Origin of the sequence: Flavobacterium enshiense DK69 (assembly GCF_000498495.1) — a bacterium.
Lineage (GTDB): Bacteria > Bacteroidota > Bacteroidia > Flavobacteriales > Flavobacteriaceae > Flavobacterium > Flavobacterium enshiense.
Window position 1 is genome coordinate 1 of the sequence record NZ_AVCS01000009.1, and the last position, 57,142, is coordinate 57,142.

The 57,142-nt window shown below is 39.2% G+C and carries 56 protein-coding genes; 29 read left to right on the forward strand and 27 right to left on the reverse strand.

The window, feature by feature from the left end:
- Positions 1–39: 39 nt before the first annotated feature.
- The 6 genes from FEDK69T_RS05860 to FEDK69T_RS05885 all read right to left on the reverse strand — a co-directional run bounded on the left by FEDK69T_RS05860 (position 40) and on the right by FEDK69T_RS05885 (position 7,886).
- Positions 40–594 carry a hypothetical protein gene (locus FEDK69T_RS05860; RefSeq protein ID WP_023573231.1) on the reverse strand — a complete coding sequence of 185 codons (555 nt, stop codon included), beginning with the start codon at positions 592–594 and terminating at the stop codon, positions 40–42.
- Between the two features lie 62 nt (positions 595–656).
- On the reverse strand, positions 657–4,064 hold the full coding sequence (locus FEDK69T_RS05865) for a hypothetical protein (protein ID WP_023573232.1): 3,408 nt from the start codon (positions 4,062–4,064) through the stop codon (positions 657–659).
- A 58-nt stretch (positions 4,065–4,122) separates the two neighbouring features.
- The gene (gene chrA / locus FEDK69T_RS05870; protein WP_023573233.1) at positions 4,123–5,223 is read right to left on the reverse strand and encodes a chromate efflux transporter; all 1,101 of its coding nucleotides are present in this window, start codon (positions 5,221–5,223) and stop codon (positions 4,123–4,125) included.
- A 4-nt stretch (positions 5,224–5,227) separates the two neighbouring features.
- A complete protein-coding gene (locus tag FEDK69T_RS05875) occupies positions 5,228–6,481 on the reverse strand; it encodes an aspartate kinase (protein ID WP_035630229.1) in 1,254 nt (417 codons plus the stop codon).
- Between the two features lie 78 nt (positions 6,482–6,559).
- Positions 6,560–7,033: a GNAT family N-acetyltransferase gene (locus FEDK69T_RS05880; RefSeq protein ID WP_023573235.1), complete on the reverse strand. Its 474-nt coding sequence runs from the start codon at positions 7,031–7,033 to the stop codon at positions 6,560–6,562.
- Between the two features lie 4 nt (positions 7,034–7,037).
- Positions 7,038–7,886 (reverse strand): M48 family metalloprotease, encoded by an 849-nt coding sequence (locus tag FEDK69T_RS05885; protein ID WP_023573236.1) that lies wholly within the window; start codon positions 7,884–7,886, stop codon positions 7,038–7,040.
- Positions 7,887–8,021: 135 nt separating this feature from the next.
- Here FEDK69T_RS05885 and fbp point away from each other — a divergent pair, with 135 nt between their 5' ends.
- A complete protein-coding gene (gene fbp / locus FEDK69T_RS05890; protein WP_035630228.1) occupies positions 8,022–9,029 on the forward strand; it encodes a class 1 fructose-bisphosphatase in 1,008 nt (335 codons plus the stop codon).
- Between the two features lie 146 nt (positions 9,030–9,175).
- Here the strand turns inward: fbp and FEDK69T_RS05895 are convergent, their stop codons facing one another.
- Complete coding sequence (locus tag FEDK69T_RS05895) at positions 9,176–9,607, reverse strand: tellurite resistance TerB family protein (protein ID WP_023573238.1); 432 nt, start codon at positions 9,605–9,607, stop codon at positions 9,176–9,178.
- Between the two features lie 139 nt (positions 9,608–9,746).
- Here FEDK69T_RS05895 and FEDK69T_RS05900 point away from each other — a divergent pair, with 139 nt between their 5' ends.
- Genes FEDK69T_RS05900 through FEDK69T_RS05910 form a run of 3 tightly spaced genes read left to right on the forward strand, consistent with a single transcriptional unit; the run spans position 9,747 to position 12,363 of the window.
- Positions 9,747–10,340 carry a HupE/UreJ family protein gene (locus FEDK69T_RS05900; protein ID WP_023573239.1) on the forward strand — a complete coding sequence of 198 codons (594 nt, stop codon included), beginning with the start codon at positions 9,747–9,749 and terminating at the stop codon, positions 10,338–10,340.
- A gap of 7 nt (positions 10,341–10,347) precedes the next feature.
- Positions 10,348–10,782, forward strand: coding sequence for a deoxycytidylate deaminase (locus tag FEDK69T_RS05905; RefSeq protein ID WP_035630336.1), 435 nt, complete (start codon positions 10,348–10,350; stop codon positions 10,780–10,782).
- A 6-nt stretch (positions 10,783–10,788) separates the two neighbouring features.
- On the forward strand, positions 10,789–12,363 hold the full coding sequence (locus FEDK69T_RS05910; protein WP_035630226.1) for a S41 family peptidase: 1,575 nt from the start codon (positions 10,789–10,791) through the stop codon (positions 12,361–12,363).
- A 29-nt stretch (positions 12,364–12,392) separates the two neighbouring features.
- On the opposite strand, the gene FEDK69T_RS05915 is transcribed toward FEDK69T_RS05910, so the two are convergent.
- The 3 genes from FEDK69T_RS05915 to FEDK69T_RS05925 form a co-directional block, all read right to left on the reverse strand.
- Entirely contained in the window at positions 12,393–13,001 is a 609-nt protein-coding gene (locus FEDK69T_RS05915) for an FAD-dependent oxidoreductase (protein WP_023573242.1), read from the reverse strand.
- A gap of 4 nt (positions 13,002–13,005) precedes the next feature.
- On the reverse strand, positions 13,006–13,206 hold the full coding sequence (locus tag FEDK69T_RS05920; RefSeq protein ID WP_023573243.1) for a hypothetical protein: 201 nt from the start codon (positions 13,204–13,206) through the stop codon (positions 13,006–13,008).
- A gap of 120 nt (positions 13,207–13,326) precedes the next feature.
- The gene (locus FEDK69T_RS05925) at positions 13,327–13,902 is read right to left on the reverse strand and encodes a MarC family protein (RefSeq protein WP_023573244.1); all 576 of its coding nucleotides are present in this window, start codon (positions 13,900–13,902) and stop codon (positions 13,327–13,329) included.
- A 136-nt stretch (positions 13,903–14,038) separates the two neighbouring features.
- On the opposite strand from FEDK69T_RS05925, the gene FEDK69T_RS05930 reads away from it, so the two are divergent.
- The 9 genes from FEDK69T_RS05930 (at position 14,039) to FEDK69T_RS05970 (ending at position 25,132) form a co-directional block, all read left to right on the forward strand.
- Positions 14,039–14,605, forward strand: coding sequence for a DUF3109 family protein (locus FEDK69T_RS05930; protein WP_023573245.1), 567 nt, complete (start codon positions 14,039–14,041; stop codon positions 14,603–14,605).
- Positions 14,606–14,874: 269 nt separating this feature from the next.
- On the forward strand, positions 14,875–15,852 hold the full coding sequence (locus tag FEDK69T_RS05935) for a ribonucleotide-diphosphate reductase subunit beta (RefSeq protein ID WP_023573246.1): 978 nt from the start codon (positions 14,875–14,877) through the stop codon (positions 15,850–15,852).
- A 71-nt stretch (positions 15,853–15,923) separates the two neighbouring features.
- Positions 15,924–18,326, forward strand: coding sequence for a ribonucleoside-diphosphate reductase subunit alpha (locus FEDK69T_RS05940; protein ID WP_023573247.1), 2,403 nt, complete (start codon positions 15,924–15,926; stop codon positions 18,324–18,326).
- 120 nt (positions 18,327–18,446) lie between these two features.
- On the forward strand, positions 18,447–19,373 hold the full coding sequence (locus FEDK69T_RS05945; RefSeq protein ID WP_023573248.1) for a T9SS type A sorting domain-containing protein: 927 nt from the start codon (positions 18,447–18,449) through the stop codon (positions 19,371–19,373).
- Positions 19,374–19,570: 197 nt separating this feature from the next.
- Entirely contained in the window at positions 19,571–19,798 is a 228-nt protein-coding gene (locus tag FEDK69T_RS05950) for a hypothetical protein (protein ID WP_023573250.1), read from the forward strand.
- A gap of 24 nt (positions 19,799–19,822) precedes the next feature.
- Complete coding sequence (locus tag FEDK69T_RS05955; RefSeq protein ID WP_023573251.1) at positions 19,823–20,533, forward strand: AAA family ATPase; 711 nt, start codon at positions 19,823–19,825, stop codon at positions 20,531–20,533.
- On the forward strand, positions 20,534–20,980 hold the full coding sequence (locus FEDK69T_RS05960) for a GNAT family N-acetyltransferase (RefSeq protein ID WP_023573252.1): 447 nt from the start codon (positions 20,534–20,536) through the stop codon (positions 20,978–20,980). It abuts the gene before it with no gap.
- A 59-nt stretch (positions 20,981–21,039) separates the two neighbouring features.
- Entirely contained in the window at positions 21,040–22,380 is a 1,341-nt protein-coding gene (locus FEDK69T_RS05965; RefSeq protein WP_035630335.1) for a deoxyguanosinetriphosphate triphosphohydrolase, read from the forward strand.
- Between the two features lie 79 nt (positions 22,381–22,459).
- On the forward strand, positions 22,460–25,132 hold the full coding sequence (locus FEDK69T_RS05970; RefSeq protein ID WP_023573254.1) for a T9SS-dependent M36 family metallopeptidase: 2,673 nt from the start codon (positions 22,460–22,462) through the stop codon (positions 25,130–25,132).
- A 56-nt stretch (positions 25,133–25,188) separates the two neighbouring features.
- On the opposite strand, the gene FEDK69T_RS05975 is transcribed toward FEDK69T_RS05970, so the two are convergent.
- The 3 genes from FEDK69T_RS05975 to FEDK69T_RS05985 all read right to left on the reverse strand — a co-directional run bounded on the left by FEDK69T_RS05975 (position 25,189) and on the right by FEDK69T_RS05985 (position 28,876).
- Positions 25,189–26,013, reverse strand: a complete 825-nt coding sequence (locus FEDK69T_RS05975) for a hypothetical protein (protein WP_023573255.1) — start codon at positions 26,011–26,013, stop codon at positions 25,189–25,191.
- Between the two features lie 92 nt (positions 26,014–26,105).
- On the reverse strand, positions 26,106–27,065 hold the full coding sequence (locus FEDK69T_RS05980) for a DUF3078 domain-containing protein (RefSeq protein ID WP_023573256.1): 960 nt from the start codon (positions 27,063–27,065) through the stop codon (positions 26,106–26,108).
- Between the two features lie 41 nt (positions 27,066–27,106).
- Positions 27,107–28,876 carry a 1-deoxy-D-xylulose-5-phosphate synthase gene (locus tag FEDK69T_RS05985; protein ID WP_023573257.1) on the reverse strand — a complete coding sequence of 590 codons (1,770 nt, stop codon included), beginning with the start codon at positions 28,874–28,876 and terminating at the stop codon, positions 27,107–27,109.
- A 38-nt stretch (positions 28,877–28,914) separates the two neighbouring features.
- On the opposite strand from FEDK69T_RS05985, the gene FEDK69T_RS05990 reads away from it, so the two are divergent.
- Positions 28,915–29,358 (forward strand): nucleoside deaminase, encoded by a 444-nt coding sequence (locus FEDK69T_RS05990; protein WP_023573258.1) that lies wholly within the window; start codon positions 28,915–28,917, stop codon positions 29,356–29,358.
- A gap of 56 nt (positions 29,359–29,414) precedes the next feature.
- Here the strand turns inward: FEDK69T_RS05990 and FEDK69T_RS05995 are convergent, their stop codons facing one another.
- The 3 genes from FEDK69T_RS05995 to FEDK69T_RS06005 all read right to left on the reverse strand — a co-directional run bounded on the left by FEDK69T_RS05995 (position 29,415) and on the right by FEDK69T_RS06005 (position 32,554).
- Positions 29,415–30,131: a DsbA family oxidoreductase gene (locus FEDK69T_RS05995; RefSeq protein WP_023573259.1), complete on the reverse strand. Its 717-nt coding sequence runs from the start codon at positions 30,129–30,131 to the stop codon at positions 29,415–29,417.
- Positions 30,132–30,287: 156 nt separating this feature from the next.
- A complete protein-coding gene (locus tag FEDK69T_RS06000; RefSeq protein ID WP_023573260.1) occupies positions 30,288–31,838 on the reverse strand; it encodes an Rne/Rng family ribonuclease in 1,551 nt (516 codons plus the stop codon).
- 407 nt (positions 31,839–32,245) lie between these two features.
- On the reverse strand, positions 32,246–32,554 hold the full coding sequence (locus FEDK69T_RS06005) for an HU family DNA-binding protein (RefSeq protein ID WP_262486475.1): 309 nt from the start codon (positions 32,552–32,554) through the stop codon (positions 32,246–32,248).
- 116 nt (positions 32,555–32,670) lie between these two features.
- Between FEDK69T_RS06005 and mutY the strand changes: the two genes are divergently transcribed.
- From mutY to gldD, 3 genes are all read left to right on the forward strand, one after another.
- On the forward strand, positions 32,671–33,714 hold the full coding sequence (gene mutY / locus FEDK69T_RS06010; RefSeq protein ID WP_023573261.1) for an A/G-specific adenine glycosylase: 1,044 nt from the start codon (positions 32,671–32,673) through the stop codon (positions 33,712–33,714).
- Positions 33,715–33,752: 38 nt separating this feature from the next.
- Positions 33,753–34,178 carry a single-stranded DNA-binding protein gene (locus FEDK69T_RS06015; protein WP_023573262.1) on the forward strand — a complete coding sequence of 142 codons (426 nt, stop codon included), beginning with the start codon at positions 33,753–33,755 and terminating at the stop codon, positions 34,176–34,178.
- A gap of 79 nt (positions 34,179–34,257) precedes the next feature.
- Positions 34,258–34,830, forward strand: coding sequence for a gliding motility lipoprotein GldD (gene gldD / locus FEDK69T_RS06020; RefSeq protein ID WP_023573263.1), 573 nt, complete (start codon positions 34,258–34,260; stop codon positions 34,828–34,830).
- A gap of 43 nt (positions 34,831–34,873) precedes the next feature.
- Here the strand turns inward: gldD and FEDK69T_RS06025 are convergent, their stop codons facing one another.
- Positions 34,874–35,251 carry a heavy-metal-associated domain-containing protein gene (locus FEDK69T_RS06025; protein WP_035630224.1) on the reverse strand — a complete coding sequence of 126 codons (378 nt, stop codon included), beginning with the start codon at positions 35,249–35,251 and terminating at the stop codon, positions 34,874–34,876.
- A 111-nt stretch (positions 35,252–35,362) separates the two neighbouring features.
- Between FEDK69T_RS06025 and FEDK69T_RS06030 the strand changes: the two genes are divergently transcribed.
- A complete protein-coding gene (locus FEDK69T_RS06030) occupies positions 35,363–36,229 on the forward strand; it encodes a DMT family transporter (RefSeq protein WP_023573265.1) in 867 nt (288 codons plus the stop codon).
- A gap of 76 nt (positions 36,230–36,305) precedes the next feature.
- On the opposite strand, the gene FEDK69T_RS06035 is transcribed toward FEDK69T_RS06030, so the two are convergent.
- Both FEDK69T_RS06035 and FEDK69T_RS06040 read right to left on the reverse strand, forming a co-directional pair.
- Positions 36,306–38,360: an insulinase family protein gene (locus tag FEDK69T_RS06035; RefSeq protein WP_023573266.1), complete on the reverse strand. Its 2,055-nt coding sequence runs from the start codon at positions 38,358–38,360 to the stop codon at positions 36,306–36,308.
- Between the two features lie 13 nt (positions 38,361–38,373).
- Entirely contained in the window at positions 38,374–39,699 is a 1,326-nt protein-coding gene (locus FEDK69T_RS06040) for a M16 family metallopeptidase (protein ID WP_035630222.1), read from the reverse strand.
- Positions 39,700–39,885: 186 nt separating this feature from the next.
- Here FEDK69T_RS06040 and rplU point away from each other — a divergent pair, with 186 nt between their 5' ends.
- On the forward strand, positions 39,886–40,248 hold the full coding sequence (rplU, locus tag FEDK69T_RS06045) for a 50S ribosomal protein L21 (protein WP_023573268.1): 363 nt from the start codon (positions 39,886–39,888) through the stop codon (positions 40,246–40,248).
- Positions 40,249–40,271: 23 nt separating this feature from the next.
- Positions 40,272–40,532: a 50S ribosomal protein L27 gene (gene rpmA, locus FEDK69T_RS06050; protein ID WP_023573269.1), complete on the forward strand. Its 261-nt coding sequence runs from the start codon at positions 40,272–40,274 to the stop codon at positions 40,530–40,532.
- A gap of 89 nt (positions 40,533–40,621) precedes the next feature.
- Here rpmA and FEDK69T_RS06055 read toward each other — a convergent pair whose 3' ends face one another.
- Positions 40,622–41,569 carry a LamG-like jellyroll fold domain-containing protein gene (locus FEDK69T_RS06055; protein WP_023573270.1) on the reverse strand — a complete coding sequence of 316 codons (948 nt, stop codon included), beginning with the start codon at positions 41,567–41,569 and terminating at the stop codon, positions 40,622–40,624.
- A 351-nt stretch (positions 41,570–41,920) separates the two neighbouring features.
- Between FEDK69T_RS06055 and FEDK69T_RS06060 the strand changes: the two genes are divergently transcribed.
- Positions 41,921–42,601 carry a hypothetical protein gene (locus FEDK69T_RS06060; protein ID WP_035630219.1) on the forward strand — a complete coding sequence of 227 codons (681 nt, stop codon included), beginning with the start codon at positions 41,921–41,923 and terminating at the stop codon, positions 42,599–42,601.
- A gap of 88 nt (positions 42,602–42,689) precedes the next feature.
- Here the strand turns inward: FEDK69T_RS06060 and FEDK69T_RS15400 are convergent, their stop codons facing one another.
- From FEDK69T_RS15400 to ahcY, 3 genes are all read right to left on the reverse strand, one after another.
- Positions 42,690–43,676, reverse strand: a complete 987-nt coding sequence (locus FEDK69T_RS15400) for a DUF3943 domain-containing protein (protein ID WP_131494754.1) — start codon at positions 43,674–43,676, stop codon at positions 42,690–42,692.
- Between the two features lie 121 nt (positions 43,677–43,797).
- A complete protein-coding gene (locus tag FEDK69T_RS06070; RefSeq protein ID WP_023573273.1) occupies positions 43,798–46,116 on the reverse strand; it encodes a patatin-like phospholipase family protein in 2,319 nt (772 codons plus the stop codon).
- Between the two features lie 182 nt (positions 46,117–46,298).
- Entirely contained in the window at positions 46,299–47,615 is a 1,317-nt protein-coding gene (gene ahcY / locus FEDK69T_RS06075) for an adenosylhomocysteinase (RefSeq protein WP_023573274.1), read from the reverse strand.
- A gap of 140 nt (positions 47,616–47,755) precedes the next feature.
- Here ahcY and FEDK69T_RS06080 point away from each other — a divergent pair, with 140 nt between their 5' ends.
- Positions 47,756–48,412, forward strand: coding sequence for a 4'-phosphopantetheinyl transferase family protein (locus FEDK69T_RS06080; RefSeq protein WP_023573275.1), 657 nt, complete (start codon positions 47,756–47,758; stop codon positions 48,410–48,412).
- Here FEDK69T_RS06080 and FEDK69T_RS06085 read toward each other — a convergent pair.
- From FEDK69T_RS06085 to FEDK69T_RS06095, 3 genes are all read right to left on the reverse strand, one after another.
- On the reverse strand, positions 48,379–48,798 hold the full coding sequence (locus FEDK69T_RS06085) for a group III truncated hemoglobin (protein WP_023573276.1): 420 nt from the start codon (positions 48,796–48,798) through the stop codon (positions 48,379–48,381). The genes FEDK69T_RS06080 and FEDK69T_RS06085 overlap by 34 nt on opposite strands.
- A gap of 2 nt (positions 48,799–48,800) precedes the next feature.
- Positions 48,801–49,088, reverse strand: coding sequence for a hypothetical protein (locus tag FEDK69T_RS06090; RefSeq protein WP_023573277.1), 288 nt, complete (start codon positions 49,086–49,088; stop codon positions 48,801–48,803).
- A 75-nt stretch (positions 49,089–49,163) separates the two neighbouring features.
- Entirely contained in the window at positions 49,164–49,760 is a 597-nt protein-coding gene (locus FEDK69T_RS06095) for a Crp/Fnr family transcriptional regulator (RefSeq protein ID WP_023573278.1), read from the reverse strand.
- A 99-nt stretch (positions 49,761–49,859) separates the two neighbouring features.
- Between FEDK69T_RS06095 and FEDK69T_RS06100 the strand changes: the two genes are divergently transcribed.
- The 5 genes from FEDK69T_RS06100 (at position 49,860) to FEDK69T_RS06120 (ending at position 55,579) form a co-directional block, all read left to right on the forward strand.
- The gene (locus tag FEDK69T_RS06100; protein ID WP_023573279.1) at positions 49,860–50,582 is read left to right on the forward strand and encodes a geranylgeranylglyceryl/heptaprenylglyceryl phosphate synthase; all 723 of its coding nucleotides are present in this window, start codon (positions 49,860–49,862) and stop codon (positions 50,580–50,582) included.
- On the forward strand, positions 50,575–51,192 hold the full coding sequence (gene pnuC / locus FEDK69T_RS06105) for a nicotinamide riboside transporter PnuC (protein WP_035630333.1): 618 nt from the start codon (positions 50,575–50,577) through the stop codon (positions 51,190–51,192). Before FEDK69T_RS06100 ends, pnuC begins: the two co-directional genes overlap by 8 nt.
- On the forward strand, positions 51,159–52,718 hold the full coding sequence (locus FEDK69T_RS06110; protein WP_051385080.1) for a DUF4301 family protein: 1,560 nt from the start codon (positions 51,159–51,161) through the stop codon (positions 52,716–52,718). The genes pnuC and FEDK69T_RS06110 overlap by 34 nt, the downstream gene beginning before the upstream one ends.
- Positions 52,719–52,720: 2 nt before the next feature.
- Positions 52,721–53,122: an alternative ribosome rescue aminoacyl-tRNA hydrolase ArfB gene (arfB, locus tag FEDK69T_RS06115; protein WP_023573281.1), complete on the forward strand. Its 402-nt coding sequence runs from the start codon at positions 52,721–52,723 to the stop codon at positions 53,120–53,122.
- Between the two features lie 225 nt (positions 53,123–53,347).
- Complete coding sequence (locus tag FEDK69T_RS06120; protein ID WP_023573282.1) at positions 53,348–55,579, forward strand: TonB-dependent receptor; 2,232 nt, start codon at positions 53,348–53,350, stop codon at positions 55,577–55,579.
- 61 nt (positions 55,580–55,640) lie between these two features.
- Here the strand turns inward: FEDK69T_RS06120 and FEDK69T_RS06125 are convergent, their stop codons facing one another.
- Positions 55,641–56,063 (reverse strand): Rieske (2Fe-2S) protein, encoded by a 423-nt coding sequence (locus tag FEDK69T_RS06125; protein WP_023573283.1) that lies wholly within the window; start codon positions 56,061–56,063, stop codon positions 55,641–55,643.
- 165 nt (positions 56,064–56,228) lie between these two features.
- Here FEDK69T_RS06125 and greA point away from each other — a divergent pair, with 165 nt between their 5' ends.
- Complete coding sequence (gene greA, locus FEDK69T_RS06130) at positions 56,229–56,705, forward strand: transcription elongation factor GreA (protein WP_023573284.1); 477 nt, start codon at positions 56,229–56,231, stop codon at positions 56,703–56,705.
- A 31-nt stretch (positions 56,706–56,736) separates the two neighbouring features.
- Positions 56,737–57,126 (forward strand): HIT family protein, encoded by a 390-nt coding sequence (locus FEDK69T_RS06135; protein ID WP_023573285.1) that lies wholly within the window; start codon positions 56,737–56,739, stop codon positions 57,124–57,126.
- Positions 57,127–57,142: the final 16 nt, after the last annotated feature.

The window sequence follows — 57,142 nt, forward strand, 5'->3', positions numbered from 1 at the left end:
CTGGCTTTTCGTGTTTTTATTATTGGATAAAGTGTTTTTTTATGATTTTGGTAAAGGCGCTCCAACGGCTATATCACAGCGATGTCCGGCCTGACCATGCGGAGGGTTCATTCCCGGTGCTGTTTCAGTAGTCGGTGTGCTCAACAGTTCCGGAATTGCTGAGTTTTGCGACGAGGTAGTCGTATTTCCTGTCGGAGTAATGTTAGCCGGAGTAACTGTGAAGTTCTGATTGCTTGTTTTCTGAGCTTGAGCTACTCCTTGTGGAGTTGCCGGTTTTCCCGGAGGTGAATTCAAAGGAGCTCCCACTGGGATGTCACAGCGATGTCCGGGTTGACCGTGAGGCGGATTCATTCCTTTGGCAACAGTTGGCTGAACCGGAGGTGTAACTGTTGCTGTGGTTTGAGGCTGAGTAACAGTCATGTTTTGCTGTGGTTGCACAGGCTGCTTCGGTATGTTGGTTCCATTTACAATCTCATACACCGAAGGTACCGGCTTTTGATCTGCTGTGTTTTTTTCCACAGTCTCCTCTTTTTTGCAGGAAACCAGAGATATGGAAGCTGCTAAAAGCAAGCCTGAAATTGGTCGTATAGTCATCTTTCAAGATTTTGATAAACCCAAATATAGTGTTTATCGTGCTGTTTTTGAAATGTAACCTGTTAAAAATAAGCTCTTAATTGAATGCTTCCTGTATGGATGGTCTGACTGGTTTCGCTTTTTCGGCCCTGATAATTGACATTTACGTCCAGATATTGGGTTAAGTTTTTTTGAAGCAGTAAATTCCACGTCAGGTTTTTTCCGGGCTGTAGCCCTTCCAGCATCTGATAAGCTACAGGTGAGAACTGATTGCCATCAAAGACATTTTTATAAAATGAAAATTCTCCATTTGCCGTAAATTTCTTTTCAGAGGAAGAATAGTTGAACGAAGTACCCATCCTGTGCCGGTTTAGTGTTTCCATGGCATTAATCCGGTTTTCTTTATTCTGAAATTCATAGAAAACATCCCAACTGGCATTTTGCGAAAAAAGATAGGAAACTTTTGGAGCAAGCAGATAGCCTTTCAGAACATAGTTTTTACTGGCATAATTTTCGGAATCGACTCTGCTTGAAAGGGTTTGTCCGTCAAAATTGAACAGCCATGTTTTTTGTACCAGATGCGCGTATTGCAGTTGATGGGAATAGGATCGGTTTTCCTGTGAACCTGCAGAAAGTAGTGCTTTGGCATGGTTGTTAAGGTAAGTGTACGTTGTTGAATGAAGCTGTTTCCCGCGGTTGTAAAACAAACTGTTACGGAAGGTCGAATTCATCCCTAACAAATCTTTATCACTTGAAGAAAACGGATTAAGGTCGAAATTATCTCCTTGACGTTCTATTTTACGATCCATCAAAAAGGAAGTCTGATTGTAAAAATGGGACAGTACTTTTTTGTAATCGGTTGCATTTTGCCACTGGAGTGGATTCAAAGTAAGGGATTGCGAAAATTTATTCTGATGGGTTTTGATATAAATCTGATTGGGAAGAAAAACACGCACATAGATGGCCAGGTCCGGATACGGCGCCACTTCGAATTCCTGCAATTCCTGAATGCCGTTGCCATTATAATCGTTCCAGGTGTACACTCCCTGACCGGGTTCGACCTTCACGTAAGTGTATTCCTGTTGGGCAAGAGTTCCTGAACCGGTTTCATACGCGGTAGCCGTCTGGATTAGCTGATTGAAAAAACGATCTGTATACAATATACGGGAATTCAATGAAGGTTCATCTGCACGTGCCAAATCTTCAAATTTTAGATTACGATAGTTAACAAAAACACCCAAATCGCTTTTTTCTGTTTGTATCAGTTTTGATTTGAGATAATAGGAATCTGAGGTATTTACTTTTTGAATAAGTCCGTTCTGCAAACTGTCATTGCTTCGACGTAAATACCCGATTTCGGTGAATACTTTAGTGCTGTCGCCTCTTCCTATAAAAGCGCCAAATTCTTTGTAACGCTGACTTAAAGCCGAGAATTCATCCGTAGCCTTGTTTTTTTCTTCATTATCTTCCATACGGAAACTGCCTCCCACCCAGTTTTTTTTGTAATGGTGTTTTGCCAAGGTCTGACTTCGGATAAAACGGGAATCGGTTTCTTTGGAATCACTCTTTAAGGCGCTGCTGTTGTTGGAGAAAGTCCATTCGTTCAGTTTGAATAAGCCATCGACCACATGGCGGGTTCCTGTAAAGTTTTCCGTAAAGTCCAATTTTTCCAATTGATAACGGGCGAATCCTTTACCGGGGAGTTCAAAGTTGACTCCCGAAATCAGCAAACTCTGATCGCCTAGCGGATTGGTTAAATTCCAGTCGCGATTAAACTCAATGGTAAACAAACGCTCAATGGTTCTGAATTCTTTCTGTACGAATTGGTAATCGGCAAATGCATCCACATTCCATTTACGGGAGAAAAGGCGCTGTTTTGCATTGATTTTTCCAGCGACACCCTGATTATCATTGTCATCGATGGAAGAAAACAGGTTTTTGTCGTTATTGCTGAGGCCGAATTCAAAATCAACATGGGTTTTTTCACTCGGATTGTATTTTCCCAAAACGGTCGCAATCTGAATTTTAGTGGGCGGAACCAATCGTGTAATGGGTTCATAATTTCCCTGAGGTACGCCTGCAATTGGGGCTATATATTCATAAATTCTTCCAATGGTCTGATTGCTCGATAAAACATAATTCCCAAGATTGTTGCCCAACAGCGTAAATTTTACATTATACAGGACATCGGCCGGATTGTTGGAATATTCAAATACTTCTACGCTGCCTATCAGTACTTTTTTATACAAAATTTTATTTTCGGAATAGCTGTCTTCGTAGGCGGAAGGGGCTGTCATCAAATCGGGATTGTCACCCGCGTCGACAAGTATCTGCGCCTGTTCCGGGGATAAGCTTTGTTGTAATGGTTGGTTCTTTACATCGTTTTCAGAATATAGAAAAGTGCCAATGCTCCATTTCTCGCGTTCGTGGGTTACGCCTCCATAGGTTACGAATCGGGTGTAGCTTCGTTCGGAATACTGATATTCTACGTTGATACGCATTTCCGAAGTTATTGGGAACAAAGAAGTGAATCGGATTTCACCGGCATTGTAATCGATGATGTAATCGTTGTTTTCTCCGCGTTCCAGCAGGATTCCGTTGACATAAACCCGTTCAGAACCAGAGATTACCAAAACATACAATTCACCGTTAGGACCAGTTAGTTTGTATGGTCCCTGATTGCCTTCCTGTCCCGTAAAAGTGCTTTTGGCATATTGCCCGCGTACAATAGCACCTGATACGAATAAATCGGTTTTGTTTTCCGGTTGGCCAAAGGTAAAATGGGTGGACAGACCTTGTACTTTTTTGTTGAAATTCAAAAAGCGGGATTGCCGGTTTTCCAGGAACAGGTCACCGGCACGCATGGCCCATCTGTCTGAAAACAGTTCCACGAAAATCTGGTCGAATTCATCCAGTTTTTGCGAATAACCGCCTTCCTGCAACGGAATGTTACTATCTTGCAAGGAAGCACGCAAACTCACTTTTTCCGAAATTTTTCCTGTAATCTGTAAGTCGAGATTGGAATTTATAACAGCGTTCTGATTGTTTCCCACTGTAACCCCGCGCGAAATACTTCCCGAGGTATTCAATCCATCAAAAGGTTTGTAGGTAGTAATCGGTTCCCGTGAAACACGATACAGATTTTGACCTGCTTCGTTGCTGACAACTCGGCTTTGGTCGTAAATGCTATATTTTTTGGTGAGGAATTCAGGGAATTTTAAATAGCGTACCGTAAGTGTGTCCTGATATTGGAAATCGTTTCGGAAAACCAAAGTTCCTTTCTGAAAATCAACTTTGTAATAAAGGGTGTCGATTTCATTGCCGGATCGGTCCAAAAGTTTAAAAAATTCTTTGTTGATACTGATGCTGTCAATCGAAACCGGCTTTTCGGATACCGTAATTTTTTTGGTTTGATAAGGCGTTTTGATTTCCTGAGCCCGTACGACAGAAAAACAAAGAAAAAAAAGAAGTAAATACGCCTGTTTCAACATAACTACTATAACTCGAATTTGCCAAAAGTAGTGTAATTAATCGAGAAATTCTCCCGTTTTATATCAATGCAAGCAGATAACCCAAAAGCGAGCCTCCTAAAACCACCCATGCGCTGTTTATTTGTCGAAAACCGATTGTTGCAATGAGGCTTGCAACGGCAATAAGCATGGTTTTCCATTCGGTAACCGATTCTTTTCCCATAATGAAGCAGACAACGATAATCAATGCCACTGAAGCCACGTTTACTGCATCCAGGAAGGAAGAAAAAAGAACAGAATTCCGCATTCTCTTTACCAAAGGATTCAAGGCGGCAACAAAAACAAAAGAGGGAAGAAATATCCCTATGGTTGCCACCAAAGCGCCTGTATAACTATTGAGTTGATACCCAATGAACGTTACGGAAGAGAATACAGGGCCGGGAGTGAATTGCCCAACCGCTATGGCGTCAATCAAAGTTTGTCTTGAAAGTATGCCTGTTTGCACCAGTTCAGAATCCAGAAAGGCGAACAGTACATAGCCGCTTCCGTATAAAATCGAACCAATTTTCAGAAAGATGAAAAAGAGTTGGCTGTTGGAAGCTGCAATCATGCCAATCGGCACAAAACCGTTGATGTGTTTTTTGGAATTTTTTAAATAATGTACGGCCAAAGCCAATAATCCGGATCCGAAAAGCACGACGATTTCGTTCATTCCGAAATACGAAGCGGTCAATGCAAGGATGCCAATACTGATTAGGAAATTGGATTTAAAGGAAGTTTTGGCCAGAGGATAAATTGCCGAAAGTATAATGGCAATAATTGCTGGTTTGATGCCATAAATGAACGGTTGTATTTCAGGTAACGTTCCGTAGCTTTTGTACAACCAAGCAAAACCTAATGTGATGAAAACGGCAGGAAGGATAAAACTTAGGCCTGCTAGTACAAGGCCTTTCCAGTTTCCTCTTTCTTTGCCTAAATGTATTGCCAATTCTGTACTGTTCGGTCCGGGGATCAGGTTGGTGGCTCCCACTAAATCCATAAAGTGGTCGTCGTTCATCCATTGGCGTTTGCGAACGACTTCATCCCGCATCATGGCAATATGAGCAGCGGGTCCGCCGAAAGCAATCAGCCCCAGTTTTAAAAACAGTTTTCCGATTTCTTTCAGCGAACCCTGCTGCATAGAATTATTCTTGTGTTACGATCTGCATCGTTTCGCGGCTCATTTGTTTCACCAGAACCGTTTTGTCTTTCTCTACCATGCTGATGGCTTTGTCGGTAAAATGACGGATGGTGTACAGCGATACATTTTCGTTGTAGAAAATTTTGAATTTCTTAGCCAAGATGTTTTTCAGTTCGCCAAAATTACCAAACTTGTCTTCAATACAAACTGAGAAACTGATCGCCGTGTTTTGAATCAAACTTACTTTGATTTTGTATTTGTGGAATAGAGCAAAAATTTCACTGATGTTTTCCTCCATGATAAATGAAAAGTCGATGGAAGAAAGGGAAAGCAATAATTGGTTTTTCTTTACGATGAAACATGATGTTTCCGGTTCCAAATGACTTCCTTTGGCAATGCTGGTCCCTGGTAAAAGCGGATTCAAAAACGATTTTACATACAAAGGAATTTCTTTGCTTTGAAGCGGCTGCAATGTTTTCGGGTGGATAACCGAAGCACCGTAAAACGCAAGCTCGATAGCTTCACGGTAAGAAATCTGATTTAATAAAGTTGTGTTCTCGAAATATCTCGGATCGGCGTTTAACACCCCCGGAACGTCTTTCCAGATGGTAACGCTTTCTGCATTTAAACAGTAAGCAAAAATAGCCGCTGTATAATCGGAACCTTCACGGCCTAAGGTAGTGGTGAAGTTGTTTTCATCCGAACCTAAGAATCCCTGAGTGATGTTTAATACTTTTCTCTTTATGTTTTTTGAGATTGTTTTTTGAGTAGTATCCCAGTCTACGATGGCATCACGATAGGTGTTGTCTGTTTTGATGAAGTTACGAACGTCTACCCAGTGATTTTTTATCCCTACATGGTTGAAGTAATGACTTAAAATAGTAGTCGAAATAATTTCACCCATACTTACAACTTGATCATACACGAAGTTGTAATTTGGAGATTTGTTCGAGCTTAAGAAGTACTCTAAGTCAAGGAAATGCTTGTTTACGGCAGTAAAAACGGCGTTTTTATCATCTTCAAACAAATCCAACAAAATTTGGTTGTGGTATTTCTTTATTTCCTGAATCGAAGCGTTCAATTCCTTGGACTTCTCGAAATAGTTCTTGATTACCAACTCCAACGCATTGGTTGTTTTTCCCATAGCCGAAACTACAAGAAGTACATCTTCATAACCTACCTGTTGTAAAACACTGTGTACGTTTTTAATACCGGCGGCATCTTTTACGGAGGCTCCTCCAAATTTAAAAATTCTCATGTTGTTTAAAAATTCCAATCCCGAAAATCACTTCGCAATCCGAAATCACCCTTTGGGATTGATCGTTGTTAAATATAGTTAGTTGCCATTTAAAAAGGCTTCAATTCCTTCTTCATTCATTTGAACTACTCTCCAGTCGTCCAATACTTTTGCTCCCGATTTTTCGTAGAAATCAATGGCGTGCTGATTCCAGTCCAATACGTTCCATTCGATTCTTCGGACGCCGTCGGCTTTTCCTTGTTTCATGATTTCGGTATAAAGGGCGAATCCCAAGCCGGTACCACGCATCTTTTCTTTTACGATAAGGTCTTCAAGGTGGATGGTCTTTCCCTTCCAGGTCGAGTATCGGTAATAGTACAACGCCATGCCCACAATATCGCCATCTACTTCCGCAATGAAAGTGTGGAATAATGGATTGGTGCCAAAACCGTCGCTTACTAAATCATCTGTAGTAACCACTACGGCATCGGGTTCTTTCTCGAAAATTGCCAATTCGCGAATCAAATCGAGAACGGCTGGCATGTCCTTTTCGGTTCCTTTTCTGATGAGCATCGTTTTATTTTTTCTTCTTTTTCTTAGTTGTTGTGGTCTTTTTGGCTGCCGGTTTTGCCGTTTGTTTTACGTAAGGCTTGTATAAACCGTCTTTTTCTGCTCTGGCTTTTGCATTGGCAGCTCTCTTTTTTGGGTCAGGGTGAGAACTCATCATTCTTTCAATGAAAGAGGATTGTTGTCCTTCGCTTAATTTGGCAAGAATGGTAAAAGCCGATTCGACAGCATTCACGTCATATCCGTTTCGTTTCATGAAATCATACGAATACATATCGGCATCCGATTCCTGTTTCTGGCTGTATTGGCTGTCGACAAGCGCACTGCCGATCTTGCCTAACTGACTATCGGTAACTTTTGCTGCGCTGGCAGATTGTGAAGCTGCAGCATCGGTTAAAGCTTCTTTTTGATATGCTGTTTTTATAGCGTCTCTAGAATCGTGATTGGCTACGTGTCCGATTTCATGTCCGATTACGGCTAAAAGTTCGTTGTCGTCCATGATGTCCATCAGCCCGGCAAAGACTCTTACACTTCCGTCGGCTGTTGCAAACGCATTTACTTCTTTTAATTTGTACACTTTAAAGTTAAGTGTCAAGCCTTTTTCACTGGCGTGTTTTCCGAAAACTCTTTTTAAGCGGATGGTGTACGGATCTTTATCGTCGGCTACCGGATTTTCTTTATCCATTTTGGCAACAGCTTCTCTGGAAAGGTTTGCGGCATCAGCATCGCTAAAAGTAAGGCCGGTGACTCCTTTTTGAACCGCCCCTAAGGCTTTTTCTCCTAAATTAATTTGAGCACTAACAGTTTGTAATCCTAAAACTGCAAATAATGTAGCAAGATATAAAGGTGTTTTTTTCATATCGAAATTATATTAAGACGAAACACATTACTATTTATTTTTATATTCGTTCAGAAGTGAATATTATTTGAAAATGTTGCATTAAAAATCAAAAATATGATTAATATTTGCAACTGCAAAAACGACATGCTAACAATGAAACAGCGTAATAACACTTTAGGTGAGTTTATCATCGAAAAACAAGAAGAATTCAAGTATTCCTCAGGAGAATTATCACGTATTATCAATGCTATCCGTCTGGCAGCAAAGGTAGTAAATTATAAAGTAAATAAAGCCGGATTGGTTGATATTGTTGGAGCGGCCGGAGAACAGAACGTTCAGGGAGAAGATCAGCAAAAATTAGACGTTTATGCCAATGAAGTTTTTATTCAGACATTGATCAACCGTGAAATCGTTTGCGGTATCGCTTCAGAAGAAAATGATGATTTTATTGCTATTCACGGAAAAGCCGGAGACGACAATAATAAATATGTGGTTTTGATGGATCCGTTGGACGGGTCTTCTAATATTGATGTGAATGTTTCCGTGGGGACAATTTTTTCTGTATACAGAAGAGTAACACCTATCGGAACCCCGGTAACCCTGGAAGATTTTTTACAACCGGGCGATCATCAGGTAGCAGCGGGTTACGTAATTTATGGTACATCAACCATGTTGGTATACACTACAGGGCACGGCGTAAACGGATTTACACTGAACCCGGCAATCGGAACGTTCTACCTTTCGCACCCGAACATGCAATATCCTAAAGACGGCAAGATTTATTCGGTAAATGAAGGAAACTATATCCACTTCCCGCAGGGTGTGAAAGATTATATCAAATACTGTCAGATGGAAGAAGGCGATCGTCCTTATACTTCACGCTATATCGGAAGTTTGGTTTCCGATTTCCACAGAAATATGATTAAAGGTGGTGTTTATATTTATCCGACGAGTTCCAAAGCGCCAAAAGGGAAACTGCGTTTGTTGTACGAATGCAATCCTATGGCGTTCATCGCAGAACAGGCAGGAGGTAAGGCTTCGGACGGTTACCAAAGAATCATGGAAATAAAACCGACCGAACTGCATCAAAGAGTTCCTTTTTTCTGTGGAAGCCAGAACATGGTGGAAAAAGCGGAGGAATTTATGGCAAAGTATAAATAGGTGCCAAGGTGCTCAGTGGCTAAAGTACTGAGTTCTGAAAAAGAAAAAAGGAGCGAAAAACAGATAATTTTTCGCTCCTTTTTTCTTTGCGGATGTTTTTAATTGCTTAGCAACTGAGAATCTTAGTGCCTCAGGACCTCAAAAAATTATTTATTCATGTGCTGCATTTCGTAGATAAATGTGTCCAGATCTACATTGAGAACCAGAAGTGACAGCGCTTTTTCTACAATCAATTTCACGTTGCCCGGCGTGAAGCCCAAAGCCAAGGCAAATTTTGCTAAAAGGTCTTTTTGTTTAGGTCCCAGAACGTGGTCGACAAATACCATTCGGGATAAATCATACAAGCGCTCCAGTCGGTGAATATAAATGGACGGTGCGTTAATGGGGTATTTCATGGGGTTTTCCAAGATTTCCTCATATTCGTCTTTGGAAATCTCCAGTTTGACTGCAAGCTTGTCCAGGAACGCCCTTGCTTCGGTACTCATGTCGCCATCGGCCACGGCAACTCTTACAATAGCAGAGAAATGACCTTTGTTACGACTTTTGAATTCGCTATCAAATAAATCTGAAATTGACATAGATGTGTGTTTTTGTTTAACTCAAATTTACGAATTTTCTGTTTCCTTCGGATTAAATTGGTAAGCTTTTCTTAACGGACGAAAGCAATTATCAAAATAAGTTGTAAGTTTGATAACCCAATCTTAAAAACTGTTTTGAATGTCCGAATTTCTAACGTATTTTAATATCGGCCTGCATCATGTGCTGGATATTAATGCTTACGATCATATATTGTTTCTGATTGCCCTGGTTACTCCATATGCATTTAAAGACTGGAAAAGAGTACTTATACTGGTGTCGTTGTTTACCCTCGGCCATACATTGTCCCTGATTCTTTCGGTTTTTGGTGTGTTATACATCAAACCCGGACTGGTTGAGTTTTTGATTCCGATTACGATTTTAGTCACTGCTTTGTTTAATTTGTTTACTGCAGGAAAATCGGGGAAGAATGAAAGTATTACGTTCATCGCGTTGGTAACTGTTTTTTTTGGGATCATACACGGATTAGGTTTTTCCAGTTATTTTAAATCGATACTGCCGGGGAGTGCTTCCGAAAAATTGGTTCCAACATTGGAATTTGCGGTAGGAATTGAAGCGGCACAGATTATAGTAGTGTTAGCGGTTTTAATAATATCCTATATTGTACAGACGTTTTTCAGGTTTTCAAAACGGGACTGGTCTTTGGTTATGTCGGCTTTTGTAACAGGAGTTGTGCTGCCGATGATAATTGAAAGTGAGATTTGGAACAGATAATTTGATGATGAAAGTAGAGAAGAAAGAAAAATACGATAAAGCTTATTTGCGCATTGCTAAAGAATGGGGGCAATTGTCCTACTGTCAGCGCAAAAAAGTTGGCGCAATTATAGTAAAAGACCGAATGATAATTTCTGATGGCTATAACGGAACACCATCGGGATTTGAAAATTGCTGCGAAGACGATGAAGGGCTGACCAAATGGTATGTTCTACACGCCGAAGCTAATGCTATTTCAAAAGTGGCCCGTTCCACGCAGTCGTGCGAAGGGGCGACTCTTTATATTACGCTTTCGCCTTGCAAGGAATGCAGTAAACTGATCCATCAGTCGGGTGTGAAACGTGTGGTTTATCACGAAGGGTATAAGGACGATTCCGGATTGGATTTTTTGAGAAAAGCCGGAGTTGAGGTAGATATCATTACTGAGTTGGATTTTGACTAAGCGATAATGAGAATTAAGAAACTATACTTGCCGATTATTCTGGCTACTGCTTTGGCGGTGGGTGTACTCATTGGGGGTTACCTTAATTTTAAGGGACCGGGCAGAGGATTTACGTCGAATTCGAACCGAAGCAAGTTGAATAAACTCATCGAATTGATCGAAAGCGAGTATGTTGATGATGTGAATACCGATTCGATTGTAGATTTAACGGTAAACGGAATCCTGGAAAAATTGGATCCGCATTCGGTATACATTGCCAAAGGCGAAATGGAGCAGGTATCCCAAAGCATGAAGGGGGATTTTGTAGGTATTGGTGTGAATTTCTACATGTATAACGATACAGTTGCTATCATCAAGCCGATTGAAAAAGGTCCATCGGAAGCTGCCGGGCTGAAAGCCGGCGATCGAATCCTGTACGCAGGCAAAACAAAACTCTTCGGAAGAAAATTGCCAAGCGACAGTCTGTTTTCAAAACTGAAAGGGGAAGAAGGTTCGAAAGTGCAACTGACCATCTATCGAAAATCAGAAAATAAAAAATTCAACGTTACGATTACTCGAGGAGTCATACCTATAAAAAGCGTGGATATTGCCACTATGTTGGATAAGAAAACCGGTTACATTAAAGTTAACCGTTTTGCCGAAACCACCTATAAAGAATTTCATAACGGTTTGCTTGGGTTAAAAAAACAAGGCGCAACGGAGCTTATTGTTGATGTTCGCGACAATGGAGGTGGTTATATGGAAATGGCAGACGAGATAGCTGATGAATTCCTCAAGAATGACGAGCTCATTGTAAAAACAAAAAATAAAAAAGGCAATATCGATAAGACCTATGCTACAGAAGCCGGGAATTTCGAGAACGGAAAAGTCTATGTGCTGATCAACGAAAATACGGCCTCGGCGAGTGAAATTTTGGCCGGTGCCATTCAGGATAATGACAGAGGTATTATTGTAGGGCGACGTTCTTTCGGAAAAGGGCTGGTGCAAAAAGAGATACCGTTGGGCGACGGCTCGGCTGTACGATTGACAGTGGCGCGATATTATACGCCGTCTGGGCGTTCAATCCAAAAGCCTTATAATCATGGAGCGGAAGAATATTTTAATGATTTTCAAAAACGTTTTGTGAGTGGAGAACTTTTTGCTGCCGACAGTATTAAAGTGGCCGACAGTTTAAAATTCAAAACCAAAAAAGGGCGCATCGTTTATGGTGGCGGTGGGATAATTCCTGATGTTTTTGTGCCGATTGAAGGAAGTCACGGAGATGAGGCTTTAGGGATGTTGATGCAATCGGGATTGATGAGTTACTTCGTTTTTGAACAACTGGATAAAGATCGAAAAGCATTCCAGAACCTTACGTTTCCTCAATTAATGCAAAAATTAGATGAGACAGATGTATACTTCAAGAACTTCAAAAGCTATATTTCGAAAAGCGGATTGGTTATTAATATGGACAGTCAGAAATCAACAGTAAAACGATATATAGCAGCTGAATTTGCAAGGCAGCTGTTCGATGAAGGCAAATATTTCGAGATGGTGCTTAAAGAAGATGCGATGATAAAAACCGTGTTGAAAAAAGAATAAAAAAGGGTTTCCATATTGGAAACCCTTTTTTATTTGCGAATACTATCGTGCGAATGTGTTTCTATGCCGTCGTTCCACAAAACCAACAGGTCTGTTGCTACAGCAGCACCGCTCCCGGCAGCTATGGAAAGTTGGCTGCGATGTCCGGCTAAGGTTCCGCAAACATAAATTCCGTCTGCTACCTTATGGTCAATATTCTTGAGTTGGATTCGGTTCTTTTCCGCCAGCGATTTTTTGTGTGGTTCGATGTAGTGCATTAAGCCTTCAATCGCAAACAGATTGGAAGAGCCAATGGCGACCACAATGTTTCTTGAAGTGTACGAATTTTTATTGGTGTGGACGGCAAAATTTCCGGCTTCTCCTTCTACTTTAAGTACTTTCTCTTCTTCTATCTGTTGTATATGTGGATAGATTTCTGCTAAATGATGGGTGCTTTCAGTTAGTAACTCAGCGCCTAATTTCCCGTTAGGAATCCCATAAGCATTATGAAAAATAGCATCCTGTAATGAGGATGCTTTCTGGTGGGTTATGATTCCAATGTTTTTGTCGGCAGCAAAAGCTTTTTTATGGGCAGACCCCAATATTAGGGCGCAGGACACGCCTGAAACGCCGCCACCAATGATAAGGACGTCAAACATAAAATTAATTCCCTCGGGTTTTCTCGTCAATCAATTTTGACATGCGGAAAATTAATAAGATGCAAACTGCGCAAAGTGAAGCGGCAATTCCGATCAATGCAACCAAACTGTTGCCTTCGAAAAGGTTATTGAAATCAAGTAATGTAACGTTGAAAATAACCAGGCCTAAGGCTAGGGCAATCATGATATAGGTAAAAATTTTCATTTTTGCTATTTAATTTGTTAAACGTATTTGATGTAATTTGTGTAAGCGTCGTCTTTGGTAAGGAAAATCGCGTACTTTTGGAAAGTTGTCAAATAATGGGTGAAATTAGTAAAAATCAAGCTAAACGAACAAACCTTTAACATTGCCGGCAAATAATTTAACAGCAATGGCTAAAAGTATTACGCCAAAAACTTTTCGGATAACACCAAGTCCTGTTTTTCCTAACAATCTTTCGATTTTTCCGGATAATTTTAATACGACATAAACAATGATGATGTTGATGAGAATCGCGATTACAATGTTTATCGATGCGTATTGTGCCCGAAGGGAAAGCAAAGTGGTCATAGTTCCTGCCCCGGCTATGAGGGGAAAGGCTAAAGGGACAATGCTTGCTGTTTTGGGTTCTTCATCTTTGTATATACTTATGCCTAGGATCATTTCGAGTGCCAGGAAAAACAAAATAAAGGAACCGGCTACTGCAAAGGATTTTACATCAACTCCCATGAATTTCAAGATTTCTTCCCCTACAAATAAAAAGGTAATCATGATGATTCCCGAGACAATCGATGCTTTTTCCGATTGGATGTGCCCCACTTTCGTGCGCAGATCCACTATGATGGGAATCGTCCCAACTATATCGATTACCGCAAAAAGTACCATTCCGATCGTTAAAATTTCTTTCCAGTCAAATCCCATAAGGCAGTGGTTTTTTTGATGGCGCAAAAGTATTTCTTTCCGAAACTAAATATAACTAATAAATCGTTAATTTTTGATATTTAGGAAAATATGGTTTTAAACTTTGTAACTTTGCGGCAAATACAAGTTTTTAATTATGTTTCAGTTAGGGAAAACCATCGTTTCGGAGGAGATTTTAGAGAAGGAGTTTGTGTGCAATTTGTCTGCTTGTAAGGGAGGTTGTTGTGTGGATGGCGATGCCGGCGCGCCCTTAACAGAAGAAGAAACAAAAATTTTAGCCGAAATTTTCCCGAAAGTAAAACCTTTTTTGCGTCCGGAAGGCATAGTGGCCATCGAGGAGCAAGGCACTTTCGTTGTGGGAGAAGATGGTGAGTTTGAAACGACACTTATAGATGGTGCCGATTGCGCTTATGTGATTTTCGACGGAAAGACCGCGCTTTGCGGTATCGAGCAGGCTTATAATCAAGGTTTGATCGACTGGAAAAAACCAGTTTCCTGTCATTTATATCCTATCCGTGTTAAGGAATTTTCAGAGTTTTCTGCGGTGAATTACCATAAGTGGCACATTTGTGATGATGCCTGTTCACTTGGAAAAGAATTGGGGGTTCCTGTTTATAAGTTTGTCAAGGAAGCTCTTGTTCGGAAATTTGGTCAGGAGTGGTATTCGGAATTGGAAAAAGTAGCCGAAGAACTTGAAAAATAAACCCTCGTTTTTTAGATTGTTAATAAGCTTTTAAGCCTTTGTTTTTACTGTGTTTTTGGTGAAATCCCGAAAAAAACGTATATTTGTAAATCACTGAAAAACAGTGCTTTATAATGTAAAATTTAAGTCAGAAAGAAAATTCTTCATTGTTAAAAACTCGGTCAAATTGTGAATAAGTTTGACTTTCTTTTTACAATTCAAATAGCAATCTTTGTAAACCCCAATCGAGTTAATTAATCAATTTTTAATCCTATAAAAGTCAGCATACTATGTCAGTAGTCGAACCTATATTGCAAGAAAACAAAGATCGTTTCGTGATTTTCCCTATCAAACATCATGATATCTGGGAATGGTACAAGAAATCGCAAGCCAGTTTCTGGACTGCGGAAGAAATCGATTTGCATCAGGATTTAACCGACTGGAACAGTAAACTGAATGATGATGAAAAATATTTCATCAAGCATATACTTGCGTTCTTTGCTGCTTCAGACGGAATCGTAAATGAGAATTTAGCGGAAAATTTCGTAAATGAAGTGCAGTACCCAGAGGCTAAGTTTTTCTATGGTTTCCAAATTATGATGGAAAACATTCACAGTGAAACCTATTCATTGTTGATTGACACCTATGTGAAAAATGAAGAGGAAAAAGATCAGTTGTTCCATGCTATCGATGTGTTTCCGGCAATCAAGAAAAAAGCCGAATGGGCATTAAAATGGATTGAGTCAGATTCGTTTGCTGAAAGATTGATCGCTTTTGCAGCGGTGGAAGGTATCTTCTTTTCCGGAGCATTCTGTTCCATTTTCTGGTTGAAAAAACGCGGATTGATGCCGGGCTTAACGTTCTCTAACGAGCTGATTTCCCGTGATGAAGGAGTTCACTGTGATTTTGCGGTGCACTTACACAACCATCACTTGGTGAACAAGGTTTCTAAATCCAGAATTACCGAGATTATCACCGATGCGTTGAATATCGAAAGAGAATTTATTACCGAATCGCTTCCGGTAAGTTTGATTGGAATGAACTCAGTGCTGATGACGCAGTACTTAGAGTTTGTGGCTGATCGATTATTGGTGGAGCTAGGTTGTTCAAAAGTGTACAACTCTACGAATCCGTTCGACTTTATGGACATGATTTCGTTGCAGGGAAAAACCAATTTCTTCGAAAAACGAGTGTCAGAATACCAAAAAGCAGGAGTGTTGAACAAAGACACTGATTCGCAAAAAATTAGCTTTGACGCTGATTTTTAATGAAATAAAAAAAACAGACAATTCACGGCCCAGTGCCATTATAAATAGTTAACCTTCAAAACAGTAACCCTATGTATGTAGTAAAAAGAGACGGAAGAAGAGAACCGGTAATGTTCGATAAGATTACGGACCGAGTTAGAATCCTATGTTATGGATTAAACGATTTGGTTGATCCGGTAAAAGTGGCTATGCGCGTTATTGAAGGTTTGTACGACGGAGTAACCACTTCCGAATTGGATAATTTAGCGGCTGAGACAGCGGCTTCCATGACGGTAACTCATCCGGATTATGCGCAATTGGCAGCGCGTATCGCTGTTTCCAACTTGCATAAAAACACGAAAAAATCGTTCTCAGAAACGATGTCCGATATGTATCATTACGTGAATCCGAGAACAGGGCAGGAGTCGCCTTTGTTGTCTGATGAAGTACATGAAGCTATCATGGCTAATGCGGAAATCCTTGATTCCACAATTATCTATAACCGCGATTTTAATTACGATTATTTCGGATTTAAAACCTTAGAGCGCTCGTATTTATTACGTATCAACGGAAAGATTGTTGAGCGTCCGCAGCACATGTTAATGCGTGTGGCTGTTGGGATTCATTTAAATGATATTCCTGCGGCGATTGAAACGTATGAGTTGATGTCGAAGAAATTCTTTACGCATGCAACGCCAACGCTTTTCAATGCAGGTACGCCAAAACCGCAAATGTCTTCTTGTTTCCTTTTAACGATGCAGGATGACAGTATTGACGGAATTTATGATACACTAAAACAAACGGCTAAAATCTCGCAATCAGCGGGAGGAATAGGTTTGTCTATCCATAATGTAAGAGCAACAGGTTCTTACATCCGCGGAACTAACGGAACTTCAAACGGTATCGTACCGATGTTGCGCGTATTCAATGATACGGCTCGTTATGTAGATCAGGGTGGAGGAAAACGTAAAGGAAGTTTTGCGATTTACATCGAACCTTGGCATGCCGATATTTTCGATTTCCTGGATTTAAAGAAAAACCACGGAAAAGAGGAAATGCGTGCGCGTGATTTGTTCTTCGCTATGTGGATGAACGATTTGTTCATGAAACGTGTGCAGGATGATGCACATTGGACGTTAATGTGTCCGAACGAATGTCCGGGATTGTATGATGTATACGGTGATGAGTTCGATGCGATGTACATTAAATATGAACAAGCCGGAAAAGGAAGAAAAACCATCAAAGCCCGTGAGCTTTGGGAGAAAATCCTTGAATCGCAAATTGAGACTGGAACGCCTTACATGCTTTATAAAGACGCGGCGAACCGTAAATCAAACCAGAAAAATTTAGGAACTATCCGTTCATCAAATTTATGTACGGAGATTTTAGAATATACTTCTGCTGATGAAATCGCAGTATGTAACCTGGCGTCGATTTCATTGCCGATGTTCGTGGAAAATGGTCAGTTTAATCATCAATTGTTGTATGATGTAACCAAACGTGTTACCAGAAACTTGAACAAAGTAATTGACCGCAACTATTATCCGGTGCAGGAAGCAGAGAATTCGAATATGCGTCACCGTCCTGTTGGATTAGGTGTGCAAGGTTTGGCTGATGCATTCATTTTGATGAGAATGCCGTTTACCTCGGATGAAGCTAAAAAACTAAACCAGGAAATTTTTGAAACCATTTATTTCGCTGCGGTAACCACTTCAATGGAAATGGCTAAAGAAGAAGGCCCGTACTCAACATTTGTCGGGTCGCCTATTTCTCAGGGTGAATTCCAATATAATCTTTGGGGATTAAATGACGGTGATTTAAGCGGTCGTTGGGACTGGACTTCACTTCGTAAAGAAGTAATGGAGCATGGTGTTCGCAACTCGTTGTTGATGGCTCCGATGCCGACAGCTTCTACATCGCAAATCCTTGGAAACAACGAAGCGTTTGAACCGTATACTTCCAATATTTACACTCGTCGTGTATTGTCTGGTGAGTTTATCGTTGTAAACAAGCATTTGTTGCATGATTTAGTGAGCTTAGGATTGTGGAATGAGACGCTGAAACAGGAAATCATGCGTGCCAACGGTTCGATTCAGGATATCAACGGAATTCCGCAGGATATCAAGGAATTGTACAAAACGGTTTGGGAAATGAGTATGAAAGATATTATCGACATGTCTCGTCAGCGCGGTTATTTCATTGACCAGTCACAATCATTGAACCTGTTCATGGAAGGGGCTACGTTTTCTAAACTGACATCAATGCACTTCTACGCTTGGCAGTCTGGTTTGAAAACGGGAATGTACTATTTGAGAACTAAATCTGCAGTAGATGCGATCAAGTTCACATTAAGCAACGATAAAAAATCAGAAACAGTACCGGTGCCGGCTGAAGTAGCCAATGAAAATGCACCGATGTCTGAAGACGAATTCAGAGCGATGCTGGAGCGTTCTAAGACTGCAGGGCCAGAGGATTGCGAAATGTGTGGTTCATAATAACAGGATTTGATTTGTAATTATAGATAGAAAGCAGCCGTCAATTTTGATGGCTGTTTTTTTTGTTTTTTATCGTAACTTTATGATAATCAAAGGGGTGTTAATTTAAAGAATAAAGTTATGAAAGCAATATTTACTCTTGCCCTGATTTTTTTGTCAACCTACTATGGTCTTAGTCAAGTGCTTTATAATGAAGCGTTTGAGTCATTACCTACGGGTACAATTTCTGTATCGACAGTCTCTTATGAAGATAATAATAGCCCCGTGCCTTCAGGTGCTCTTCAGATAATTCAAGATGAATCTGGAAAGCATTTTAGGGTAGGCATGCCTTGTAAATTTTATCGTATTACAAATTGGCATTTAAGAGAGCCAGGAAATAATGTTGTGAATTTAGAATTTGATTTCTATACAGGAGGTTTGACGGATTATGTGTCAAGGGGTGGAATTTTTTTTACTGATGGTGAATTTCACAGTATTGGTTTTCTTATGCACTCATCTACTAAAAAGATTGTTTGGCCTGATTGGAGTCCTTGGGAGCCTTGGTATGAGATGGAGTTAGGAGAAGGCAATTCAAGTGTTTTCTTGCCTTTGAATTCTTGGGTTCGGTTGAAGATGTCTTATGATGTTATTCTAAAACAGGCTAGATTTTCTGGGCCTGGTTTTAGTAAGGTGTATAATTTCGTGGATGATTCGTTTTCTGATAGTCTTGGGCTTTTATATTTCTTGCATATAGGAGAATTTCAAAATTATTATTATGGTTATGATAATATTGTGGTGACGGCTACACCTTCGTCTTCTTTGAGTGTAGGGTTCTCAGAAACGCAATCAGAAATTTTACGCCTTTATCCTAATCCGGCAAGCGATTATATTACTGTTGAATCGGAAGCTGAAATTATAAATGTTTATATCTACGATGTTAATGGGAAAAGAAGTGATGTGTTGCTTCAGGGTAATAAAATAGATGTTTCACAATTTCCTGCGGGGAACTATATTGTAGGTTTGAAAACCGACAAAGGGTTTGTTTCTCAAAAAATAGTTAAGAAGTGATGTTGTGTTTTTAGCTCTAGGTATGATCTTGAAATTGGTTTCTTTTCGAAACAGTTGGTGGAAAAAACTAATTTTTTATTTTTACTTATAATTATGAAACTTCTTTTAAGCAAGCGGTCATTTATGAAATGGCTGTTTTTTATTTTATAGTGATTCATTAATGTCTTCGTACCTTTGTAGTTCTAAAAATGACAATCATGACAAAAGACAAGAAAAAAGGTGTTTACACCGGAATCATTGAACAAGATGCTGACGGGAATTATTTCTGCGGGGAATATTTACTGGATTACCAGTACACGGCAGCTAATTTTAAGTTGGGAGATGAAATCAATATCAAATCGGTAATTGAAAATCCGAGTGATAAAAGTTATGATAAATATCCAAAGAAATCGCGCAATTTCTTTCTTGCCAACAATAAAGAATAAGATATATAATTAAAAGTTTTTGCATTGAGTAATTTATATTTCATCGACCGAAGCAATGTCAGACTGGAAGACGTGGTTTTTAATGAAGCGGTTTCAGAACAGATCAAGCAGTTTTTATGCGAATACCAGTTTCGGGAAGTGCTTGAAAAATATGATTTGCCGGTAGTGAATAAAATGCTGCTGTATGGTAAAACCGGCTGCGGGAAAACCATGACGGCTAAAGCCATTGCGAAACAGTTGGACAAGAAATTGATTATCGTCAATCTGGCCAGTATTGTTTCTTCTAAATTAGGGGAAACCGCTAAAAATATTGAAGGGTTGTTCAAGGAGGTTAATTACGAAAGCGCAGTTTTATTTTTTGATGAATTTGATTCGTTGGGGCAGATCCGAGATTACGATAACAAAGACAGCAGCGAAATGAAACGTGTCGTGAATGCGATCCTGCAGTTGATTGATAATTTTCCCAAAAAATCCATTCTGATTGCAGCGACCAATCAAATTCAAATGATTGATGATGCCCTGGTGCGCCGTTTTGAGTTGAAACTCGAATTCACCTCCCCATCACAGGAAGTGTTGGACAAGTATTATGACTCCCTATTGTCGAAATACCCAACCCAATTTCAGCAGTTGGACCGTGTTTATGATGTTTCCTTTGCTGAGGCTAAGAATCATGTATTTAAATCGGTGAAAAACAATATTATTCAAGCGGAGATCCACAAACAGGCAAATAAATAAATGATGAAACTCCTTCGAACGACTTCGGAAAACCCGGATTTCAAATACCTTACCCAATTATTTGACACGTATTTGATAGATATTGATGGCGATGAAAAGGATTTCTTCGCGCAATACAATCAGATTTACTTCGAAAATGCAATCGTTTGTTATGAAAACAATATTCCGGTTGGTTGCGGTGCGCTCAAACCGTACGATTTGCAAACGGGCGAAATCAAACGAATGTTTGTGCATCCGGGCCATAGAAATAAAGGTATTGCCATGGCTGTTTTAGAGGAATTGGAAGTCTGGGCCAAAGAATTGCAATTTACTACCTGTATACTTGAAACTTCTGTCAAGCTTGAAAATGCCATTGCTTTGTATGAAAAAGTCGGCTACCATCAAATACCTAGGTACGGTCAGTATGTTGACGTAGAAAGCAGTGTTTGCATGAAAAAAAATATATAACAGATTTCGATTTGCAATTTGTACATTCGTAACGCTAAATTTTCAAACTTTAGGTTATGATGCAATGGGAACAGCTACTGTCATTAAGGAGGCAGGGTGATACGAGTAAACGATTACGAAAAGAACAGGACGATACCCGATTAGGGTTTGAAGTCGACTACGACCGAATCATATTTTCTTCTGCTTTCCGAAGCCTGCAGGATAAAACGCAGGTGATTCCGCTTTCCAAAACTGATTTTGTGCATACCCGGTTAACGCATAGTTTGGAAGTTTCCGTTGTTGGACGTTCTCTTGGGCGTTTGGTCGGGAAACAGCTTCTTGAAAAATACCCTCATTTAAAAGAAGTTCACGGATTTCATATGAATGATTTCGGTGCAATTGTGGCTGCGGCCGCTTTGGCGCATGATATCGGGAATCCGCCTTTTGGACACTCCGGGGAAAAGGCCATCGGCGAATATTTCAAAACCGGAGCAGGGCAACAATACAAAGAAAAATTAACAGACAAAGAATGGCAGGACCTGATCGATTTCGAAGGGAATGCCAACGGTTTTTCGGTTCTGACAGGTTCGCGTCCGGGTGTGGAAGGAAGTTTGCGTTTAACCTATGCAACGTTGGGTGCTTTTATGAAGTATCCGAAAGAAAGCCTTCCTAAAAAACCAACCGCAAACATAGCTGATAAAAAATATGGATTCTTTCAACAGGACAAGCCGTTTTTCAATGAAGTAGCTTCCGAATTGGGTTTGATCTCTAATAAAACCGGAAATGATGTAGGTTTTGAAAGGCATCCTCTGGCTTATTTGGTGGAAGCCGCCGATGATATCTGTTACACTATAATCGATTTCGAAGACGGAATCAACCTTGGCCTGATACAGGAAGAATTTGCCTTGGAATATCTTATCAAGCTGGTTAAAAACAATATTGATGCCGATAAATATAAATCATTGATTACTAAGGAAGATAGAATCAGTTACTTGCGGGCTTTGGCTATAGGTAGTCTGATAAGTGATGCGGTTAAAGTCTTCATTGCGAATGAAAAACTGATACTCGAAGGTAAATTTCCTTATGCTTTAACAGATAAAAGCGAGTTTAAGGCGCAGATGAATGATATTATCAAAATCAGTATAAAAAATATTTACCAAAGCAGAGAAGTGGTTGAAAAAGAAGTGGTCGGTTATCAGGTTATTAATACGCTTTTGGATAAATTTTCATCGGCTTATAATAATAAATTTGAAGGTAAATCCAGTAATTATGATGAATTGATACTCAATTTGTTACCCGAAAAATTTGTAACCGAAAAAATGAGCCTTTATGAACGATTGATGCACATCTGTCATTTCGTTTCAATGCTTACTGATGGAAAGGCACTTCAATTATTTAAAATTATCAGAGGAATTAGTTAATTATTTTGTTTTTTTTTGAATGCGGAATTAATTGTTTAATTTTGTGGTACTTAACTACAAAAATTTAATAAAAAAAGCTATGAAAAAAATTACAATCGGACTTTTTTTACTAGCATCGCTTTTTGGGTTTTCTCAAAATCCTTTGGAGAAAATTAAAGCATATGCAGGTAAAAACAGCGCTAAATTTTCATTAACTAGAGAGGATGTGTCCGATTTGGTTATAGTGAATGAATTTAGTTCCGAAACTACAGGGATAAACAATTACCACGTTAAGCAGCGTTGTAATGGTATCGAGGTTTTTAATTCGGATTCTAATTTCTGGGTTAAAAACGGTGAGGTTATCAATGGAGGGGAAGATTTTATTCCTAACGTAAAACAGAAAATTAATGCTGCTGTTCCGGTATATGATGTAACTGCTTCATTGTTAAATGTCCTGAAAGAAATCAATGAGACTAAATTAGCTTCAATTGAAATCCTTGAAAAATCTGGGAACGAATACAAATTAAGTAATGGAGCGCTTGCGGAAAACCCAATAAGAGCTGAGTTGGTTTATTTCAGAACGGATGAAAATAGATTGCAATTAGCTTGGGATTATGAGTTTTATTCGCAGGATTTTCAACATTTATGGAACCTGAAAGTTGATGCTTTAACCGGTAAGCTTTTAGAAAAAATGGACATGACACTGAATTGTAATTTCGGAGGAAATCACACAGGGCACGCTCATTATTCAAATAAATTTACTGAGAATTTCTTTAAAAACAGTTCTTCTGTCGCATTGAATCCAGGAACAACAAATTACCGTGTTATTCCATGGAATTATGAAAGTCCAAACCATAGTCCGAGACAACTTATCCAAAATCCGGAATATGTTACTAACGCGTCGCCTAACGGTTGGCACAGTACCGTAGCTACACCCGGGGGGACTGGTGATTCCAATAACCAATTTAAAACTACCCAAGGGAATAACGTTATCGCATACGAAGACACTGATGATAATAATGATGTAGGATTTCAAGCAACCGGAACAGGAACTTTCCCTAATCTTACTTTTGATTTCCCATATCCTGGTACCTCGGCAGTGGCTACTACTTATTTGCCTGCGGCTACTACCAATTTATTCTATATGAATAATATCATGCACGACTTGTGGTATCAGTATGGCTTTAATGAGGCGAATAAAAATTTCCAAGTCAAAAATTATGGTCTTGGATTAGTAACAGGAGAAAATGACAGAGTTCATGCACAGGCTCAAGATGGTTCTGAATTATCGCCACCAAAATTAAATAATGCAAACTTTTCGACACCGGTAGATGGTCAGTCGCCAAGAATGCAGATGTATTTGTGGAATTCTCCTCCTGCGCCAACCCTGGCTATTAATGCGCCATCAACTCTAGCTGGCACATATGCTATTCAGGATAATGGTTTCAATCCGGGTCATGTAGCTTTACCGGCTTCTCCGGCAGGTATAACTGGTACACTGGTTTTGTATAATGATGGTACGCCTGATACTTCAGATGCTTGTACGGCTGCAGTTAATGCGGCTGCTTTAAACGGGAATATAGCTGTGATCAGGAGAGGTGTTTGCGACTTTGCTTCAAAGGTTAAGCGCGCTCAACAAGCCGGTGCAAGAGCTGCAATTATAGTTAACAATGAACCTGGAAATATTACCATGCAAGGTAGTGATGGTACAATTACTATACCTGCAGTAAGTGTTTCAAAGGACGATGGTGAAAGAATTATAGCTGGTTTAACTGGAACAACAACCGGTACTCTGTCTGCTGCGGCAGCCGGGTTCGTGAATGCTGACGGGGATCTTGACAATGGGGTCATTGCTCACGAATATGGACATGGAATTTCAACAAGATTGTCTGGTAACTGTTTGGGCGGTTCTTCTGAGCAAATGGGTGAGGGATGGTCGGACTGGTTCTGGTTAATGATGCAGATCAAACCAGGCGATACCAGAAATGACAACAGAGGATTTGCTACTTTCACTGCGGGTCAAGCAACAACAGGAGGTGGTATTAGACCGTATAAATATAGTACAAACATGTCTGTAAATCCAATGACGTACGGATATACTAACGATATGTGGTATACCAGCGGAGGTGTGACTTATGTAGATGTTCACTCGGTAGGTTCAGTTTGGGCTACTATCTTATGGGATTTGGCTTGGAATTACATCGATAAATACGGATATGATCCAAATATTTATACCGGAACCGGTGGTAATAACAAAGTGATGCGTTTGATTTTGGATGCTATTAAATTGGACGGATGTTCACCAACGTTTATAACGGGTCGTGACGCTATTATCGCAGCCGATCAGGCAACTACGGGAGGACAAAACTATTGTTTGATTTGGCAGACATTTGCCAGACGTGGTGTTGGACGATATGCGACTTCAGGTCCAAATAACACTGGAGGTGCTGGTATTCAAGATCAGACTGAAGATTTTACAGTGCCGCCAGCAGGTCCAAATTGTACTTTGGCAGTAGATGAATTCCAAAACGAAAATGTAATTCGTGTATATCCTAACCCAACAAGAGGTCAGTTGAATATCGCGATCAGCAATTACTCAGGTAAATTGTCTGTTCAGGTTTTCGACTTGAATGGAAGAAAAGTTTACAACCAGGAAGTTAATGATTTCAATCTTGAAAGCGCTATCCAGCTTGGAAACCTTCAGTCAGGTATGTATCTGATTAAAGTAGATGGTGAGAATATCAACTATACTCAAAAAATTATTCTAAACTAAGAATACCTTTTGATAAAATAAAAAAAGGGAACCCAATTGGGCTCCCTTTTTTTATTTTAAATCAATACATTTTCTTTGAGAGATGTTTCTTCGGATTCGGTTATTAAACCATTGTAATCGGGATTGTGGTTGTCCCATATTTTCCAAATACCATCTTTTTTCTTAATGAAATAGGTTTGCTTGTTTATTTTGTTGTAGACTTTAACTGGATCGTCTTTTTTGTTTTGCCATTCAATATTCCAAAATTTCTTTGCCGAAAGCACTACTAAGCTGTTATCAGCACTGCTCAATTTAAAATCATATACTTCGAAGTTGGAACGGTTGTCAGTGGAGTTGATCTTGAAATTTAGAGCCGAATACCTTTGAAGGGCATCACTAATCCTTTTTATTAAAGGTCCGTCTGCAAATAAATAATCAGTCAGATTGCCTAAATCAATTTTTGGGAGCTTCTGGATGCATTTAAATTCTTCCAGGCAATAGTTGGATACTAATTCTTTAAACTCTTCCGTAAAAGCCTTGTTTTGGTCTGTTTTTGGATTTGTCTCTTTTGTTTTTTGATGGGAAAGAAAATCATTTAGGGAAGGATGTCCTAAAAAGATCGCGAGTTTGTCCAATGTCTTTAGAAACCTTAAATCGGGATTTGTTTTTTCTGTATAGGCGTCATTGAAAATTCGCTGTAAAGTCATGCCGGAAATTGATAGGCTTGTCTTGTTTTTTTTGGAATTTTTCAGGAAAGTTGTTTTTGTCAGCGCATCCGAAATAATTTGCGAAAGAACAATGCATTGCGTTCTGTTCCAGTCAGGATTACTTCCGATAGAACTGTGTACAACCGAAGGATGCGACCTTATGCACTCCTTGAGTTGGTCTATAATAAGTTTCATTTGTTGTTGTGTTGTTGTTGCGGGTTAGTTTGTTATTCTATTTCAATAGTTTAAGAAATTAAATTAAAAATGTAAATGTAAGATTTTTTTGTTTAAAAAACATAGCTTAACCCTAAGCCCAATATTTGTTTTAACTGTACTTTTGGTCCTCGTGTTACCACCACGCCGTCAACTTCATCTTTTGATTTGATGTCGTCGTCATAAATCAGGTTTGTGGAGATGTTGGCTCGGACGTGGGAGTTGACAATCATATCCATCTGTACCTGCCAATCGATATCAATGTTCCCAAAGTTTTTGATGTAATCCGTGTAAAGTACTAAACGGTGGTCAAGCATGATGTTTTTGAAGATCTCTTTTTTGTATTGATTGGTCACTAAAAAACCCATTTCAGTCCTTGTTTTTTTACCATGGCTGATAAGGTTTCCGTTTGCGTCATAGGTTGCTTTGTCTACCCCGAACGAACCCTGATCGGCCAAGCGCTCATCTAAAACTAATGTGGTTTTAAAGGTTAAAGGTGATACGTAGACTCTTAGGATACCCTCTCCTTCTTTTTTAACATACTCGGTTCCTAAACCAAAAAACACATAGGCTGGAGCAAAAGGCCGGGAAATAGCCAAATCGGTATTTGGATAAGCGTAACCGTTTGTGAATTGGGTGTTGAAATTAAATTTAGCCGAATAATACCAATTTGAAATCGTATCTGTCTTAAACCCGGCTGTCGAGTTAAGTTGGATTACATCGTCTGTTTTTCTCGCTTCTATTCCGTCTTGTTTGTTCAATCCGTAGCGGGCTATAAGCTCGTTATGCCATATGAAACGTCCTTTAGTGTACTTTCGGACAAATGCGCCCTTCAAAATCCCGGAAATGGCATTTTCTCCACCGGCACTCCAATTTACAAAGGCAATCTGAGTTAAATCAAGTCCTAAGGTGTTTTTTGATTCCCATCGTTTAATGGTGTCCGGAACAGTTGTTCGGACAATATTTTGGGAAAAACTTTGTTGAAATGCTACAATACAGATTAATCCTAATAAATAGGTTTTCAAGGAATTCATGGCAACAGGTTAGGTTAAATTTGGTGCAAAAATGAACATTTTCAACGACTTGAGAAAATCGTTTTCAAACTATTAACGTCGATGCCGCAAATTTGTTGTTGCTCCAAAACAGTGCCTTGTTCTATGAAAATATCTGGAATTCCTATTTTTTTTACAGAAATCGAATAATTGTTTTCCGCACAGAAGGAGGAAATTATACTGCCGAAACCACCTATGACAGTTCCTTCTTCAACGGTAATGATGTGTTTGTGCGTTTCGCAGATTGTCTTTAGTGTTTCGATATCTAAGGGCTTTACAAACGGGAAATGATAGTGCGAGAATAGTTCGCTGTTATCGGACTCTTTAAGCGCTGTGGTTACGTTATTCCCTATGAAACCCGTTGAAAGTATTGCTGTCTCAGTTCCTTTTCGAAGTTCTTTTGCCTTTCCGATTTCGACTTTCTCAAACGGTTGTTTCCAGTCTACCATAATTCCTCTTCCACGTGGATAACGAATTGCGATTGGATGTTCCAGGCCTAGTTGGGCTGTGTACATGATATTACGTAACTCCAATTCGTCCTTTGGGACAGAAAGTATTATGTTCGGGATGCAATTCAAATAGGCTAAATCATAAGCGCCATGGTGTGTGGCGCCGTCTTCTCCAACCAGTCCTGCACGATCCAGACAGAAAATTACCGGTAAATTTTGCAAAGCTACATCATGGATCAATTGGTCATAAGCCCGCTGCATGAAAGTGGAGTAGATGTTGCAAAACACGATCATTCCCTGCGTAGCCATTCCGGCAGCTAAGGTTACGGCGTGTTGCTCGGCGATACCAACATCGATGGCGCGGTCAGGGAAAGCATCCATCATGAATTTCATGGAGGAACCCGTTGGCATTGCAGGTGTGATTCCGATTATTTTTTCATTTTGCTGAGCTAATTCCACTAAAGTATGTCCGAAAACATCCTGAAATTTAGGAGGTAGGTTTTCTTCATATTTAGGCAGGATTTCCCCCGTTTCTTTGTTGAATTTACCAGGTGCATGATATTTCACCTGATCTTCTTCAGCCAATTGCATGCCTTTGCCTTTGGTGGTTATGATGTGAAGGAACTTCGGTCCTTTTTTATGTTTTAAGCGGTTGAGTTCTTTCAGAAGCGCATCAAAATCATGACCGTCTATAGGGCCGGAATAATCAAAATTCAGTGACTTGATGATGTTGTTGGCTTTCGGGTTTTTTCCTTCCTTAACCGAAGTTAAGTAGTCTTTCAAAGCACCAACACTTGGGTCTATACCAATGGCGTTGTCGTTCAGGATAACCAATAAGTTGGCATCCGTAACACCGGCATGGTTGAGTCCTTCGAACGCCATTCCTGATGCGATGGATGCATCGCCGATGACAGCTATGTGTTGTTTTTCGGTTTCGCCTTTTAAATTGGATGCCAAAGCCATTCCCAGTGCTGCAGAAATTGAGGTTGATGAATGGCCAACTCCAAAAGTATCATAAATGCTCTCGCTTCGTTTCGGAAATCCCGATATTCCGTGGAGCTGACGGTTCGTGTGAAAAACGTCTCTTCGTTCGGTTAAAATCTTATGTCCGTATGCCTGATGTCCGACATCCCAAACTAATAAATCGTCAGGTGTGTTAAAAACGTAATGCAGAGCGATGGTGAGTTCAATTACGCCGAGACTGGCGCCCAAATGACCTTCTTTGCGTGAAACAATATCGATGATAAATTCTCGCAACTCTTTGGCTAAAGTCGGTAATTGCTCCGGCGAAAGCTTTCTTAAGTCGGTTGGGTTGTGGATATTTTGTAAGAGATTCTCAGGCATACAACAAATGTACGATTTGAAATTGTATTTTTGTTTTCATGGAAAATATTTTCACCGACGAATATTTTATGAAAAAAGCCTTTCAGGAAGCTGAAATAGCTTTTGAAAAAGGCGAAATTCCCGTGGGCGCCATTGTGGTGGTTGATAGCCGTGTGATTGCCCGTACGCACAACCTGACCGAATTGCTCAATGATGTTACAGCTCATGCTGAAATGCAGGCCATAACTTCTTCAGCGAATTTTTTGGGCGGAAAGTATTTGAAGGATTGTACGCTATATGTGACTTTGGAGCCTTGTCAGATGTGCGCCGGTGCTTTGTATTGGGCTCAGATTACAAAAATTGTTTACGGAGCCCGTGATGAACACCGCGGCTTTATGACAATGGGAGGGAAACTGCATCCGAAAACCATCGTCGTTGGTGGCGTTATGGAAAACGAATGTGGTAGTTTGATGAAACGTTTTTTTGCTGAAAGACGAAAATAAAAAACTGCTATCTCTCAGATAGCAGTTTGTTTAAATTGTCGGACTAATGTTATGTTTTATTCGCAGCCATCAATTTGACAACTGTTCTTTTCAGTTGAATTTTGAAAGTCTAAAGTAACATCAAAGCTGCCTTCTTCCCATGTTTTTTGCAGTGTTTTTAGAAATACTTCGGGAGATTGCGCTCCGGAAACCGCATATTTATCATCAAAAACAAAAAATGGGACGCCGTTTGCCCCAAGGCTTTGCGCTTCGTTCATTTCTTGTTCTACCTCATTAATATATGCGTCCGAATTTAAAACGGATTCAATTTCTTCCAGTTTCAACCCAACTCCTAAGGCGAGTTGCGTCAATGTGGATTTGTTGCCAATATCCAAACCTTCTGTGAAATGTGCTTTAAATAATGATTCTTCGAAAGTGTTACCCATATGATACTTTTTAGCGAGATGGGATAAACGATGCGCGTTTAAAGAATTAGCTAAAATGAGTTTTTCAAAATGATAATCCAATCCTACAGCTTTGGCTTGTTGTGTAACGCTTTCGTGCATAGCAACAGACCAGTTTCTGTCCCGGCCATATTTCTTAGCCAAATAATCAAACGTGTTGTCTTCGGGCTGATACTTGGCTCTTGGGTCGAGCTGAAAACTCTTCCATTCGATGGTAACAGCATCTTTATTCTCGAATTGTTGTAATGATTCTTCCAGTTTTCGTTTTCCGATATAACAAAACGGACACATTACATCGGACCAAATTTGTATTTTTAATTGATTATTCATTTTCGCAAGTTTTTATCCGGCTTTGCCAGATGTTTTGACACGGCAAAATTAACGAATTTGTTTGCGGACCGTTTTGTATTTAGGTTTTTATTAGGATAAGAAAGCTTAAAAATGAGCATAAAAAAACCGCCTCGTTTCACAACGGGCGGTTTGGTTTTATTTGACTTCATTTCCTTCTTTGTCAAAGAAATGATATTCAAGGAACGTGTAAGCGTCACGCGGTATGATTTTTACCCATTTTTTATGTTCAAAAAACCATTTTGAACGTATTGATGGAAAACCTTTGGTAAGGTAGGCTGCCACAAAAGGGTGTGCGTTTAAAACAACCTTTTTATGGTCTTTGATAATTCTTTCAAGGTCAACCACTATTTTATCAACGATTGAGATTGGAGCTTCGATTTCCCCATTTTCTTTGTTGGGGTCCTCTTCTCTTGTTTTGATACTTACTTCGGGTCTGACTCTTTGTCTAGTAATTTGAATTAATCCAAATTTGCTAGGAGGCAAGATCTTATGTTTCGCCTTGTCATCGCTCATTTCCTCTTTCAGAAAATCGTATAGTTTTTTACGATTGTCCGGATTCTGCATGTCTATAAAATCGACCACAATAATCCCGCCCATGTCGCGAAGTCTTAGTTGTCGCGCTATTTCTGCTGCGGCAATCATGTTCACTTCCAGTGCGGTGTCTTCCTGATTGGTGGCTTTGTTTGATCGGTTACCGCTGTTAACATCGATAACGTGCAAAGCTTCCGTGTGCTCTATGATCAGATAAGCTCCTTTGCTCATAGAAACAGTTTTTCCGAAAGACGTTTTTATTTGTCGTTCTATATGATACTTTTCAAAAAGAGGTAAATCCTTTGATTGGTAATGCTTGACAATTGAGACTTTAGAAGGAGCTATTTCTTGCAAATAGTCCTTAGTTTGATAATACAAATCTTCATCATCGACATAAATTCCTGTGAAGGTGTCGTTAAACACATCTCGTAATATGGAAGAAGCTTTATTTACTTCGCCCAAAATTCGGGACGGATGATGTGCGGTTGGTATTCGTTTGCATGTTGCCGACCATTTGTCGAGCAAGTTTTGCAAGTCTTTGTCCAGTTCGGCCACTTTTTTGCCTTCTGCTACTGTACGAACAATAACACCAAATCCTTTTGGCTTGATAGACTGAACCAGTCGTTTTAAACGGTCTTTTTCTTCTTTTGAATCGATTTTCTGAGAAACCGAAACCCTGTCCGAAAAAGGGACTAAAACTACATATCTTCCGGCCAGTGAAAGCTCAGAGCTTATTCGTGGACCTTTAGTGGATATGGGTTCTTTAACTACCTGTACGAGAATAGACTGGTTGGCACTCAGCACGTCGCTGATGGCGCCATCCTTGTTTATTTCCGGCTCAAAAGGAAAGTTTTTTAGGGAGAAATCTTTTAGTTTACCTGCGCTTACAAGTTTGATGAATTTTATCATCGAAGAGAGGTTTGGGCCTAAATCGTGATAGTGCAGGAATGCATCTTTCTCGAAACCTACGTTTACAAACGCAGCATTAAGTCCCGGAACCGGTTTTCTGATTTTGGCAATAAAAATATCGCCAACCTGAAAGCCACCTTTTTCCTCGCCACCTTCTTCTTTGTGCAATTCAACTAGTTTTCCATCTTTTAATAAGGCAAAATCTACGGCATCTGAACTGGTTCGAATAATTAATTCTTTGTTCAAAATGTGTACATTTTTATCCATACAGTTAAGTGAAAAGTGAAAAGTGAAAAGTGAAAAGTTGCAAATCTTTTAAAAAAGATGACTTATCCCTTATTTCTTATCCCTTATTTCTGAATTGTACAGATGGATTAAACAATTTTTTACAGGCATTGTACCCGGAGAAAATCAGTTGGCAGTTTACAGTATTCCGTTTACAGTGAACTGAATGCTAAATGCTGAACACTGAGTACTGATTCTCAATTTCAATGAACTTTTAATTCTAAAAAAGAAAAAGTAGTTTTAAACTACTTTTTCTTTTTGTGACGGTTAGCTCTCGCTCTTTTTTTACGTTTGTGAGTAGCTACCTTATGTCTTTTTCTTTTTTTACCACTTGGCATAACTTGTAGTGTTTAGTGATTAATAATTAGTTAATTTTTTGCTTCTGTATTCGTTTTTACTCCATCAACAAATATTTTTGCCGGTTTGAAAGCCGGAATGTTGTGAGCAGGGATTTTGATTGTAGTGTTTTTAGAGATGTTTCTTCCGGTTTTCTCAGCTCTAGTTTTGATGATAAAGCTACCGAAACCTCTTAAATATACATTGTCTCCAGTTTCTAGTGAGTTTTTCACCTCGTCCATAAAAGACTCCACTGTTGCTTGAACGTCTCCTTTTTCAAGACCCAATTTCTCAGAAATTTTCGCTACGATGTCTGCTTTCGTCATTTTCTTTCGTTTTATATTGATGTGTAATTTTTTGAGTGTGCAAATATAGTAATTAAAAAAACAATTTTTCAAGGTTAATCGATTAAAATTTAATTACATAAAGTTTTATTTTTGTTTTCCAATTTTTAAAGATGGATTTTACTAACAATCTAATCCAATGGTATTTACGTGAAAAACGTGATTTACCTTGGAGAAAAACTCCTCATCCGTATCCGGTCTGGCTTTCTGAAATCATGCTGCAACAAACGCGAGTTGCACAGGGATTGCCTTATTTTTTGCGTTTTACAGAGGTATTTCCTACTGTTTTAGATTTGGCTTCCGCCGATGAAGAACAGGTATTGAAACTCTGGCAGGGTTTAGGGTATTATTCCCGTGCCCGAAATCTGCACGCTACGGCAAAACATGTTGCTTTTGATTTAAACGGAAAGTTTCCGGATAACTATAAGGACTTGTTGAAGTTAAAGGGAGTCGGTGAGTATACCGCGGCGGCTATCGCTTCTATTGCGTATGGCGAAGCGGTCCCTGTAGTTGATGGAAATGTGTACCGGGTACTTTCGCGTTATTTTGATGTGGAAACCGATATTGCATCCTTTTCGGCTAAAAAGGAATTTTTTGAATTGGCGGCTTCTTTGTTGCCAAAGGACAAGGCTTCCGAGTTTAATCAGGCGATGATGGAATTTGGAGCTTTACAGTGTGTGCCTAAAAATCCCAATTGTCAAAGTTGTGTTTTCAATGGAAGCTGTCTTGCTTTGAAACATAATAAAGTAGATTCTCTTCCGGTAAAACTAAAGAAAACCAAAGTGACTAGCCGTTATTTTAACTATCTTATAATTAAGGATAGTAACGGGAATTCCCTTATTCAGAAAAGAACAGGAAAGGGGATCTGGCAAAATCTGTATGAATTTCCAATGTTGGAAACAGCACAAGAAGATGATTTTGATAGTGTCTGTCAGTCTGTTGAAAAGTTTTCTTCAGATTTCAAGCCGACAGATATTAAGCCGTTGCACCATAATCCGATAGTGCATAAATTGTCACATCAGCATTTGCACATTCATTTTTGGGAAGTGAAAACCGAGCAAAAGATTGAAGGTGCCCTAACGATAGATGAAATCAAAAAATATCCATTCCCGATCGCTATCCATAATTTTATGGAGGAACATTGGGCGGAAGTGTAGAAATTGCTATATTTGAGTTCAACTAAAAGATACAAGCCATGAACGGTACATTGAATAAAGTGATTTTAATAGGGCATTTAGGTGACGATGTTAAAATGCACTATTTTGAAGGAGGGAATTGCATCGGACGATTTCCGTTAGCGACAAACGAAGTTTATATTAATAAGACTACGGGCGAAAAAATCACTTCTACCGAATGGCATAATTTAGTAGTGCGTAATAAAGCAGCCGAAATCTGTGAAAAGTATCTTTCCAAAGGAGATAAAATTTATGTGGAAGGCCGAATCAAATCCCGTCAGTGGCAGGCTGAAGACGGAACGACCAAATATACTACCGAAATACAGGTGACCGAGTTCACTTTTCTGAACGTTAAAAAAGAAACAGAACAAAAACAAGGTGGTTATTCCTCACAAACTAATGAGCCTCCAATTGCCCAGTCAGGCAATGAGGATATACCGTTTTAATCTGTAAATCAAATAAACTTTCCAAAACTGCGTTTCACATTGTATCTTTACGCCCTAATTTAGCGTAAGGATTTCTGTTATGATAAAAAATAAGAGTATCGTTCTGTTGTTTGGAGCTTTTGTTTCTCTGATATCGGTAAGCTGTCAGGACGAAACGGTCCCAAAACCAAAAAGTCATTTGCGATTGGAATATCCAACGTCAAAATACAAAGCTTTTGATTTTCAAGGCAGTTGTGGTTATGGGTTTGATGCGAATGAAATTTCAAAAATAAAGACTAAAGGCGACTGTTCGTTGGAGATTCAGTATCCCAGAATGAAGGCTACGGTCTACTTGAATTATCAAACCGTAAACAATAATATTGAGGAGCTGCTTCGCGATGCCCAGAAGTTAACCTATAAGCATGTAATCAAAGCCGATGATATTGCCGAACAGCCATTTCTGAATCGGGAGCATAAAGTTTACGGAATGTTCTATCAGGTAGGGGGGAATGCGGCTACGAATGCACAGTTTTATGTGACCGACAGTACGCGTCATTTCCTTGTCGGATCGGTTTATTTTTATGCAAAACCGAATTACGATTCGATACTTCCGGCTGCGGCCTATATCAAGAATGATATGCGAAAGATTATGGAAAGTGTAAGATGGAAATAAGATTTTAAAATAAAAAAAGGAACTCAGCTGAGTTCCTTTTTTGTTATGCCTTTTTAAAGTTGGCTACTTTATATGTTTTACCGTCGGCAACCGCTTCCACTAATTTGGTTAACGATTCCTGATTGTTTACGGTTTTATCAAAAGATACGGTGGCGGTTTTAGTATCGAAGTCAACTTTCGCTTCTTTAACGCCTTCAGTTTCGGCTAATTTTTTCTCGATAGTTGCAGCACAGCCCATTGCGCAGGTCATACCTTCAATCTGAAAGTTTGCTGTTTCGAGGTTTTCAGCGGCAATTTCTTTTTTAGGTGCAGTGGCTACGGCTTCAGTTGCAGTAGTTTCTGCAGTTTTTTCTTCTTTTTTACAGCTTACAAACGTCAAAGCAGCAAGTACAAACATTAGGGTTGCTTTTGTAAATTTCATATTTGTTAATTTTTTGATTTTGAATCGGATAAATAATCGGAGGCAAAATTACCCAAAAAAATAACTGATTTTCATTTAAATAACAGAATTTTGACATTTCAAATTATATTTATGGAATCAAAACAACTGAAATGGATTTTACTGGCGATGCTTTCGCTTATCTGGGGAAGTTCATTCATTTTGATAAAACGGGGTTTGGTGGGATTGTCACCGCTTCAGTTGGGTTCGCTGCGCATGTTGTTTGCGGCCTCTTTTCTGGTTATTGTCGGATTTAAAAAGATTGCGCTGATTCCTTTAGGGAAATGGAAATACATCGCTTTGACGGCGTTAATGGGGACTTTTATCCCGGCATTCTTATTTGCTTTGGCGCAAAGCGAAATTGACAGTTCCATAAGTGCGGTTTTGAATTCGTTAACTCCGTTAAATACGCTGATTTTGGGAATCCTGTTTTTTGGAATGACCTTCCAACGCAGTCAGTTGGTGGGAGTGTTGATTGGTTTGCTGGGAAGTTCGGTGCTGATTTTAAGTGGGGCGGCTCATCATCCGGAGCAGAACTATTTTTATGCCCTTTTTGTGGTAGTTGCTACATTTTGTTATGCCACCAATGTGAACCTGATAAAAAAATATTTGTCTGACGTTAATCCGATAAGCATTACGGTTGGTAATTTTCTGGTAATGGTCATTCCTGCGTTGATTATTTTGATTTCAACTGGATTTTTTGGGGAGCTTCATAAGCCGGATGTGCAGCATTCAGTCATGTTCATTGCTATTTTGGGGATCGTAGGTACTGGGATTGCTAATATATTGTTCTTTAAACTGATCCAGATGACCACACCGGTTTTTGCTTCGTCATCGGCCTATCTGTTTCCGATTGTGGCTATTTTTTGGGGTTTTCTGGATGGTGAAACCTTAACGTTTGTTCAGATTGTCGGAGCGGGTGTGATACTACTGGGGATTTATCTTTCTTCTAAAAAATAGGACTTTGTAAATGACGTAATAAAAAAAAGACTGTCCGTTGCAGACAGTCTTTTTCTTTTTTTAAAACTAATGTTTCTTATTTGAAATCTTCAGGAGTGACACCTTCGTTGATTTTTACTTCAGTAGTCATTAATTTGATTTCAATACCAACGTTCATGTCGGTTGTATGAGGGAATTTAATTCCTTTCACTTCTTTGTAGTCACTGTAGTAAGTGGTTTGTGTCATTTTCTGACCCATTTGCTCCATCTCTTTAGCTTCGGCTGCTTTTAAACCGGTTTTAACATCATAGTAGTATGTTGTTTTGCCTTCTTTGATTACATAAACGTCGTTTCCGTTCATGGTTTCGATGCCTTCAAGCTTAGCGTTTGGATTGTTGGCCAAATTCATTTCTTCAAAAGGAACAGCGCCTTGTTTTTGTTCTTTGAATTCTTCCGGAGTCAAGTCTTTTCTTTGTCCTTGAGATACGCGGTATCCTGATTTCTCACCAACCACCTGTTTCATCATCGACGTGCCCATTGCTTTCATTTCAACGCACATTTTGTTGTCGGAAGTAGCTTTTGTAGTTAATTCAATTGGAGTTCCCTGAATAGTTCCAGATGAAACTGTTACCACAGATTTTACTGCTTTTATTGCTTTTTCACCACCAATTGCTTTGATGTAGTTGTTTAAAACTGTTTTAGATGTAACGCCTGCTGGAATTGGAATGTTTACTTTTGGTTTTTCAGTAGGATTACCATATTTGTCGAAAAACTGAATCGGTAATTTCTGCTTAGCGCTCATTTTTTCAAGGCTAGGAAGTACATCTGCTGCTTTTCCTACAACTAAAACTCTTGTGTTGTCTGCTAAGAAATATTTGTTAGCTACAGCTTTGATATCTTCTGCAGTAACTGCATTGATGTTTTTGATGTAGTTTTCGTAGAAATCAGCCGGTAGTTTGTTTGTTTCTGTGTTTAAAGCGTAACGAGCGATCGTAGCCGGTTTTTGAATCTGCATTACAAAGTTTCCGATGTATTTTGCTTTAGCGATTTTTAATTCTTCAGCTGAAACCGGTTCGGTTCTGATTTTTTTCAATTCGTTCATGAATTCAACAACAGCACTGTCAGTAACTGCATTTCTTACCGAAGCACCGGAACGGAATTTCTCTACATATCTTCCGGTTCCTAACGAAGAATAAGCACCGTAAGTCCAACCGTGTTTTTCACGTAAGTTCATGAACAAACGGCCTTCGCCTCCACCGCCAAGAATTTGGTTTGCTAAGATTCCTGCGAAATAATCTTTGTCGGTCATTTTTAAATTCACCGTGTTTACCAAAGCGATTTCAGACTGAACTGCATTAGGCATATCTACAAAGTTGATTTGGCTGTATTGAACGTTTTTAGGGTCTGGGTAGGTTAATGCCGGAACAACTGCTTTTTCCCATGGTCCAAATTGTTTTTCAACCATTTTCTGAACGTCTTTCAGTTTTACGTCTCCAACGATTACTAAATAAGCGTTTCCTGGTACAAAATAAGTGTTGTAGTTGTGGTTAACGTCGTTTAAAGTAACGTTTTTGATAGTGCCTTCGCTTAAATATTCTCCTCCAGGGTGTGTTTTACCGAAAGCCAGAACGTCTTCCACGCGACCTGCAACTGCTGTTACGCTTTTCTCTTCTGATTTAAGGTTCTCCAGCATTTTTTCTTTCTCTTTGTCTAACTCAGTCTGAGAGAAAACCGGATTCAATAACCCATCGGCCATTAATTCCATGATTCTTCCTGAATATTTAGACAATCCGCTTGCAAAAGCACCATTCGCGCTGAAATTGATATTCGCGCCTAAGAAATCTACTTCTTCGTTGAAAGCGTCTTTTGGCATTTTTTTGGTTCCGTTTCCAATCATTGAACTGGTTAAATCGGATACCCCTTTTTTGTCGCCTTCTGCATATGGCGGATAGTCGATAGTAAGGTTGTAGCTTACGCGAGGAAGTTTGTGGTTTTCAACAACCAATACTTTTAAACCGTTTTTTAAGGTGAAAGTACTAGGTTTTCCAACGTTGATAGTTGGAGACGGTCCTGGTTTTGGCTGTGTTCTGTCTTGTGCTTGCATGGATATTGCTAAAAATAAACTTGCTGCTATATAAATATATTTTTTCATAGTGATTCTCAACTTAGTTTTGTGCTTTGTCTTTTGCAGGTACGTAATCTAAAAGCAAACGTTGGTTTGGATTCAGGTATTTTTTTGCAACGTCTCTGATTTCCTCTCTGGTGATTGAATGATACATGTCAATTTCAGTATTGATCAGGTTTACATCGCCATACAATAAATAGAAGGTAGCAAGGTTTTCAGCGATACCTTCAACGCTAGCATTAGCATTTACGTATTGGTTGTCGAATTTGTTTTGCAGTTTTTGGAAATCTTTTTCAGAAATCAATTCCGTTTGCAATTTCACGATTTCCTCATCTACCTGCTTAAGTAAATCCTCGGTAGTGTTTTTGCCCATTGGGAGTCCGTATAAAATATACATTCCGTAGTCTTCCTGACTGTAGTTGAAAGCTCCAACCTGTAGCGCCATTTTCTTGTCGTCTACCATTTTCTTGTATAATCTTGAGCTTTTTCCGTCAGAAAGGATCGAAGATATCATGTCTAAAACCCTTGCATCACGAGTTTTCATTGAAGGCGTTCTATAAGTGGCAACCATCATAGGGATCTGAATGTTCGGATCCTGATAAGTAGCTTTGATTGTTTGAGTGATAGGTGCTTCCTCGAATTTTTGTCTTTGGATATCTGTTCCTTTTGCGATTTGGCCGAAGTAGTCTTTAATCCATGTTTTTGCCTGAGCCGGATCGAAATCTCCTGCTACTACTAAAACTGCGTTGTTAGGGATATAGAATTTTTTGTTGAAAGCCTGGAATTCAGCTAAAGTAGCAGCGTCTAAATGTTCCATTGATCCAATTGGAGCCCAACGGTAAGGGTGAACTTTGTAGATATTTTGCTTAACGGCTGCAATTAGGCTTCCGTAAGGTTGGTTGTCAACACGAAGTCTTTTTTCTTCTTTTACTACTTCGTTTTGTGTGTCAACACCAATTTGGTTGATTACAGGGTGCATTAACCTTTCCGATTCCATCCATAAGGCTAATTGTAAATTGTTTGAAGGGAAAACCTCGTAATAGTACGTTCTGTCTTCTGTAGTGTTGGCATTGTTGTTACCTCCGTTGGCAGTTACGATTTTAAACCAGTCACCACGGCCGATGTTTTTGGTTCCTTCGAATAAAAGGTGTTCGAAAAAGTGAGCGAATCCTGTTCTTTCAGGGTTTTCGTCTTTCGATCCCACGTGATACATTACCGATGTGATTACTACCGGAGCCGATTTGTCCTGATGCAAAATTACATGCAGACCATTGTCCAATGTGTATTCTTCAAATGCTACTTTCTGAGCGGAAGCAACACCTCCAAGCATTAAAAGCGAACTCAAAGCCATTAAAGATTTTTTCATAGAGTTATTGTTATTTTATAATAAAGGAATTTGTGTGCAATTTCGTGAATTTGTTACAATGCTGGCGATTTTTTTTTGACTGGGCTGATTTTAAAGTTTTTAGACGTAATTTTTTGTCAGGTGGTTGTAGGATAAAGAAATAGTTGTATATTTGCGGACTTAAAAAATTAATTAAACATTATTGTTATGTACGCAATCGTAGAGATAGCAGGGCAACAATTCAAAGTAAGCAAAGACTTAAAGGTTTATGTTCACCGTTTAGCAGTAGAAGAAGGTGCAAAAGTTTCTTTTGACAAAGTTCTTTTATTAGATGATAACGGAAACGTAACTTTAGGCGCCCCAGCTGTAGAAGGTGCTTCAGTAGAAGCTAAAGTGTTACAACACTTAAAAGGTGATAAAGTAATCGTTTTCAAAAAGAAAAGAAGAAAAGGTTACAAAAAGAAAAACGGTCACAGACAATCTTTAACTCAAATTGTAATCGAAGGTATCGTTGCAGGTGGAGCTACAAAGAAAAAAGCGACTAAAAAAGCGGAAGCTACAGAAGAATAATTAACATTAAAAACTAGTACGTCATGGCTCACAAGAAAGGTGTCGGTAGTTCCAAGAATGGTAGAGAATCAGAATCGAAACGTTTAGGTGTTAAGATTTATGGTGGACAAGCTGCAATTGCTGGAAACATTATCGTAAGACAAAGAGGTTCTAAGCACAATCCAGGTGAAAACGTTTACATGGGTAAAGATCATACTTTACATGCAAAAGTTGATGGAGTAGTGAAATTTCAGAAAAAAGGAGATAATAAATCTTTCGTTTCTGTAGTTCCATTCGAAGCGTAAGAATATACTCTTAAACAATACAAAACCCCATTTCGAAAGAAGTGGGGTTTTTTGTTTTGTAATGAAAAGTAAATATTACTTCGGTTGCTTTATTTGATAATTATTTTTTCCGATTCTTCCTTATTCAGTTTTAGAAAATAGATTCCCGGTGCTAAATTTTTAATGTTTAGCATATTCAATTCGGATGAATTTTTAGAACCTGCCAATACGATCTTTCCATTTACATCGGAAAGTTGGTAGTTTATAGTTTCGACAGTGCTGTCATTTTGGATATAAATTGCTTCTGAGACCGGGTTAGGGTATATTCTGAACGATTTCTTTTGTGATACATCATTTGTTGATAAAGTGCCTCGGTATACCTGTGTAACCTCTTCGGGGGTAAGCGCGCGGTTCCAAATCGCTACGTCATCAACTGTGCCGTTAAAGTAGCCTCCTGATGGACCTCTTCCTATCCAAAGTGGTTGGGAGGTGGAATTTACTCCTGTGTAGCCGGCGGTGTTAGTGCCTACTGATACGCCGTTTTTATATAATGTTAAGCTCTGGTTGTTGTATACGGCTGTGTAATGTTCCCATTGTCCGATATTAACTGAAGGTCCGGATGCCCAAGTCCAGGAGTTACCTTGTTTGTTTACTCCGGTCTGCGTGGCGGTACCTGTGGATTGAACGTTCCAGATAAAATTTCCGTTTGTAGTGGATCCGTTCATTATTGTGACACTGGTGGCGGAATTATTTTTTTTCATCCAGAATGACACAGAATGTGCCCCGTCATATGAAAAAGCAGTAGGGAAAACGCTTAGCGTTAGATAGGAGTAGCTTCCGTTAAAAGAATACGCGGAATTTGCTGTTCCGTTTCTGTCAGCGGTTAGGGTTGCGCCATTGTTGGTGAGATGGTAGTTGTTTGCTGTTGCATCGTTTGCGTTTCCGTTAAAACCATAATAAGCAACCAAGCCTGATGTTGGCACATGGTTAGGTACTTGAGCTTTTACTGCTGCAATACCTAGCATTGTAATCGATAGTAGTGAGTAGATTTTTTTCATAAAAGCTGTTAATTAAGTGAGAAATAGTTATATATTAGTGTTAAAGGTAATTAAAAAGTTAATAATTTATCGAAATACCATGTGATATCACAAAAACTGAAAATTGGTTATATTTTTTGGTAAGTAGTTTAAAGTGAGGAGAGAAGCTGTGTGCGGAAATCCAAACTCATGTTTGCTTGCTTTGTGGTGACATATTCTTACGTGCAATAGATTTTTATTTGATGTGGAAGATTATTGTGTAGGTAGGGTAAGATGTTATTAATATGAGTGTGATTCTTTTTTTAAGCGTTTCCGAGAGCATAATTCCTGTTAATTTCGTAACTTGTATTGTAATCTTTAATTCGTGAGGCGATGTTTAATTCAAATTCACAGTTGGAAGTACTAGTAATTACCATCGTACTAATCTTGATATATATAGTGGGTTATGAGTTAATTCGTAGACTGGAATCGCCTATTGAAAAAAAGTATGAGTTGTCCCTGCGTCTGATGGCCTCGCTTTCCTTTTTTCTTGTGATTTATAATATTTACGTGTCTATCCGCTCCAATGACAGAATAGAGCAGAATAAGGCTGCTTATAATACCATACAAAACATTCAGCGCAATTGGCTCGATCCTCAAAGCGAATTGCTCCAAAAGTTTCCCGAGGGCTATTTTCTGTATTCCAGCATGGTTCAGGATGCTGATTTTGGAGTGAAAGTGCCTCAAGAATACGATCCGCTTAAAAGGAAACAGCTCGAGGTATATTATTCGCTGAGAGTGTTTCAATCGATGGAAGATTTTCTCACTACCGGAAAATATGATACCACAGGTAAAGATGTATGGCTGAATAATTATTTGATGTGGATGCAATCGTCGATACTGCGTGATTACTGGAGCAAACTGTCCTTTAATTATTCAAAAGATACGCGTGAATTCGTTGAAGAAATTATTAAGGAAAGCGATGCACTGATTGCCCTGCGCAAAAAGAAAGGTAAACTGATGGGGGAGGACTATGATAGTGTTTCGGCTCGAATTGAGGTTGCTTTTCGTTAAGGAGTTTTTTAGCTGACTGCTTGTGTTGTCTGTGTTATTTGAAGCAGGGTGGAGGCAAGGCAGAAAAATTAAAACCTAACGGTGTATTTCAGACCCAAAACAGATTCTGGCTTATTTGAAAGGTTGTAGGGAATTGATGTGATACTAAGATTGGATTTCTTTTTGGCCTATACCCAAAACCATCTACAGTGGTGCTAAAGGGGTCTATTACTAACAGGCAGACAAAACCCAATGCTTTTGATTTTAAAACTTTAGAATGGTTTTTTAAAATGGCTCTTTTAGCATGGAAAAAAACTTCTCCCAGCAGCGATCCCACTGTAGGTGTAATGATCAGATCCTGCCAGGAAGGGGCTTCTGCAAAGGCTTCAATTCCGTATTCCCAAACAAGAGTTGACAGGACTGCCGAGTAAGCAAAAGATCCCAAAGGACTAAAACCACTACTGCGTGCAGCCATATAATACACTGCGCCGGCATAAGGCTGTGTGACATAATTGTAGTAATCTGAGTCTTCGTCTACAACCGGGCCCGTGGTCACATTTTCGTGCCACATTGTGAATAATCCTGTGTCTTTAATTTCCTTTTTGTTCCATCCTGATGCGCTTTCGGGCAATGTCCACACTACAGCAGCAACAACAATGGATGTGCCTACAAATACCAGGGTGCAATAACCTAATTTTCGAAAGTCGGCTTTTTGGGGAGGATATGCTTTTTGATAGGTTAGGGAGGAATCTTTTTTTGTATGAAATAGCTGGTATCTGTCTGTTGTTTTTCTTTGCTGATAGGCTGTTAAATCTGTGATCAGTATCCTTTCTTTTGAAAATTGGGTTGGTTCGGAATCCTGTGTCTGATTAAGCGGAATCTGGGAAACGAAAATAAAATCGGATTTAATAAAAGGATTGGGTGTGAATGTGAACCGTGGATTAAAGTCTTGTGCTTGTAATACCGTACAGGCAATAAGGAAAACAACAAGCCAAAAAACCTGTTTTCTAATGGATGCTATCAATAACAACACGACATGGTCATCGGATTGGAGTATAAATACAGCTGAGATTTTCTCAATATCAAATATAAGCAATTCTTATTGAACTTGTGGTGTGGCTGCTGAAAGTCTCTGTGCTCTGGTCAAAACCAAACAAAAAGCCTCACATTGCTGCAATGGTTTCTAAATTTCTTACTTTCTAAGAAGTCTAAATGTGTTACGGATTGAATGATAGTCCAACGCTGAAAAACACCCTTGCTTTGTTAACATCATTTATCCATGAAGTATCAAAGTGGATAGGGCCTAAAATAGACTGATAAGAAACAGAGGCTCCTGCGGACATCACAAGGCTTTCTTCGGTGTTGTTGTCCCAATTTCCTTTTGGATTGAAAATATTGTCTATATAATCATTGAAAGTAGCAAAGCCAACAGTGGCAATATTAAGATGAGGTGTTAGGTAAAATTTGCCTATAGGATTGATTTGAGCTCCAAGTTTGACTCCTGTAAACTGTGTTACATTAAGTTCATCTTCATTTAAACCTGGAAATGTAAAACGATTGCTTCCGGAAAAAGGAATAATACCACCTAAGAAGTATTTTGAAGCATACCCATAATCCGTAAAAGAGAGTTGATTGTTTTTGAGTTTGTCCTGAAAGATATAATTGGCATCAAATCCTATCATTCCATTGATTTTCTTTTTTAAAGGCACTCGTTTTTCAAATCCGAAGCCAAGTTTTGTATAGCCATTGGTGGCGTCGGAAGCATTTGCTATGTTTGGGTCTATGAAAGTGACTGTTACATCAGTAAGTATCGAACGGTTTACATTGGCTTTTAGGATGGTTCCATTGGTGGCAAAAAATACTTTATCCATGTCATTATAAGAATAGTGCATGTTTACTTCTAAGCTGTTGAAAATATATTTGGTAATGAAAAACACATTGGGGTTGTAGTAGGGGTCGTATTTTGGTTTTATCTTGGCGTAGTTGTAGTTTAAGCCAAAGCCAATGTAGTTTTTTAACGGATTTATATTTCTGTTAAATTCATTATTGAATTCTATGGCATCATACAACATATTATCTACCGAATTGCCATCTATAAAAACTTCCTGTTTTAAGAAGGCTGCATAAAGTTCAGATGCCCACCACCAGTCTTTCTTTTTTCCGAAATTTTTCTGGAATTGGATTCTGCCTTTTGGTTGTTCGGCAATATCGGCAGTAATGAGCAGGCGAGAGGATTGGGCAAGTACATTTCTGGCGGTATAATTGAGAATCAAACCTACTCCCCGGTAAGTGTCATAATGCACTGAGGCGTTTAGTTGGTTTTTCGGCTGTTCAAATCCATTTAAAATTATTCCTAATTTGCCTTCTTCATTTATAAAATAATTATAGGTTATTTGGTTGAAAAGATTAATGCCCATTGCTCTGTTAACGCCTGCAATTAAATCTTTAGGGGTGTATTTTGTATGCGATTTCAAATTGGTCCGGGCAATTACAAGTGGCATGTTTTCTTTGCTGATGTTTTTGTAAATAATGGTGTCAATAAGGAATACGTTAGGGGTGTTGGGCAATTGGTGGGTTCTTTGCTGATGCCCTTTTATCTTTTCTGCTAATGCTGTTAAAGCAGGTAGGTTTTTTGACGCGGCAATTTTACCATCGTTGTAGATTTCGTCACTTTTTCCAAAATCAGCGGTAGAAAAACGAAGATTAGGCAGGTGATCGACCAAAATGTTGCAAAGTGCCCGGTTGTCGGGATTTTTAATATTGCTCGGAAATGTACTGGTTTGCATCAAAACCGTTGCGAAATTGTCCAGTTTTTCCTTGGGTTCCATTCCGCCGCCTACATCACTTCCAATTATGATGTCGGCCCCCATTTGTTTGGCAATATCTGTAGGGAAATTATTCATTACGCCTCCGTCAACCAAAACAGTATCTTCATATGGCATGGGTTTGAAAACGGCTGGCAAGGACATACTGGCTCTCATTGCAAAAGCTAAACTGCCTTTGCTTAGAACGACTTCTTTTCCCTCTACCAAATCGGTCGCCATGGCTCGAAATGGTATTGGCAGATTGTCAAAATCTTTGACATTGTAAACAGGATAGGTTAATTCGAAAAGATATTCTCTTAAGTTTTGGTCGTTTAATATGGCACCGGTACTTTTTGTTTTTCCGTCTTTAATTCCTATTCCTGCTAAATATCGTTGAAATTCCCTTTTTTCATCTACGCTGACGTTTCTCAGGGACATGCCACCGCCCAGTATTTTATCCCAATCGATATTTTTCGTGATACTTGCGATGCTGTCTCCGGAATATCCCATGGCATACAAACCTCCGATGATGCTTCCCATACTGTTTCCAATGATAAGATCGGGAACAATGTGTAAAGAATCGAGTTTTTGTAAAAGCGGAATATGAGCAATCCCTTTAGCTCCACCACCGCTGAGGACCAGTACGACTTTTGGTTTTTTATCTTGTGCGAAAAGATTTAACGAAATGCACAGAGAAAATAGTAGAATGAATAAGCAGAATGTTTTTTTCAAGTCATAGCGTATTTACGTGGATGAGAAATAGAAGCTAATTACTTGTATTAAAATTAGTTAGTTATTTTTTGATGTGCAACATTTTTTTAAGCGAAAATTTTGCCACAGTAAAAAAACAAAAAACCCTCACATCACTGCGAGGGTTTATAAGCTGTTAGCTAAAAGCTGTATGCTGACAGCTATTAATATCTGTAATATTCAGGTTTGAACGGCCCTTTAACATCAACACCGATGTAAGCAGCCTGCTCATCATTTAAAGTCTCTAATTCAACGCCTAATTTAGCCAAGTGTAAAGAAGCTACTTTCTCATCCAAGTGTTTCGGTAACATGTACACTTCGTTTTTGTACGCTGCTGAGTTTGTCCATAATTCGATCTGAGCCAATGTCTGGTTCGTGAATGAGTTAGACATTACGAAAGATGGGTGGCCTGTAGCACAACCTAAGTTAACCAAACGTCCTTCAGCTAAGATAAGAATGTCTTTTCCTGCGATAGTATATTTGTCAACCTGAGGTTTGATTTCAATTTTTGAAGCACCGTGGTTTTTGTTTAACCAAGCCATGTCGATTTCGTTATCGAAGTGACCGATGTTACAAACGATGGTTTTGTCTTTCATCGCCTCGAAGTGTTTTCCGATAACGATATCTTTGTTTCCTGTAGTCGTGATGATGATATCAGCATTTCCAACAACAGTGTCTAAACGTTTTACCTCAAAACCGTCCATAGCAGCCTGTAAAGCACAGATTGGGTCGATTTCGGTAACCGTTACAATAGAACCTGCGCCACGGAAAGAAGCCGCAGTTCCTTTACCTACGTCACCGTATCCGCAAACAACCACTCTCTTACCAGCCAACATAACGTCAGTGGCACGACGGATAGCATCCACAGCCGATTCTTTACATCCGTATTTGTTGTCAAATTTCGATTTAGTAACCGAATCGTTCACGTTGATTGCCGGCATGAACAACGTTCCGTTTTTCATTCTTTCGTATAAACGGTGAACTCCTGTTGTAGTTTCTTCAGATAAACCTTTGATGCCAGGGATTAATTCAGGGTAACGATCGAAAACCATGTTGGTTAAGTCACCACCATCATCCAAGATCATGTTCAATGGTTTTCTTTCTTCACCGAAGAATAAAGTTTGCTCGATACACCAGTCAAACTCCTCTTCGTTAAGACCTTTCCATGCGTATACCTGAATCCCGGCAGCAGCGATTGCAGCAGCAGCTTGATCCTGAGTAGAGAAAATATTACAAGACGACCAGGTAACTTCAGCACCCAAAGCGATTAATGTTTCAATTAAAACCGCAGTTTGGATAGTCATGTGTAAACATCCTGCAATACGGGCGCCTTTTAAAGGCTGGCTTGCGCCATATTCAGCACGAAGCGCCATTAATCCTGGCATTTCAGCTTCTGCCAATTCGATTTCTTTTCTTCCCCAAGCAGCAAGATTGATATCTTTTACTTTGTAAGCAACAAATGGTAATGTCGTTGTACTCATCTATTTAGTATATTTGTTATATATTTTTTAAACTTATTAAAGGTAGCAAAATTAAGCATTTCCTTTATATTTCCTAAGGCATTTCGCTTATTTTGTGATTTGTTTAAGTTCTAATCTTTTGAAAAACAGTAAAATATAATATGCCGCTTTTTAAAGTTATCGATATTAATCCCACATCAAAGGTTTTTCTTTGGAAAATAACCGAAGATTTCAACGAACTTTTCCGGAATGTTGCGCTGAAAGACACCTCGTTGGCACGATTGGAAGGAATGAAATCGGAAGGGCATCAAAAGGGTTTTTTGGCAGTTCGTATGCTGTTTCAGTATGCCGGTTATGATGATTTCGATTTGTATTATGACGATTTCGGGAAACCGCATTTAAAAGATGGTACGCATATCTCCATATCGCATTCGTTCGACTTTGCGGCTATTGTCCTTAGTGAGTGTAATATCGGTATCGATTTGGAGCAGATAAAAGAAAAAATAGTGCGGCTTGCTCCCCGTTTTATGGATGTATCGCATCTGGAAAATTTATCGGAAACCGATACCATGAAAAAGGCAACCGTGGTTTGGGGTGTAAAAGAGGCGATTTTCAAACTTAAAAATGAAGTTGGAATCAGTTTTCAGGATCATATTTTTGAAGACCCTTTTCTGCTGTCCGATAAAAAATGCAGCGCGGAACTACACTTTAATGATGTAGTCCGACACTACGCTATTATTTTTGAGGAAATCGATTGCGGTGACGGAGAAGAAAAAGACCAAAATTACATGTTGGTTTGTGCCGTCGAATCCGAATGATTCGGTCTTCTGCTTTCATAAATATACATCATAAATACAGTTCCCATTTTTCGGGCCCGGAATTTTAAGGTTTCCACATTTCCTCCTTCAAACAACTCTTCCAGGGTTTCAAACCAAAGGTTCAGCCATAAGCCGAAAACATTCGGACTGACGCTGTGATCGAATTTCTCGTCAACCTCTACATGGGCCAAAACGGGATTCCCGTAATATTTTCGGACGCCAAAGAGATTGTTCTCCCAAAAGTCAGTCAGCTTTTCCAGATGGGCTTCCCAGTCCGTAATGGTTTCGTTGAAAAAATGACCAATTTCTTCGTTGGCCCTGATTTTTGCGTAAAAGGAGTGAAGCAGTTTCGATAAATCCTCTCTGTTCTGAATATCGCCTTTCACGATTAAATTACAAGCGTGTTAAGGGTAATCATTACCGTGCTGGTGATTACGCTGGTCAGTATCAGATTGAAGACCAGTTTGTGTTTTTGGGTTGCTAATATTGAGCCGTTAACAAAACTGCAGACTAAAACTACCAAAGCCAGTTGGATCATTTGTGAAAAAGAAGTCCCATTCTTTAAAATGTACATGGCTGCCGCGCCGCCTAAACAACTTTGTCCGATAATGGCTAAAGTGGCATAGGCATAATACTCTTTTTGAAAGTTTTGAAATGTTTTTTGATAAAGTGTCATAATTTTTGTTTTTGTATGTCAAAAATAGGACGCCTCATGCCGTACATTTCATGATTTAAATCATGTTGTCAAAAATTATCGATACACTTTTCGGTTGATGATTTTAATTTCGTTTTTTTTCTCCAAGCCTTTAATTGTACGGATGACAGTTTCAACGCGAAGCCCTGTTAAATCGGCCATCTGCTGTCTTGTCAGGTCTATGCGATAACCGTCGGCTTCTTTTTCGATTTTAAAAAAAGTAATGGAATAATCGAAAAGTTTCAAAAGTCGGTGCTCCGGTTCCTGCGAGGAAATCTCGGCAGCCATAACCGATTTGTAATGCAGTCGTTGCGCCAGATTTTCGATAATGGAAAGCGAAACGGAAGCATTTTCCTTTACGAGATTTAGGAATGAAGATTTCGGCAATACAAATAATTCGCAATCGGAAACGGCAATCGCATTGGCAGGATACACCCGGTTCAGGAATAAAGGAGGTTCTCCAAAACTTTGTTTAGGGTGAAAAATACCTTGTATGAACTCTTTGCCGTCGTCATTGAAATTGGACATTTTTACATCTCCGCTGATAATCTGAAAGTAATTGACAGGTAAATCGCCTTCGTGAAAAATAGTATCGCCTTTAGCATATTTTTTTTGCAGGGCATTGTGTGATTCCAGTAATTCTTCGGGGATCATAAGGGATGGTCTAAAGATTCATTACAAAAATATAATTAAAATTTTACAGATTTTAAAAATAAGCTACTTTTACCGTCTCATTAATGAAGAATACAACAGATGCTCTATAACCAGATTTTGTCGGCGAAAAATAACAACCAAAAACTTTTGGCTGTCCTTCTCGATCCCGATAAGATTGTTTTGGATGAGCTTGCGGTTTTGGCTGATAAAATAAACAACTCGCCGGCAACCCATGTTTTTGTTGGCGGAAGCATCGTAGAAGCGAATATTATTGACGAACTGATTGTTCGCTTGAAGCATAAAATCGAATTGCCAATTTTTCTTTTTCCCGGGAATCCGTCTCAGATATCAGATAAAGCCGATGCGATTTTATTTCTGACCCTGCTTTCCGGAAGGAATCCCGATTATCTGATAGAGCATCAGGTTAATGCGGTTCCGGTTTTAAAGAAAACTAAGTTGGAAGTAATTTCAACAGGCTATATTTTAATCGAAAGCGGAACGCAAACCGCAGTAGAGCGTGTCAGTAAAACTAATCCGTTGGACAGGGAAGATCCTGATTATGCGGTTCAGACAGCGTTGGCCGGAGAGTTTATCGGAAATAAATTGGTCTATCTTGAGGCGGGAAGCGGAGCGAAAAATGCGGTTCCTTTGGAAATGATCCGCAAAGTTTCGGATAATATTCAGGTTCCGGTAATTGTCGGAGGCGGAATCCGTACAAAAAAAGCAATTGACGATGCTTATGATTCAGGAGCGGATTTGGTGGTTATCGGTACGGCTTTCGAAAATGATCCTGATTTTTTTAATTTCAGTTCACATGCTTGATTTTTTTCTCGATGCCTATAAAGACGCTTCGATTACAAGGATTGTTTTAGAGTCACTGGCCTTTGTGTTCGGGATTCTGAGTGTGATCTTGGCACGAAAAGAGAGTATTCTGACTTACCCCACCGGATTGATTGCTACAGTGATAACAACCTACTTGCTTTGGTTGGCCGGATATTTGGGTGATATGATGATCAATTTGTATTTTTCAATTATGAGTGTTTACGGCTGGTGGAACTGGGCCAGAAAAGGTGGGAATAAGGAACTTCTGGCGATAACGCGTACGGATTTTAAAGAAAAAATAATTGGAATTGCATTGTTTTTAGTGACAATTATTGTAGTTTTCGGCATCTATAATTTCTTTGATTATGAAATAAAAAAAGAGAATTATGTAGATATCCTGGCATCAGGTATTTTCTTTACCGCAATGTGGTATATGGCCCATAAAAAGATAGAAAACTGGACGCTTTGGATTATTGGCGATATAATCGTAACGCCGATTTATGCTTACAGAGGCTTGGGGATGTTGTCGTTACAATATTTAATTTTTACGGTTTTAGCCATTTTGGCTTACAGAGAATGGAGAAAGATTTTACAACAAAGAATAGCTTAACGCAGCAGTACGGTTTTTCGGAAGCTGATTTTAAATACATAGAGCAGTACGGTATTACGATCGAAAAAATTGCCCGTGAACTTGAGATGTTCCAATCGGGAATCGCTAAGATTTCATTGGGAAAAGTGGCGACCGTTGGAGATGGTATCATGACCTTTTCCGATGAGGAAGCTTCATCTTTCAGTGAATATTTCGAAAAAGAAAGAACAAACTATACGATTGAAAAATTTGTTCCTGCTTCGGGAGCGGCAAGCAGAATGTTTAAATTCCTGATTGAATTCATCAACGAATTTCAGTTGGGCGAAGAAACTATCAATGCTTATGTCAACCGACGCAAGGCTAATAAGCTGTCTGTTTTTCTTGTTGGTGTAGAAAAATTTCCTTTTTATGAAATGGTCCTTGAGGAAGTGAAGAACCTTTATGCCAATTATGAGGAACTTACTCAGGACGAAAAATACTATTATTTCATAAACACACTTCTTTCTGCGGAAGGTTTTGATTTTTCCAATAAGCCTAAAGGCGTCTTGCCTTTTCATAGAAAGGAAGGTGAAGTTACCACGCCAATTTACAAGCATCTTAAAGAGGCCATCGAATATTCGAATGTCAATGGAAAACCTCAAATTCATCTGACGGTTTCCGAGGAACATTTGGAAGATTTCAAAACGGTTGTAAATGGTTTGGCAGATGATGTGACTGTAAACTATTCTTTTCAGCAAAAGGCAACCGATACTTTAGCTGTTGATATGGATAATAAACCTTTTCGTTTGGAAGACGGTAATTTGTTTTTCCGTCCGGGCGGACATGGCGCTTTGATTGAAAACCTGAACCAGTTGCAAACCGATATTGTTTTCATTAAAAATATTGATAACGCGGCCTTCAATCACTTTGAAGAAATTGTTTTTTATAAAAAAGTGCTTGGTGGATTGTTACTGAAACTTCAGAAAGAAATTTTTGGGCATCTCGAAGTTTTAGAGAAGTCAAATGGTAGTATTGATGAAGTTATTTCTTTTGTAACCGATAAACTCAATATTGTCCTGCCGAAGGACTTTTCAAAATATTCGCCTGAGAATCAAAAAGCCGAATTGGTTCAGTTGTTAAACCGTCCTATCCGTGTTTGCGGAATGGTTAAAAATGAAGGTGAACCTGGTGGCGGACCTTTCTGGGTTGATGAAGACAACGGAACCGTTTCATTGCAAATCGTGGAATCTTCGCAAATTGATCTGCAGAGCGAAAGTCAAAAGAAGATATTTTCAGAATCCACACATTTTAACCCGGTGGATTTGGTGTGTGGTTTGAAGGATTACAAAGGACAAAAATTCAATTTGTCCGATTTTGTGAACCACAATGCCGGTTTCATAGTTGATAAGACCAAAAACGGCAAAGACATCAATGCCTATGAACTTCCGGGACTTTGGAACGGAGCAATGGCGAATTGGATAACCATTTTTGTCGAAGTGCCTTTGGTGACTTTCAATCCAGTAAAAACGGTAAACGATTTGCTTAAACCTGCCCATCAGCACGAATAATTGTGGATAAGGAAAAACTCGTATCGGAATTACAGTTCAAGGCAGTCCGAAGCAGTGGCGCGGGAGGGCAGAATGTAAACAAAGTTGCTTCGAAAGTGGTGCTGCAGTTCGATTTGAAGAACTCGGCGGCTTTTTCTGCGGAAGAAAAAGAGCTGGTTTTGGGTAAACTCGAAAATAAACTTACCAAGGAAGGCGTGCTGATCTTAAATTGTGATGAAGACCGAAGCCAATTGCGAAACAAAGAAATTGTAATCAAACGTTTTTTGCTGATTATCGAAGGCGCCTTGAAGGTTCAGAAACTGCGTAAACCGACTAAGATTCCCCGTTCAGTCATTGAAAGAAGACTGAAAGAAAAGCGAAGTCAATCCGACATAAAACAATCGCGACGAAAACCGAAATTTTAATTATTTGAAATTCTGTTTGGATTGTTGTTTCTTATAACTCTATCTTTGCATCGTCTCAAAGGGGTGCTCTAAAATAATGAGCTGAGATCATACCCAACGAACCTGGAACAGGTAATGCTGTTTAGGGAAAATGACAAATTTGATGCGAATAGCGTCAAGGTCACGTTACAATCATTAATTAATTTTTTTAAGAGTAATTACCCCTTTTATTCGTACTCATTACGGATGAAAATTCTATTCAAAATCTTCTTTGCAGGAGTGATGCTGCAATCTTTTCTAAGTTTTTCTCAGGAAAAAGAAAGAGATACTACAAAAGTAAAAGTGCTCGATGAGGTCTTGGTTTCGGCTGTAAGAGCCAATGAGAAACAGCCTGTCACATTTACCAACATGAGCAAGAAAGAACTGGCTGAGCGTAATTTAGGTCAGGATATTCCTGTTTTAATGAATTACATGCCTTCGGTAGTAACAACAACCGATGCAGGGAATGGAGTTGGCTATACTGGAATCCGTGTACGTGGTAGCGATGCTACGCGTGTGAATGTTACTATCAACGGAATTGCATACAATGACTCGGAATCGCATGGGACGTATTGGGTAAATATGCCTGATTTTGTTTCTTCGGTGGAAAACCTTCAGTTGCAACGCGGGGTAGGTACGTCAACCAACGGAGCAGGCGCTTTCGGAGCGAGTCTGAACATGTTGACCGATTCTTATGCGACAAAAGGCAATGGTGAAATTTCTAATTCCTACGGAAGTTTTAATACGCATAAACATACGGTTAAATTCAGTACCGGTCTGATGAACGATAAATTCGAATTGGCCGGACGCTTTTCGAAAATCAATTCGGATGGCTATATTGACAGGGCTTCTTCCGATTTGAAATCCTATTTTCTTCAGGGAACGTATGTTGGAAAAACTACTTTGATTAAAGCGTTAGTTTTTGGCGGAAAAGAAAAAACCTATCAGGCCTGGAATGGAATTGATCCTTCGGCTATGAAAATTTTGAATTTGAATGAAAATATGGTTAACGATAATCCGACCTATAATATCAGCGGTATTCAAACAGATTCAAATGGAAATATAGAAGGGTATTATGATAACGAAATTGATAATTATCAGCAAGACCACGCCCAATTGCATTGGAATGAGAAAATTAATGATAGTTGGAGTACTAATTTAGCGCTCCATTATACAAAAGGGAAAGGTTATTTTGAACAATATGTTGATGATTGGTATTATTCAAATGTTTTGGGAGGGTCAGATTCTCAACTTTCTTTTTTGGGGTTGGATCCAATAGTTGTAAATGGACAGACAATAACATCGATGGACTACATAAGAGATAGATGGTTGGATAATGATTTCTACGGAACGACTTTTTCTGTGAATCATAAAAGTGATAAGTTGGATATGATCTTGGGAGGAGCATGGAATAACTATGAAGGTAAACATTTTGGTAATGTGATTTGGTCTCAATATTCGGTTCCTTATAATTACCAATACTACAACGACTCTGCTTCAAAAAATGATGTCAATGCTTTTGCTAAGGCTGGCTATAAGGTTAGCAGCCATTGGAGTTTGTTTGGGGATTTGCAGTGGCGTCGTGTGAATTATAAGGCGAATTCTGATGAAACAGGTCTGGTTGACGATACTTTCAATTTTTTCAACCCGAAAGCAGGGGTAACCTATACGTTGAACTCGAGAAACAATTTCTATTTCTCGTATGCCAGAGCGAATCGTGAGCCTAACCGTACAGACTACGAAAACGGAAGTCCGAAACCGGAACAATTGGATGATTTTGAGTTAGGATGGCGTTATGCGACTCTAAGAACAAAATTAAACGTGAATGCTTATTACATGGCCTATAAAGATCAATTGGTGTTAACCGGTGAGTTGGATGAGGTTGGATCGCCGATCCGCGCAAACAGCGGGGATAGTTACAGGTTGGGTCTAGAAGTGGATGCGGCCATTGCAGTTTTGGAGCAGTTGGTCATCCGTCCGAATGTTACGGTCAGTGTGAATAAGAATAAGGATTTCATGTTTCAGAGAGATGGTGTGCTACAAAATTTAGGGGATACTAATATTGCGTACTCACCAAACTTTATTGCTGGAAATATAATTTCGTATTCGCCTGTAAAAACAGTTCAGTTGTCTTTGTTTACAAAGATCGTGGGAGAACAATTTATGGGGAACATCGATTCGGAAACCTCTAAATTGGATGGTTATTTTGTGAATGACTTTTCAGTGAATTGGGAAATCAAGCCAAAGTCGGTGCTGAAATCCATTGTAGTAAGCGGATTGGTCAATAATATCTTTGATTATAAGTACGTGTCCAACGGTTATTTCTATACTTACGATGACGATTTTAGCAATCCGGGAACTGTTACCACAATCGAAGGGGCAGGTTATTACCCGCAGGCAGGCATAAACGCTATGGTCGGCTTAACGTTAAAGTTCTAAGCCTTAGGGTGATTTTGATAAAAAATTCTGAATCCTGACGAGACATTCTCGTCAGGATTTTTTAATTGTAAACATGAATGACGTTGTTGCTAACCGAAGTGCGATATTGTTTCATGGGATATTGCATGTCCCTCGCCCTGCCGTCAAATAAATTGTATTTTTTTTCATCACAGGAGCAAATAGCATTTATACCGTCGATTGTCATTGTGGAACAGCTGCTTAATGACTGATTCGGGCAGGCTGCATCGAAAGCATTGTATCCACTTCCTGTATAGAAAATAATAATGCCTCTGACACCATTTCCGTCGATATAAGCTCCGTTGCCTGGAACCAGGAGCTGGCTATAACCCGGAAGGTTCATGTTGACCTGAAGGTTTACGGTATAATTTGGCAGGTACGGGTTGTTGTTGTTAGGGCCATCGTCTTTATGGCAGCCAATGAATGTAATGGCAGTTAACAGTATAAGGTAAAAGTAGCGTTTCATGTATTAAATAATTTGAGAAAACAATTGAAAAACAAATTTAAATTAATTAACTTTGACAAATGCAGTAATGCAGCAATAAAATCTGAAATAAATTAAAAACAATATCTTTGTGGAAAGAAATCCCGTTCCGATGGGATTTTTTCTATTTATATAAACGATGAAGTTATGAGTACAGTATCTTATTACACAGCAGAAGGATTAAAAAAATTAAAAGATGAATTAGATCATCTTAAAAGTATAGAAAGACCAAAAGCATCTCAGGCAATCGCAGAAGCAAGGGATAAAGGCGACTTATCCGAAAATGCAGAATACGATGCTGCAAAAGAAGCGCAGGGATTGTTGGAAATGAAGATTTCGAAAATGGAAGAAGTGGTTTCCAATGCCCGACTGATTGATGAATCTCAATTGGATGTTTCAAAAGTATTGGTGCTTTCCACGGTAAAGATTAAAAATCAGACCAACGGAATGGAATTGAAATATACTTTGGTGGCTGAAAGCGAAGCAGATTTAAAAACCGGGAAAATCTCTGTAACCTCTCCAATCGGAAAAGGATTGTTGGGGAAATCAGTTGGTGAAATCGCTGAAATCAATGTGCCGAACGGCGTGTTGAAGTTTGAGGTTTTAGAAATCACCCGCGATTAATTCCGTATTCTCACTATTTAAATCAGTTACTATGGCTTCTATTTTTACAAAGATCATTAACGGCGAGATCCCTTGTTACAAAGTAGCGGAGGATGATAATTTTATTGCGTTTCTGGATGTGAATCCAAATGCAAAAGGACATACGCTTTGTGTTCCGAAACAGGAAATCGATAAGGTTTTCGATATGGAAGAAGATCATTATCTTGCTTTGATGAAGTTTTCCCGTAAAGTGGCCAAAGCCTTGGAAAAAACCGTGGCGTGCAAACGAATCGGAGTCTCTGTAATCGGATTGGAAGTGCCGCACGTTCACGTACATTTAATTCCGTTAAACGAAATGGGGGAGATGACTTTCAAACAAAAGGTAAGCCTTAGTCCGGAGCAGTTTGAAAATCTGGCTAAAGATATTCAGGCTAATCTATAGAAAGACATAGAAGATT

Bases quoted from the DNA above. Each gene is read 5' to 3' on its own strand.
- FEDK69T_RS05860 (WP_023573231.1), bottom strand. From the start codon at position 594: ATGACTATACGACCAATTTCAGGCTTGCTTTTAGCAGCTTCCATATCT.
- FEDK69T_RS05865 (WP_023573232.1), bottom strand. From the start codon at position 4,064: ATGTTGAAACAGGCGTATTTACTTCTTTTTTTTCTTTGTTTTTCTGTC.
- chrA (WP_023573233.1), bottom strand. From the start codon at position 5,223: ATGCAGCAGGGTTCGCTGAAAGAAATCGGAAAACTGTTTTTAAAACTG.
- FEDK69T_RS05875 (WP_035630229.1), bottom strand. From the start codon at position 6,481: ATGAGAATTTTTAAATTTGGAGGAGCCTCCGTAAAAGATGCCGCCGGT.
- FEDK69T_RS05880 (WP_023573235.1), bottom strand. From the start codon at position 7,033: ATGCTCATCAGAAAAGGAACCGAAAAGGACATGCCAGCCGTTCTCGAT.
- FEDK69T_RS05885 (WP_023573236.1), bottom strand. From the start codon at position 7,886: ATGAAAAAAACACCTTTATATCTTGCTACATTATTTGCAGTTTTAGGA.
- fbp (WP_035630228.1), top strand. From the start codon at position 8,022: ATGAAACAGCGTAATAACACTTTAGGTGAGTTTATCATCGAAAAACAA.
- FEDK69T_RS05895 (WP_023573238.1), bottom strand. From the start codon at position 9,607: ATGTCAATTTCAGATTTATTTGATAGCGAATTCAAAAGTCGTAACAAA.
- FEDK69T_RS05900 (WP_023573239.1), top strand. From the start codon at position 9,747: ATGTCCGAATTTCTAACGTATTTTAATATCGGCCTGCATCATGTGCTG.
- FEDK69T_RS05905 (WP_035630336.1), top strand. From the start codon at position 10,348: ATGAAAGTAGAGAAGAAAGAAAAATACGATAAAGCTTATTTGCGCATT.
- FEDK69T_RS05910 (WP_035630226.1), top strand. From the start codon at position 10,789: ATGAGAATTAAGAAACTATACTTGCCGATTATTCTGGCTACTGCTTTG.
- FEDK69T_RS05915 (WP_023573242.1), bottom strand. From the start codon at position 13,001: ATGTTTGACGTCCTTATCATTGGTGGCGGCGTTTCAGGCGTGTCCTGC.
- FEDK69T_RS05920 (WP_023573243.1), bottom strand. From the start codon at position 13,206: ATGAAAATTTTTACCTATATCATGATTGCCCTAGCCTTAGGCCTGGTT.
- FEDK69T_RS05925 (WP_023573244.1), bottom strand. From the start codon at position 13,902: ATGGGATTTGACTGGAAAGAAATTTTAACGATCGGAATGGTACTTTTT.
- FEDK69T_RS05930 (WP_023573245.1), top strand. From the start codon at position 14,039: ATGTTTCAGTTAGGGAAAACCATCGTTTCGGAGGAGATTTTAGAGAAG.
- FEDK69T_RS05935 (WP_023573246.1), top strand. From the start codon at position 14,875: ATGTCAGTAGTCGAACCTATATTGCAAGAAAACAAAGATCGTTTCGTG.
- FEDK69T_RS05940 (WP_023573247.1), top strand. From the start codon at position 15,924: ATGTATGTAGTAAAAAGAGACGGAAGAAGAGAACCGGTAATGTTCGAT.
- FEDK69T_RS05945 (WP_023573248.1), top strand. From the start codon at position 18,447: ATGAAAGCAATATTTACTCTTGCCCTGATTTTTTTGTCAACCTACTAT.
- FEDK69T_RS05950 (WP_023573250.1), top strand. From the start codon at position 19,571: ATGACAAAAGACAAGAAAAAAGGTGTTTACACCGGAATCATTGAACAA.
- FEDK69T_RS05960 (WP_023573252.1), top strand. From the start codon at position 20,534: ATGATGAAACTCCTTCGAACGACTTCGGAAAACCCGGATTTCAAATAC.
- FEDK69T_RS05965 (WP_035630335.1), top strand. From the start codon at position 21,040: ATGCAATGGGAACAGCTACTGTCATTAAGGAGGCAGGGTGATACGAGT.
- FEDK69T_RS05970 (WP_023573254.1), top strand. From the start codon at position 22,460: ATGAAAAAAATTACAATCGGACTTTTTTTACTAGCATCGCTTTTTGGG.
- FEDK69T_RS05975 (WP_023573255.1), bottom strand. From the start codon at position 26,013: ATGAAACTTATTATAGACCAACTCAAGGAGTGCATAAGGTCGCATCCT.
- FEDK69T_RS05980 (WP_023573256.1), bottom strand. From the start codon at position 27,065: ATGAATTCCTTGAAAACCTATTTATTAGGATTAATCTGTATTGTAGCA.
- FEDK69T_RS05985 (WP_023573257.1), bottom strand. From the start codon at position 28,876: ATGCCTGAGAATCTCTTACAAAATATCCACAACCCAACCGACTTAAGA.
- FEDK69T_RS05990 (WP_023573258.1), top strand. From the start codon at position 28,915: ATGGAAAATATTTTCACCGACGAATATTTTATGAAAAAAGCCTTTCAG.
- FEDK69T_RS05995 (WP_023573259.1), bottom strand. From the start codon at position 30,131: ATGAATAATCAATTAAAAATACAAATTTGGTCCGATGTAATGTGTCCG.
- mutY (WP_023573261.1), top strand. From the start codon at position 32,671: ATGGATTTTACTAACAATCTAATCCAATGGTATTTACGTGAAAAACGT.
- FEDK69T_RS06015 (WP_023573262.1), top strand. From the start codon at position 33,753: ATGAACGGTACATTGAATAAAGTGATTTTAATAGGGCATTTAGGTGAC.
- gldD (WP_023573263.1), top strand. From the start codon at position 34,258: ATGATAAAAAATAAGAGTATCGTTCTGTTGTTTGGAGCTTTTGTTTCT.
- FEDK69T_RS06025 (WP_035630224.1), bottom strand. From the start codon at position 35,251: ATGAAATTTACAAAAGCAACCCTAATGTTTGTACTTGCTGCTTTGACG.
- FEDK69T_RS06030 (WP_023573265.1), top strand. From the start codon at position 35,363: ATGGAATCAAAACAACTGAAATGGATTTTACTGGCGATGCTTTCGCTT.
- FEDK69T_RS06035 (WP_023573266.1), bottom strand. From the start codon at position 38,360: ATGAAAAAATATATTTATATAGCAGCAAGTTTATTTTTAGCAATATCC.
- FEDK69T_RS06040 (WP_035630222.1), bottom strand. From the start codon at position 39,699: ATGAAAAAATCTTTAATGGCTTTGAGTTCGCTTTTAATGCTTGGAGGT.
- rplU (WP_023573268.1), top strand. From the start codon at position 39,886: ATGTACGCAATCGTAGAGATAGCAGGGCAACAATTCAAAGTAAGCAAA.
- rpmA (WP_023573269.1), top strand. From the start codon at position 40,272: ATGGCTCACAAGAAAGGTGTCGGTAGTTCCAAGAATGGTAGAGAATCA.
- FEDK69T_RS06055 (WP_023573270.1), bottom strand. From the start codon at position 41,569: ATGAAAAAAATCTACTCACTACTATCGATTACAATGCTAGGTATTGCA.
- FEDK69T_RS06060 (WP_035630219.1), top strand. From the start codon at position 41,921: ATGTTTAATTCAAATTCACAGTTGGAAGTACTAGTAATTACCATCGTA.
- ahcY (WP_023573274.1), bottom strand. From the start codon at position 47,615: ATGAGTACAACGACATTACCATTTGTTGCTTACAAAGTAAAAGATATC.
- FEDK69T_RS06080 (WP_023573275.1), top strand. From the start codon at position 47,756: ATGCCGCTTTTTAAAGTTATCGATATTAATCCCACATCAAAGGTTTTT.
- FEDK69T_RS06090 (WP_023573277.1), bottom strand. From the start codon at position 49,088: ATGACACTTTATCAAAAAACATTTCAAAACTTTCAAAAAGAGTATTAT.
- FEDK69T_RS06095 (WP_023573278.1), bottom strand. From the start codon at position 49,760: ATGATCCCCGAAGAATTACTGGAATCACACAATGCCCTGCAAAAAAAA.
- FEDK69T_RS06100 (WP_023573279.1), top strand. From the start codon at position 49,860: ATGCTCTATAACCAGATTTTGTCGGCGAAAAATAACAACCAAAAACTT.
- pnuC (WP_035630333.1), top strand. From the start codon at position 50,575: ATGCTTGATTTTTTTCTCGATGCCTATAAAGACGCTTCGATTACAAGG.
- FEDK69T_RS06110 (WP_051385080.1), top strand. From the start codon at position 51,159: ATGGAGAAAGATTTTACAACAAAGAATAGCTTAACGCAGCAGTACGGT.
- FEDK69T_RS06120 (WP_023573282.1), top strand. From the start codon at position 53,348: ATGAAAATTCTATTCAAAATCTTCTTTGCAGGAGTGATGCTGCAATCT.
- FEDK69T_RS06125 (WP_023573283.1), bottom strand. From the start codon at position 56,063: ATGAAACGCTACTTTTACCTTATACTGTTAACTGCCATTACATTCATT.
- greA (WP_023573284.1), top strand. From the start codon at position 56,229: ATGAGTACAGTATCTTATTACACAGCAGAAGGATTAAAAAAATTAAAA.
- FEDK69T_RS06135 (WP_023573285.1), top strand. From the start codon at position 56,737: ATGGCTTCTATTTTTACAAAGATCATTAACGGCGAGATCCCTTGTTAC.